Source organism: Xanthobacter sp. DMC12, assembly GCF_056314105.1.
Map to the genome: position 1 here is coordinate 1 of NZ_JBQUYZ010000001.1, position 57,671 is coordinate 57,671.

The 57,671-nt window shown below is 66.9% G+C and carries 48 protein-coding genes (1 of these 48 running past the window's edge); 19 read left to right on the top strand and 29 right to left on the bottom strand.

Annotated elements, in window-relative coordinates:
- Positions 1–289 (bottom strand): GFA family protein (locus ACT535_RS00005; protein ID WP_476362900.1); only part of this gene is annotated, 289 nt, incomplete at its 3' end.
- 180 nt (positions 290–469) lie between these two features.
- On the opposite strand from ACT535_RS00005, the gene ACT535_RS00010 reads away from it, so the two are divergent.
- Positions 470–718 (top strand): hypothetical protein, encoded by a 249-nt coding sequence (locus ACT535_RS00010; RefSeq protein ID WP_476362901.1) that lies wholly within the window; start codon positions 470–472, stop codon positions 716–718.
- Between the two features lie 293 nt (positions 719–1,011).
- Here ACT535_RS00010 and ACT535_RS00015 read toward each other — a convergent pair whose 3' ends face one another.
- Genes ACT535_RS00015 through ACT535_RS00045 form a run of 7 tightly spaced genes read right to left on the bottom strand, consistent with a single transcriptional unit; the run spans position 1,012 to position 7,911 of the window.
- Entirely contained in the window at positions 1,012–1,830 is an 819-nt protein-coding gene (locus tag ACT535_RS00015; protein ID WP_476362902.1) for an ABC transporter ATP-binding protein, read from the bottom strand.
- Between the two features lie 23 nt (positions 1,831–1,853).
- The gene (locus ACT535_RS00020; RefSeq protein ID WP_476362903.1) at positions 1,854–2,633 is read right to left on the bottom strand and encodes an ABC transporter permease; all 780 of its coding nucleotides are present in this window, start codon (positions 2,631–2,633) and stop codon (positions 1,854–1,856) included.
- Positions 2,634–2,689: 56 nt separating this feature from the next.
- Positions 2,690–3,160 (bottom strand): CoxG family protein, encoded by a 471-nt coding sequence (locus ACT535_RS00025; protein ID WP_476362904.1) that lies wholly within the window; start codon positions 3,158–3,160, stop codon positions 2,690–2,692.
- A gap of 10 nt (positions 3,161–3,170) precedes the next feature.
- Positions 3,171–5,471 carry a xanthine dehydrogenase family protein molybdopterin-binding subunit gene (locus ACT535_RS00030; RefSeq protein WP_476362905.1) on the bottom strand — a complete coding sequence of 767 codons (2,301 nt, stop codon included), beginning with the start codon at positions 5,469–5,471 and terminating at the stop codon, positions 3,171–3,173.
- A gap of 20 nt (positions 5,472–5,491) precedes the next feature.
- A complete protein-coding gene (locus ACT535_RS00035; protein ID WP_476362906.1) occupies positions 5,492–5,989 on the bottom strand; it encodes a (2Fe-2S)-binding protein in 498 nt (165 codons plus the stop codon).
- Positions 5,986–6,861, bottom strand: a complete 876-nt coding sequence (locus tag ACT535_RS00040; RefSeq protein ID WP_476362907.1) for an FAD binding domain-containing protein — start codon at positions 6,859–6,861, stop codon at positions 5,986–5,988. Before ACT535_RS00040 ends, ACT535_RS00035 begins: the two co-directional genes overlap by 4 nt.
- A gap of 39 nt (positions 6,862–6,900) precedes the next feature.
- On the bottom strand, positions 6,901–7,911 hold the full coding sequence (locus tag ACT535_RS00045; protein ID WP_476362908.1) for an ABC transporter substrate-binding protein: 1,011 nt from the start codon (positions 7,909–7,911) through the stop codon (positions 6,901–6,903).
- A gap of 365 nt (positions 7,912–8,276) precedes the next feature.
- Between ACT535_RS00045 and ACT535_RS00050 the strand changes: the two genes are divergently transcribed.
- The 4 genes from ACT535_RS00050 to ACT535_RS00065 are packed head-to-tail and all read left to right on the top strand — an operon-like array spanning position 8,277 to position 10,872.
- Positions 8,277–9,362, top strand: a complete 1,086-nt coding sequence (locus tag ACT535_RS00050; protein WP_476362909.1) for an NAD/NADP octopine/nopaline dehydrogenase family protein — start codon at positions 8,277–8,279, stop codon at positions 9,360–9,362.
- Positions 9,359–10,255, top strand: a complete 897-nt coding sequence (locus ACT535_RS00055) for a dipicolinate synthase subunit DpsA (RefSeq protein WP_476362910.1) — start codon at positions 9,359–9,361, stop codon at positions 10,253–10,255. Before ACT535_RS00050 ends, ACT535_RS00055 begins: the two co-directional genes overlap by 4 nt.
- 21 nt (positions 10,256–10,276) lie before the next feature.
- Positions 10,277–10,477 carry a 2-hydroxymuconate tautomerase gene (locus tag ACT535_RS00060; RefSeq protein WP_476362911.1) on the top strand — a complete coding sequence of 67 codons (201 nt, stop codon included), beginning with the start codon at positions 10,277–10,279 and terminating at the stop codon, positions 10,475–10,477.
- Positions 10,474–10,872 (top strand): VOC family protein, encoded by a 399-nt coding sequence (locus ACT535_RS00065; RefSeq protein ID WP_476362912.1) that lies wholly within the window; start codon positions 10,474–10,476, stop codon positions 10,870–10,872. Before ACT535_RS00060 ends, ACT535_RS00065 begins: the two co-directional genes overlap by 4 nt.
- A gap of 12 nt (positions 10,873–10,884) precedes the next feature.
- On the opposite strand, the gene ACT535_RS00070 is transcribed toward ACT535_RS00065, so the two are convergent.
- Positions 10,885–11,628 (bottom strand): GntR family transcriptional regulator, encoded by a 744-nt coding sequence (locus tag ACT535_RS00070; RefSeq protein WP_476362913.1) that lies wholly within the window; start codon positions 11,626–11,628, stop codon positions 10,885–10,887.
- A gap of 397 nt (positions 11,629–12,025) precedes the next feature.
- Here ACT535_RS00070 and ACT535_RS00075 point away from each other — a divergent pair, with 397 nt between their 5' ends.
- The 10 genes from ACT535_RS00075 (at position 12,026) to ACT535_RS00120 (ending at position 21,005) form a co-directional block, all read left to right on the top strand.
- Positions 12,026–13,186 (top strand): mandelate racemase/muconate lactonizing enzyme family protein, encoded by a 1,161-nt coding sequence (locus ACT535_RS00075; protein WP_476362914.1) that lies wholly within the window; start codon positions 12,026–12,028, stop codon positions 13,184–13,186.
- 25 nt (positions 13,187–13,211) lie between these two features.
- Positions 13,212–14,348: a M24 family metallopeptidase gene (locus ACT535_RS00080; protein WP_476362915.1), complete on the top strand. Its 1,137-nt coding sequence runs from the start codon at positions 13,212–13,214 to the stop codon at positions 14,346–14,348.
- Between the two features lie 3 nt (positions 14,349–14,351).
- The gene (locus ACT535_RS00085; protein WP_476362916.1) at positions 14,352–15,167 is read left to right on the top strand and encodes an ABC transporter ATP-binding protein; all 816 of its coding nucleotides are present in this window, start codon (positions 14,352–14,354) and stop codon (positions 15,165–15,167) included.
- A 3-nt stretch (positions 15,168–15,170) separates the two neighbouring features.
- Entirely contained in the window at positions 15,171–15,959 is a 789-nt protein-coding gene (locus tag ACT535_RS00090) for an ABC transporter permease (protein WP_476362917.1), read from the top strand.
- 60 nt (positions 15,960–16,019) lie between these two features.
- Positions 16,020–17,012 (top strand): ABC transporter substrate-binding protein, encoded by a 993-nt coding sequence (locus ACT535_RS00095; RefSeq protein WP_476362918.1) that lies wholly within the window; start codon positions 16,020–16,022, stop codon positions 17,010–17,012.
- 23 nt (positions 17,013–17,035) lie between these two features.
- Positions 17,036–18,112, top strand: a complete 1,077-nt coding sequence (locus tag ACT535_RS00100) for a hypothetical protein (protein ID WP_476362919.1) — start codon at positions 17,036–17,038, stop codon at positions 18,110–18,112.
- Between the two features lie 3 nt (positions 18,113–18,115).
- A complete protein-coding gene (locus ACT535_RS00105) occupies positions 18,116–18,889 on the top strand; it encodes an SDR family NAD(P)-dependent oxidoreductase (protein ID WP_476362920.1) in 774 nt (257 codons plus the stop codon).
- A 25-nt stretch (positions 18,890–18,914) separates the two neighbouring features.
- Positions 18,915–20,093 carry an alpha-hydroxy acid oxidase gene (locus tag ACT535_RS00110; protein WP_476362921.1) on the top strand — a complete coding sequence of 393 codons (1,179 nt, stop codon included), beginning with the start codon at positions 18,915–18,917 and terminating at the stop codon, positions 20,091–20,093.
- A gap of 20 nt (positions 20,094–20,113) precedes the next feature.
- Entirely contained in the window at positions 20,114–20,584 is a 471-nt protein-coding gene (locus tag ACT535_RS00115; protein WP_476362922.1) for a RidA family protein, read from the top strand.
- A 232-nt stretch (positions 20,585–20,816) separates the two neighbouring features.
- Positions 20,817–21,005, top strand: a complete 189-nt coding sequence (locus ACT535_RS00120; protein WP_476362923.1) for a hypothetical protein — start codon at positions 20,817–20,819, stop codon at positions 21,003–21,005.
- A gap of 101 nt (positions 21,006–21,106) precedes the next feature.
- Here ACT535_RS00120 and ACT535_RS00125 read toward each other — a convergent pair whose 3' ends face one another.
- The 9 genes from ACT535_RS00125 to ACT535_RS00165 form a co-directional block, all read right to left on the bottom strand.
- Positions 21,107–27,025 carry a DUF3320 domain-containing protein gene (locus ACT535_RS00125; RefSeq protein WP_476362924.1) on the bottom strand — a complete coding sequence of 1,973 codons (5,919 nt, stop codon included), beginning with the start codon at positions 27,023–27,025 and terminating at the stop codon, positions 21,107–21,109.
- Positions 27,026–27,152: 127 nt separating this feature from the next.
- Entirely contained in the window at positions 27,153–27,428 is a 276-nt protein-coding gene (locus ACT535_RS00130; protein ID WP_476362925.1) for a hypothetical protein, read from the bottom strand.
- A gap of 821 nt (positions 27,429–28,249) precedes the next feature.
- Positions 28,250–30,319 carry a putative bifunctional diguanylate cyclase/phosphodiesterase gene (locus tag ACT535_RS00135; protein WP_476362926.1) on the bottom strand — a complete coding sequence of 690 codons (2,070 nt, stop codon included), beginning with the start codon at positions 30,317–30,319 and terminating at the stop codon, positions 28,250–28,252.
- A gap of 99 nt (positions 30,320–30,418) precedes the next feature.
- The gene (locus ACT535_RS00140; RefSeq protein WP_476362927.1) at positions 30,419–31,972 is read right to left on the bottom strand and encodes a glycosyltransferase family 39 protein; all 1,554 of its coding nucleotides are present in this window, start codon (positions 31,970–31,972) and stop codon (positions 30,419–30,421) included.
- 2 nt (positions 31,973–31,974) lie between these two features.
- Positions 31,975–33,051: a glycosyltransferase gene (locus ACT535_RS00145; RefSeq protein WP_476362928.1), complete on the bottom strand. Its 1,077-nt coding sequence runs from the start codon at positions 33,049–33,051 to the stop codon at positions 31,975–31,977.
- Between the two features lie 426 nt (positions 33,052–33,477).
- The gene (locus ACT535_RS00150) at positions 33,478–35,085 is read right to left on the bottom strand and encodes an acyl-CoA synthetase (RefSeq protein WP_476362929.1); all 1,608 of its coding nucleotides are present in this window, start codon (positions 35,083–35,085) and stop codon (positions 33,478–33,480) included.
- A 116-nt stretch (positions 35,086–35,201) separates the two neighbouring features.
- On the bottom strand, positions 35,202–36,191 hold the full coding sequence (locus ACT535_RS00155) for a class 1 fructose-bisphosphatase (protein WP_476362930.1): 990 nt from the start codon (positions 36,189–36,191) through the stop codon (positions 35,202–35,204).
- 68 nt (positions 36,192–36,259) lie between these two features.
- Positions 36,260–36,697, bottom strand: a complete 438-nt coding sequence (gene folB, locus ACT535_RS00160; RefSeq protein WP_168456618.1) for a dihydroneopterin aldolase — start codon at positions 36,695–36,697, stop codon at positions 36,260–36,262.
- 82 nt (positions 36,698–36,779) lie between these two features.
- A complete protein-coding gene (locus ACT535_RS00165; protein ID WP_476362931.1) occupies positions 36,780–37,745 on the bottom strand; it encodes an ATP-grasp domain-containing protein in 966 nt (321 codons plus the stop codon).
- Between the two features lie 36 nt (positions 37,746–37,781).
- Between ACT535_RS00165 and ACT535_RS00170 the strand changes: the two genes are divergently transcribed.
- Together ACT535_RS00170 and ACT535_RS00175 are read left to right on the top strand one after the other, a co-directional pair.
- Entirely contained in the window at positions 37,782–38,486 is a 705-nt protein-coding gene (locus tag ACT535_RS00170) for a HisA/HisF-related TIM barrel protein (protein ID WP_476362932.1), read from the top strand.
- Between the two features lie 214 nt (positions 38,487–38,700).
- Complete coding sequence (locus tag ACT535_RS00175; RefSeq protein WP_476362933.1) at positions 38,701–42,150, top strand: autotransporter domain-containing protein; 3,450 nt, start codon at positions 38,701–38,703, stop codon at positions 42,148–42,150.
- Positions 42,151–42,237: 87 nt separating this feature from the next.
- Here ACT535_RS00175 and ACT535_RS00180 read toward each other — a convergent pair whose 3' ends face one another.
- From ACT535_RS00180 to ACT535_RS00215, 8 genes are all read right to left on the bottom strand, one after another.
- Positions 42,238–43,071 carry a triphosphoribosyl-dephospho-CoA synthase gene (locus ACT535_RS00180; protein WP_476362934.1) on the bottom strand — a complete coding sequence of 278 codons (834 nt, stop codon included), beginning with the start codon at positions 43,069–43,071 and terminating at the stop codon, positions 42,238–42,240.
- 19 nt (positions 43,072–43,090) lie between these two features.
- On the bottom strand, positions 43,091–44,227 hold the full coding sequence (locus ACT535_RS00185) for an ATP-grasp domain-containing protein (RefSeq protein WP_476362935.1): 1,137 nt from the start codon (positions 44,225–44,227) through the stop codon (positions 43,091–43,093).
- A gap of 109 nt (positions 44,228–44,336) precedes the next feature.
- Positions 44,337–45,317 carry a beta-ribofuranosylaminobenzene 5'-phosphate synthase family protein gene (locus ACT535_RS00190; RefSeq protein WP_476362936.1) on the bottom strand — a complete coding sequence of 327 codons (981 nt, stop codon included), beginning with the start codon at positions 45,315–45,317 and terminating at the stop codon, positions 44,337–44,339.
- An 8-nt stretch (positions 45,318–45,325) separates the two neighbouring features.
- Positions 45,326–45,760: an HIT family protein gene (locus tag ACT535_RS00195; protein WP_476362937.1), complete on the bottom strand. Its 435-nt coding sequence runs from the start codon at positions 45,758–45,760 to the stop codon at positions 45,326–45,328.
- A gap of 83 nt (positions 45,761–45,843) precedes the next feature.
- Positions 45,844–46,695 (bottom strand): phosphate ABC transporter ATP-binding protein PstB, encoded by an 852-nt coding sequence (pstB, locus tag ACT535_RS00200; protein ID WP_476362938.1) that lies wholly within the window; start codon positions 46,693–46,695, stop codon positions 45,844–45,846.
- A gap of 180 nt (positions 46,696–46,875) precedes the next feature.
- Positions 46,876–47,715: a transglutaminase domain-containing protein gene (locus ACT535_RS00205; protein WP_476362939.1), complete on the bottom strand. Its 840-nt coding sequence runs from the start codon at positions 47,713–47,715 to the stop codon at positions 46,876–46,878.
- Positions 47,716–47,835: 120 nt separating this feature from the next.
- The gene (locus tag ACT535_RS00210; RefSeq protein WP_168456626.1) at positions 47,836–48,786 is read right to left on the bottom strand and encodes an alpha-E domain-containing protein; all 951 of its coding nucleotides are present in this window, start codon (positions 48,784–48,786) and stop codon (positions 47,836–47,838) included.
- 257 nt (positions 48,787–49,043) lie between these two features.
- Positions 49,044–50,459, bottom strand: a complete 1,416-nt coding sequence (locus tag ACT535_RS00215) for a circularly permuted type 2 ATP-grasp protein (RefSeq protein WP_168456627.1) — start codon at positions 50,457–50,459, stop codon at positions 49,044–49,046.
- Between the two features lie 170 nt (positions 50,460–50,629).
- Between ACT535_RS00215 and ACT535_RS00220 the strand changes: the two genes are divergently transcribed.
- Complete coding sequence (locus tag ACT535_RS00220) at positions 50,630–51,382, top strand: molybdopterin-binding protein (protein WP_168456628.1); 753 nt, start codon at positions 50,630–50,632, stop codon at positions 51,380–51,382.
- A gap of 6 nt (positions 51,383–51,388) precedes the next feature.
- Here ACT535_RS00220 and ACT535_RS00225 read toward each other — a convergent pair whose 3' ends face one another.
- The 3 genes from ACT535_RS00225 to ACT535_RS00235 all read right to left on the bottom strand — a co-directional run bounded on the left by ACT535_RS00225 (position 51,389) and on the right by ACT535_RS00235 (position 57,092).
- Positions 51,389–52,426 carry an NAD-dependent epimerase gene (locus tag ACT535_RS00225; RefSeq protein ID WP_476362940.1) on the bottom strand — a complete coding sequence of 346 codons (1,038 nt, stop codon included), beginning with the start codon at positions 52,424–52,426 and terminating at the stop codon, positions 51,389–51,391.
- A 639-nt stretch (positions 52,427–53,065) separates the two neighbouring features.
- Positions 53,066–54,532 carry an undecaprenyl-phosphate glucose phosphotransferase gene (locus ACT535_RS00230; protein WP_476362941.1) on the bottom strand — a complete coding sequence of 489 codons (1,467 nt, stop codon included), beginning with the start codon at positions 54,530–54,532 and terminating at the stop codon, positions 53,066–53,068.
- Between the two features lie 583 nt (positions 54,533–55,115).
- Positions 55,116–57,092, bottom strand: coding sequence for a hypothetical protein (locus ACT535_RS00235; protein WP_476362942.1), 1,977 nt, complete (start codon positions 57,090–57,092; stop codon positions 55,116–55,118).
- Positions 57,093–57,303: 211 nt separating this feature from the next.
- On the opposite strand from ACT535_RS00235, the gene ACT535_RS00240 reads away from it, so the two are divergent.
- On the top strand, positions 57,304–57,671 hold the start of the coding sequence (locus tag ACT535_RS00240) for a DMT family transporter (RefSeq protein ID WP_476362943.1). The gene runs 703 nt beyond the window's last position; only the first 368 of its 1,071 coding nucleotides appear in the window; the start codon lies at positions 57,304–57,306; its stop codon lies beyond the right edge, outside the window.

Consider the following 57,671-nt stretch of genomic DNA (forward strand, 5'->3'; position numbering starts at 1 on the left):
AGATGGTTCCGGGGTCCGAATCGAATGTGAAAGTCAATGGGCTGCCACAGGTGCCGCAATGCGTGCGTACCGCTTGCTCAGACGATCGATATGGGACCAAGTTCCCGGTCTCGACATAGAACGACGTTTGATCCACGGCGACGTAGGTTAGAAAAGCTGCGCCGCTTTGGCGGCGGCACATTCCGCAGTGGCAGTTAACTGAGATCGTAGGCTTCCCTTTCAGGTGGTATCGGAAGGAGCCGCACAAACAACCTCCTTGCATGGGATAGTCCCCGGTGATCTGCCTCATTGCGCCTGGGAAGGGGCACTTCTACCACATCGCCCGCGCTAGGCGGCAACCGAGGAAGAGCGCGGGGCTGCTCACGCCAGTCGCTACAGCCACTGAGCGAGCTTAGCCCCTATATCTCGTGTCCTGTTCTCTTTTCGTTCTCATGGAATCCATAGGCGCAGATCAGCGCCGGAGATGACCATGACGAGCGAGCTACAGCCCGCCGAGCGAACCCCTTTTGACGTCAGCGATGCCGAGATCGAGGAGACCCCGCGCCCTGTGACGGGAACGTTCGACTTCTCCAACAAGTACATTTATGAGTGCATTCGCGACATGTCCCGCGTGCGCGGGGTGGGCGCCGGCATCGTTGACGTGGGCACGGTGGCGGCTACGTCCCTGGCTCTCGACGGCTGCATCGATAAGATCAAGGCCGCGAGAGAGTCCCTATAAGTTCTGCCTCAATCGCGGCTTCAACTCCCGGATGGCCTAGACCCCGGTGCAGCGCTATCTGCCGATGCTGATAGAGTGCATCCAGAACGGCGATATCGACTCCTCTTTCGTCACTACTCGCTGTGCCGGGCTCGAGGACGATCCGGATCTACGCTCAGTTCCGCGATAAGAAGGTCGGCTACAAAGATTGGCCTTATCCATAAAAGGATATTTCCATAGATAAGGCCAATCCGCATTCCCCTCGATAGTTTTATTATTAGAAGTTGTCATGGGGGCATTTAGAGAAAAAAATATCATTTCGAGACGAGAACGCCACGCGCCTCGAATACGTCGCGGATCGCGCGAACGTAGTGCGAAAATCTCTCATTCGCGTGGATGTTGTTCCACTGTCGTGGCCGATCGATATCGATCGGCAGGTCAAGGTCGACTCGTCCTGGGCGTGGAGACATCACCAATACTCGGTCGGCGAGGAAGACTGCTTCGTCAATCCCATGGGTGATGAAGATCACGGTGTTGCCCACGCGGAGCCACATGGATTGGAGATCCATGATCATCTGCTCGCGGGTCAGGGCATCAAGAGCGCCAAATGGTTCGTCCATCAGAAGCAGCTCCGGCTCCTGGATGAGCGCGCGGCAGATGGCAACGCGTTGGCGCATGCCGCCGGAGAGCTCGGCAGGAAACTTGTTCGCGAAGCCGTCGAGCCCAACCTGAGTGAGGAGGTCTTGCGCCGAGCGCCTGTAGGCACCGACGTCCCGCCGCTTGATTTCGACCGGCAAGAGGATGTTGTCGAGCACGGTGCGCCAGTAAAGCAGCAGGTCGGATTGAAACACCACACCGACTTTGGGATGCGGAGTCCGGATCGCGTCGCCATCGATCCGGATTTCCCCTGTCGTCGTCGGCAACAGGCCGGCGATCATGGAAAGAAGCGTGCTCTTGCCGCACCCGCTAGGTCCCACCACCGCGACGAAAGAGCCTGGCTCCAGCGAGAGGTCGAGCCGCTCGAGGGCGGTAACCTCGGCACCTTGACGGGTGACGTAGGTTTTGGAGACGCCGGAGATCTCCACAGCTGCGCCCGTCCGCTGTTCGTGCTGTTTCACCAGTGCGCTCTGCATGCCATTCGCGTCCCTGCGCATCGTCAGACCGCGGGATCCCGCTGGTAGGTCACGCGCTTTTCGATGAGGTTGATGAGAAAATAGAGCGCCACGCCCAGCAGCGAGATCGCCACAACTGCGGCGAAGTTCAGCGTGGTGTCGAGCTGTGCGTTGGCCTGGAGCTGCAGGTAGCCGAGGCCGCGCTCCGCCGCCACATACTCGCCGATGACGGCGCCGATGACCGCGAGCGAGACGGCGACCTTCAGGCCGCCGAAGATGTTCGGCAGCGCTGCCGGGAGGCGTATCTTGAAGAAGGTCTGCCATTCGCTCGCACCCATCGACCGGGCGAGATTAACGAGGTTCTTGTCGAGCGCGTTGAGGCCGACCACCGTAGAAACGACGATGGGAAACAGCGCGATCAGGAAAGCAAGCGTGATCTTCGGCGTCCAGCCGTACCCGAGATACAGGACGAGGATGGGCGCGAGGGCCACTTTCGGCACGGTTTGGAGGCCGACGAGCACGGGGTAGACGGCGCGCTCGAAGATCGGCGAGTAGAAGATGGCCAACGCCAGCGGCACACCAACCAGGACGCCGAAGGTGAACCCGGCCACGACCTCGACCAGAGTGAAAAAGAAATGCCCGCCAAGGAGGGAAGCATCGAGCGCCATGCGCTGTCCGATCGCCAGCGGCGTCGGCAGCACGAATTTGGAAATGCCCAGCAGGGGCACTGCCACCTGCCACGTCAGCAGGAGGGCCGACACGAAGATAATGGGGGCAAAGCGCCCGAGGAGCCGTGTCAGCTGCGCTTTGCGTCGGGGGGTCATGTGCTGCCTTGAGTTTTCGGGTCCCATGGCGGGTCGGGCCGCTGCGCTGCCGCGGCTCATATCGAAATTGTCGCCGATGCGGCGCCCTCTTCCTGTGCCTCGGCAGAGAACGTTCCGAAGAACTCGCCGACCAGCTTGCGGGCGGTGGATTCCATGAGCCGCGCGCCAAGCTGGGCGAGCTTGCCGCCCACGTCGGCCCGCGCGTCATAGATGAGCGCGGTGCCGTGTGGGTGGTCCTCCAGACGGATCATCGCTTGACCGCGGGCGAATCCGGCGACCCCGCCCTGCCCCTCGCCGATAAGCGTGTATCCGGCGAGCGGAGCCACATCAGCGAAGTGGACCCGCCCGGTGAACGTCGCCTTGATCGGGCCGATCCTGAGCGTCGATTTCGCCAATAGCGATCCGTCCTCCTGCGCCGCAAGGAACGTGCACCCCGGGATGCACCGTTGCAGGACGGCAGGATCGTTCATCCGTTCCCATACGAGGGCACGGGGGGCCGGGATGATCTCGGTTCCGGAAATCTCCATCCGCCCCTCCTCAGGCGCCTGCGCTTGCCGGCGCATCGCCAGCGGATACGGCCTTTATGAGCTGCCACACTGCGTGGGGTGTCAGGGGAAGCGCCGTCGGCGTGACGCCGAGGCTCGACAAGGCGTCAGCAACGGCATTGCCGATGACTCCCGCAACGGGCGCGATGGCGTCTTCGCCTGCGCCCCTCAGGCCTAGAGGGTTTCGCGAAGTCCTGGTCTCGTCGAGGGTCACCACCCGGATGTGGGGAAAGTCGGTGGCAGTGGGCAGGAGATAGTCGGCGAAGGAGCCGGTGAGCAGCTGGGCCTGTTCGTCGTAGAGGTATTCCTCAAGGAACACGCCTCCGAGACCCTGCACGATCGCCCCCACCTTCTGACCGTGCACCAGCATGGGATTGATCATGCGACCGACATCCTCGACGGCCACATAGTCGACCACCTCCACTGCGCCGGTTCGCGGGTCCACGGCCACATGGGCGGCATGGGTGCCGGCGCCGAATGGCTTCACCTTTGTGCCGAACGTCCCCTCCGCCTCAACTGGCGGACCGGCCAAACCGGCGAGGTCGGCGAGCGCTAGGGGGGCATGGCCGGGGGCGGAAGGAGACAAGACGCCCGCGGCATAAGTGATTTCCTCCACCGGCCGGCCGAAGGCTTCGGCGGCTTTGATGCGCGCGGCTTCGATGAAGTTCGCCGCCGCATCCATCACCGCATTGCCGCCCATCACCATGGACCGGGAGTGGAAGGAGCCGAAGCCCTCGCCGAGCAGGGTGGTCGAGCCGTGGAAGACACGGATCGTTTCCATAGGCACACCGAGGGCATCGGCGCAGATTTGCGAGAACGCGGTCTCGATGCCCTGGCCGAGCGCCGACGAGCCCACGAACAGGGCGATGCTGCCGTCCTGCTGAAGCCGAATCCGCGAATTCTCCCTCGGTCCCGCACCGCTGCTGTCGACGAAGCTGCCGAGGCCGAGGCCATGAAACTGGCCATCGATCATCCGCCCGCGCAGGTTCTGCTTCTCGTCCCAGCCGATCTCCTTGAGGCACCGCTCCAGAACCAAGCCATAGGCCCCGTTCTCCAGCACGGCCTCCCCCTCATAAGGTACGAGCTGGCCGAGGGCATAAGGAAAGGCTTCTGAGGCGATGAAATTGCGCCGGCGCATCTCTGCCGGGTCGATGCCCAGGTCGCGGGCGGCTATGTCGATCAGCCGCTCCCGCGCGAAGCTGGATTCGAAGCGGCCCGGGCCGCGATAGCTGCCGGCCGGTGTCTTGTTGGTCACGATGCCTTCGACTTCCAGCGAAACGGCTGGAATGTCGTAGGGGCCGGGCAGGAACTGGGCGGAGCGTGAGGCGAGTATGCCGCCCGTGGTGCCCACATAAGCCCCCTGGTCGCAGGTCACCCGTCCTCGGAGGGCGAGGATCTTGCCATCTCGCTCGCAGGCGATCTCGATATCGAAGCTTAGCTCGCGCGAGTGGTTCGCCGCCATCATGTGCTCGTGGCGGTCCTCCTGCCAGCGCACCGGTCGGCCAAGGTGGCGAGCCGCGAACGGGATGAGGAAATCCTCGGGGTAGAACTCGCCTCGGACGCCGAAAGCGCCGCCCACGTCCAGCTCGATAAGATCGATCCGGTGTTCGTCGAGCCCCAACATTCCCGCCAGGACCCGGCGATTGAAGAAGGGCACCTTGGCCGCGCCGTGAACTTCAAGGTGCCCGCGCTCCGGATCCCAGCGGGCGACGAGGCCGCGGGTCTCCATCGGCGAGGCCGAGTGGCGCTGGGTGCGGAAAGTCTCGCGCCGGCGATAGGCGGCCTTTGAGAACGCCGCCTCGGCGTCGCCTCGCTCGGCCACGTAGCGGATGGCGGCATTGGTGCCCTGTTCTTCAAAGAGACACACCGTCCCGCCGCGACCGGCATCGACGCCGGCAACAGGCGGCAGCGGTTCAATCTCAACCATCACCAGGTCAGCCGCGTCCTCCGCGATAGCGCGGGTCTCGGCGAGGACCACGGCGATCGGCTCCCCGACATGACGTACCTTATGGCGCGCGATCACCGGCTGGCGGAAAGGCAATGCCTGCGCGATGGCCGGATTGCGGAAGGGGATGCAAGGAACAGGGCCGTCGATGTCATCGGATGTGAGAACTGCCACGACGCCCGGTAGCGCGAGCGCGCCAGCGGCATCAATGGCGCCGAGGCGGCCGTGCGCGAACTGGCTGCGGACCACAACGGCATGGAGAGCATCTGGGGCCGCGAAGTCGTCCACATAGCAGCCGCGTCCGGCCAGGAGGCGGGCGTCTTCGACGCGTGGCACCGGCTCGCCCATGTAGAAGCGGTTCGGCCGGCTCATGTCGGAGTTCCCCCGCGGCTGGCCTTGAGCCGGTCGCGGGCGCGTGCCACCGCCTCGATGATGGGTAGATATCCCGTGCAACGGCAGATGTGGCCGGACACGGCCTCGCGCACGCGCTCGTCGCTGGCGTCCGGCTCCTCGGTGAGGAGGGCATGCGCGGTCATCAGGATGCCAGGCGTGCAGAAGCCGCACTGCAGGGCATGGGCGGTTCGGAATTCCTGCTGGAGCACAGACAGGCGGTCTGGCTCGCCGAGGCTCTCGACGGTGGCAACCTCCGCGCCATCGGCCTGCACGGCAAGCATCAGACAGGCGCGCAGGGCAAGGCCGTCCACCAGCACCGTGCAGGCGCCGCACACCCCGTGCTCGCAGCCCACATGGGTGCCGGTTAATCCCAGATCCTGACGCAGGCAGTCGGCCAACGTGCGCCGCGGCTCGACACGGACTTCGGCTTCCGTCCCATTGGCACGCAGCCGGATGAGGAGGCCCTCCGTCATGAGGCCACCTGCCGGCCAATGGCATCGGCCAAGGCGCGTTCCGCCAGTGTGGCAGCGAGCGCGCGCCGATAGTCCGACGATCCTTGCGGATCCGAGGGCGGGTCCATCTCGGCCGCACTGGCGACTGTGGCTCCGAAGGCCGCAAACAGATCATCCTGGGTGTGGGCATTCCTCAGCAGGTCTTCGGCATCGGCGAGCCGGACCGCACGCGGCCCCAGGCCGAACGCCACCACGGCGGGCTCGGCGATTGCGCCGTTGGCGCATGTGAACCGCAAGGCGATGCCCGCCATCGCGAAATCGCCGTGGCGACGGGCGAATTCCCGAAAGCCCCAGCGTGCGCCCTTTGGCCAAAGCGGCAGCCGTACGCCGAGGATGATCTCATCTTCCGCAAGGTCAGTGGTCAGCATGCCGAGGAGAAAGTCATTTACCGCTATCGTGCGCCTGCCGATCGGACCGGCGATCTCGACCTTGGCATCGTGCAGCAGGGCTGCCGCGGGAAATTCGGCGGCCGGGTCCGCGTGAGCGAGACTCCCCCCGACCGTGCCACGGTTGCGGATCTGATAGTGCGCCACGTGCCGAACGGCCTCTAAGAGCAGGGGGTAGCGGGAAGCGATCATGGGATGGTGCTCGATGTCACGCCAGCGGACGCGGGCCCCGAGTCGCAGTCCGCCATCATCGAGTGTGATCGTGTCCAACCCCGGGAGGCCGGCAACGTCCACGAGCGCGACCGGGGCGAGCAGCCGGAAGGCCAGCATGGGCATCAGGCTTTGCCCGCCGGCAATGAGCTTCGCCTCGCCAGCGTATGCGGCGAGGAGGCCAATGGCCTCCTCGATGGTCGATGGCCGGTGGTAGTTGAACGGGGTTGGCTTCATCGCCGCATCCTCGCCGTGGAACGCAGGGCCGGCCCGCGCTCAGTTGGCCAGCAGCGTGTTGGTGAAGAAGGCGTCAGCGGGCTTCGGCGAGTCGATGGTTTCGACGCTCGCCATCAGCTCAAGCGCTCCGGTGATGACGCTGGCATCGGTCCAGCCGAGGGGCTTCCCGCTCGCCGCTGCAGGAATGGACTGGGAAGTGGCCTCGATTTGCTTCTGGATGACGGCGGCCGAGGGGCTGTTGGGCCAAGCGGCGCGCAACGCCGCTGTTGCTCCGGCAGGATCGGTGCGGGTCAGCTCCACCGCCTTGGAGGTCGCTGCGATGAACTTTCGGATCATGTCGCCCTTCTTGGCGATGCCGTCATTGCTCGCCACGACGGCTAGGCCTGGCACGATCAGCCCGTATTTGGCCTGGTCGAGGACAATGATCTCCTCGGGAGCCTTCTCCTGGATGATCGGCACGTCGTTGGTGAGATAGGCGCCGATGACGTCGATCTGGTTGCTCATGAACTGGCCGACACGGGCCTGCACGTTCATCTGGATGCGGTTGACCTTGCTGCAATCCACATTGTTGATCTTGCAGAAGATGCCGAGATAGGTGGTCGGTGTCTCGCCCACCGGGGCGGCGACCGTCTTGCCCTCCAGATCCTTGGGCACCCGTACGGGCTTTGCGGGATGTGACAGCAGCACGCTCGGCGCCGCCGGCTGGTATAGCGCCACGATCTTGACGGGCATCCCCTTCTGGATGGCGGACATGGCAAAAATGCCGGGCATCACCACGAGGTCGTCCTGCCCCTGGAGCAGCGTGCCGAGCGCGGCTTGCGAGCTCGCTCCTTCGCCGAAGCGCGGCGCGAGGTCGGCCTGCGCATAGACGCCCTTTTCCTGACCCATGAAGAAGAAGCCGTATTCCCCCTTCAGCTTGTAGCTGAACCTTACGTTCACGTCCTCGGCCGCCGCGGCCGCCGTGGCAGCGAGCGCGAGAGCTGCGGCAATGCCGATGCGGGCCATGCGCCCGATCCGGGCCGAAGGGCATGTCCAGGCTTCGATTGTCATGGATGGTCTCCGCGGCGCCGGCCGGATCTTCGGGGCGCAGTGTTCCCGTTGAAGGCGATAAGGGCGGAAGGACTTTTGTCCATTATTGATCTCAATATGTGATCACAAAATAGAGTGTGTCAAGCGCGTCCGCCGCTCCGGCGGGCAATGGGGAGAGGTGATTAAATCAGTGGCAATTGACCGCAATGGGGTGCCGATATCGAGAGCTTCGCGCCGCTTTCCGCTGCAGTCTGGCAGCGCAGCCCGTTTTGCTTGACAGAGCTATTTGTGATCATTGAATGTGATCAAGTTTTGTAGGTGAGGCCACGGTCGCGCTATCCGTGGGCGTAGTCGCGGTTGGGGCGCGGAGGTGAGGGAGCAGGGGCATGGATGTGACTGTGGTGGGCTGCGGGGCCGGGGCGTGCGCCGCGGCGGTCGAGTTGCTCGCGGCCGGACATCGGGTGCGCGTGTGGTCCCGCTCGCAGGCGACCATCGCTCCGCATCTAGAACGCGGCGGCATAGTCTATAATGGGGTTCTCGGCGAAGGGCTGGCCATGCCGCAACGCATGACCACGAACCTAGCGGAGGCGCTCGCGGGCGCGGACGCGGCGGTTGTGGTGCTCCCCACCTTCCTGCACGCAGGTGTCGCCGGCGCCATGATCGCTGCCGACATGCGCGTTGACATGCCGGTCATCCTCAATCCTGGTCACACCGGCGGCGCGCTGGAATTCGAGCAAGTGTTCGTTCAGGCGGGGCGCCGGCCGCCGCCGCTGGTCGAGTTCTCCACGCTCACCTACGTGGCGCGCAAATATAGCCCGGAGTGTGTCACCGTCAGCGGGCGCGCGGGGGCGGTGCGGGCGGCGCCGCTGGGGGCGGCCCGGGGTGTGCTCGATCTGGCCCTCGGGCTGTTTCCCGGCGCGACGCCGGCTCCTGACGTCCTCGCCTCCGGGCTCTGCAACGTCAACATGGTGCTGCACGCACCCGGTGCCGTGCTGGCGGCGGCCTGGGTGGAGGCAACCGGCGGCGACTTCACCTTCTATGTGGAGGGCATGACCGAGGGTGTGGCCCGTACCGTCCGCGCTCTCGACAGCGAACGGCTCGCGGTCGCCCGTGCGTTCGGCCACGACCTGCCCAACCTTATGGGCGAGATGCAGAAGATCGGCACCATCGATGCCTTGGATGATCCCGACGATTATCGCGGTGCCATCTCCGCCGGCTCGGCGAACCAGCGCATTCGCGCGCCGGGTTCGTTTGACCATCGCTATTACAAGGAGGACTTCGGCCACGGCCTGCTGCCCTTCCTGGAGTTTGCACAGATCGCCGGGGTGGACGTTCCGGTGGCGGGCGCGCTGATGCGTCTCGCCGAGACAGCGGTCGATGTGGACTATCGCGCGGGGGGACGCACGGCGCAGGCCATGGGCATCGCCGGCCTCTCCTTGGGTGGGCTTCTGGAAAAGGTGAGGGCGGCATGAGCTGGCAGGGGCTGACGATCGCCGTAGTAGCGGGGGATCCGCGCGAGCAGGAGATCGCGCGTTGCGCTGCGGAGACCGGGGCTGAAGTGCGCGCCTTCGGCTTTCCCTGGCCCGAGGGCGGCATCGAGGGCGTGCGGCTGGCACAGGATGCGGCCGACGCGCTCAGCGGGGCGGATATCGCCCTTTTCCCTATTCCTGGCATCACCAAGGAAGGCGCGCTCTTCGCCCCGAGCTGCCCGCAGAAGATCATCCCCACGCGGGAGATGCTGGCGGGAATGAAGCCGGGCGCACACATCATCCTCGGCTGGGCCGACGCGAACCTGAAGGCCCATTGTGAGGTACTCGGTATCACGCTCCACGAATATGAGTGGGATGTGGATCTGATGCTGTTGCGGGGCCCTGCCATCGTGGAAGGGGTCCTCAGGGTGATCATCGAGAACACCCGCATCACCATCCACAAATCAAATATTTGCCTCGTGGGGCAGGGGACCATCGGCTCCCTTCTCACTCGCACGCTGATCGCTCTCGGTGCCCATGTGCACGTGGCGGCGCGCAATCCCGTGCAGCGAGCGGCGGCCCATGCCGCAGGAGCAGAATCCGACTCTCTGGAGGCGCTGTCCGAGCTGCTGCCGCGCATGGATATTGTGATCGGCAGCGTGCCCCTTCAGATCCTCGGCGAGAATCTGCTTCGCCTGTTGCCGGCACATGCTCTGCTGGTGGATGTGGCGGCCCCGCCCGGCACCATCGATCGCGACGCGGCCGCAGCGCTGGGGCTGAAGGCGATCTGGGCCCGTGGCATGGGCTCGCGGGCACCGGTCACGGTAGGCCGCAGCCAGTGGAGTGGCATCCGCCGCCGGATCGCAGAAATCCGCAACGGCGGGGCCGGGACCTGAAGAAGAGCTGAGGAGAACACGATGCCATTCGTAGTTGTCGAGATGTGGGAAGGCCGCTCCGTGGAGCAGAAGCGCAACCTCGTTAAGGCCATCACCAAGGCAATGGTGGAGGAGGCTGCCTGCAAGCCCGACCACCTTCACGTGGTCATCCACGAGACCCCGAAGGACAGCTGGGGGCGTGGCGGCATCCTGGGCATTGACATGGAAGAGCAGAAGAAATGAGCGAGGCCATGCAGCAAGCCGCGCCCGCGGCGCGGGTTACAGGTTTTGGCCATCAGCTCATCATGGTCGCCGATATCGACAAGTCCGTGGATTTCTACACGCGCCTGCTCGGCTTCACCATCCGGCCGGCCAAGCCGCTCGCCGATGGTCGTCCGTTCGTCGCGTTCCACCACGGCATAGCGCTGATCGCCGGACGGGAGACGGAGCACCGGCAAATCGACCACATCGCTTTCGAGGTGGACGATGTGCGCGCCATGAGAGAGCGCCTCCGGTCCGCCGAGGTGCCGTTTTTCACGGATCTGCACAATGGGCCCTACGGCCTCACCATCTATGTGGCAGATCCCGATGGCACCAAGGTTGAGCTTTACCAAGTCGGTGCAACGGCCGACGCGTGAACTGCCCAGAGATCAGGTGTCGAACAGCAGCTCAAGGCCGCGGGTGAAGGGCAGCTCGATGCTCTGCCCGCCGCCCACGTTGAGCAGTGCTTGGCCGGTGCGGCGGATGTCGTGTAGCACTGCGCGCTTGGCCGCGCCGGGGTTTTCTGCCTTCAGCGCTTCGATGATCTTGACGTGGCTGGATGCGTCCCATGGCATCGAAGGCACGAGGAAAGACATGTACATGGTCGGGCCGAACTGAAGCCACAGGGATTCAATCAGCGGCATCAGAACGTCCGAGCCAGACGCCTCGTACAGGGTGAAGTGGAACTTCTGATTCTGCGACAGGCAGTTCATGATGTCACGCTTCTCGATGGCCTGGAGCAGGCTTTTGTTGATAGCCGTCAACTCCGTGATCAAGTCCTTCGTGCATGCCTTGGCTGCGCGTTCTGTGGCATTGCCCTCCAATTGCTCGCGCACATCGAATAGGTCGGCAATCTTCTCCGGCGTCAGCCGTGGCACTCGAACCGAACCGCCCTTCGTCTCTTCCAGCGCATTAGCGGCGACGAGACGGCTCAGCACCTCGCGAACCGGCATGGGACTGGTGCCGAGGGCGGCCGCAAGCTTTCTGAGGCTCATGACCTGCCCCGGCAGGAACGCGCCGACCATGAGGCCGCGATACATGTATCTGGCGACGAGGTCGTAGACATGGGCGCGCCCGCGCGTGGCCTTTTCCTCCGGCGCGGCGGGCGTCTTGTCGGTCTTCGCGTTTGCCATCTGGTCCTCGCCGCCGCCGGCCGCGGGGCGCTGTCGGAAGCGGCCGGAGCGGAAGGCGGTCGATCGATATGTGATCTCAATATGTGATCAGTAATTTACTCGTCCGCGATCGGCAACCCGAGACTGAACGAGCTTGACAGTACATGAGCTAAAGCGCCTCGCAAATTCCTTGGCCGGGGGCGCCGCGGCGACGGATCCATTCGCGCTCAAGGTCAGCCGGGGGCCAAGAGCGCCCGACTGACAAGCGTTCGTGGGCCGCGCCGCTATTGAACAGCTTGCCGGAATTTATGGCGCGCGCCCAACGAATGGGCACACAAAAAACTGCACCGATCTTCATCTGGTGTCGTTGACAGCTTCAAAATGTGATCACACTATGTGCTCACAATGGAGACAAGACGTGCCGAAAATCGCCAGCATCGAGACCCTTGTCGTCCAGCTTCCCACCCGCCGGACGCATCAATGGACGGGGCTGACGGAGCCCATCGGTCGCTACCTGCTCGTGAAGATGACAGACGACGACGGCCGGACCGGCTGGGGCGAGGCGCCGGCGCTCAAGGATTGGGGCGGGGAGTTCGGCCGCTATTTCGGCGAGAGCGTCGCCATCGCGGACCTGCTGGTCCAGCGCTATCTCGAGCCCGCCCTTGTAGGCGCAGAGCTTGCCAATCCGGCCGAGCTGCATGCCCGCATGGATGCCGTGCTGAAAGGCTATCCCTACGCCAAGGCGGCGGTGGAGTTCGCCTATTACGACGTGAGCGGCCGCTGGCTGGGCGTCCCGGTCCATACGCTGCTGGGCGGCAAGTCGCGGTCGCGCGTGCCGGTCACCCATTCCATCGGCCTCATCTCGCTGGAGGACGCGGCAGCCGAGGCGGAGAAGGTCGCCGCCGAGGGGATCCGCACCATCAAGGTGAAGATCGGCGTGGACCCGGACCGCGACGTCGCGGTGGTGGGTGCGGTGCGGGCCGCCGCGGGCGACAAGGTAGACATCTGCGTGGACGCCAACGAAGGCTACCGCACGCCGGGCGATGCCATCCGCACCATCCGCAAGATGGAAAAATATGAGCTGAAGTACGTGGAGCAGCCGGTGATGGGCATCGAGCGCATCGCCGAGGTCGCGCGGGCCATCGACGCGCCGGTGATGGCGGACGAATCCGCCTGGAACGCTCACGATGCCATCCAGATCATCGAGCGCCGCGCCGCGCAGATCGTCTCGATCTACACCACCAAGCCCGGAGGCCTCTACAAGGCGATGGAGGTGGCCGCCGTGTGCCGGGCCGCCGGCATCGTCTGCAACGTGAATGGCTCGGTGGAGACGGGCGTGGGCAACCTTGCCAACATTCACCTCGCCGCGTCCGCGCCGGCCGTCACCCTCTCGAACGTCGTGCCGGTCTCCACCCCCGCCGCGTTCCAGCGGGGCCAGATCGGCGGCATCTACTACACCGACGACCTGATAACCCAGCCGCTCACCCTCGTGGACGGCGCCATCGAGGTGCCCACCGGCCCGGGCATGGGCATCGACATCGATGCCGAAAAAATCGCCCGCTACACCGTCGCCGCCTGAACAGAAGCATCCAAGGATAAGACACATGCGTGAGGAAATCCTCAGCCGGCAGGCTGCCGCCATGCGCGAACAGGGCATCGACGCGATCGTCGCCTGCTCGCCGGAGAACTTCGCCTACGCGGCCGGATTCGTCGTGCCGTCCCAGCCCCTGCTGCGCCATCGCCATGCCATGGCGGTGGTGAGCGCGGATGCGACGCTCAACCTGTTCGTGGTGGACATGGAGGAGAGCACGGTGGTGCGCGAGGCACCCGACGTGCCGCTCACCATCTGGAAGGAGTTCTCCGACGACGCCATGAGCGTGCTCGCCACCATGCTCCAAGGCCTCGGCCTCTCAAGCGGGCGCATCGGCCTCGAGATGGATTACCTGCCGGCGGGAGATTTCGCCCGCCTGTCGGCGGCCCTGCCGGGCGTCACCTTCGTGCCCGCCGAGCATCTCCTCTCGCGCCTCCGGCAAATCAAGACGCCGGGCGAAGTGGCGCTGCTGCGCCGGCTCGCGCGCATCGCCGACCAGGCGATCGGCGACACACTCTCGGCTCTCAAGCCCGGCGATACCGAGCTGGATATCGCCGCCCATCTCACACGCAACATCTACGAATTGGGCGCGGAGCACTTCAAGCTGCTCATCACCGCCACCGGTGAGCGCAGCCAGTTGCCGAACGTCGGCCCTACGGATCGCAAGCTTGTGCGCGGGGACGTCTGCCGCGTGGAGATCTTTTCCGTCATCGGCGGCTATCAGGCCGGTGTCTGCCGCACCGCTTATGTTGAGGAGCCGCCGCCGATGGCGGAAGAAGTCTGGCAGGTGATGGTAGATTGCAAGTATCGCCTGCTCGATCTTGCGAAACCCGGTGCCGACTGCCTCGAAATCTACAACGATTTTGTCGGTCGGCTGAAGGCGCACGACCTGCCGCCGATCTCTTTCGTCGGCCACGGTATCGGCCTCCATCTCCACGAGGACCCCTATCTCGGCGCGACGCCTCTCCTCGGCCAGCCGGGCAAGTCGGCGGTTCTTGAAGAGGACATGGTGCTGGGCTTCGAGCCCCTGTGCTACCGCACGGGCTACGGCTTTGGTGTCCAGAACAAGGACCTGATGCTGATCACCGCCACCGGTTCAGAGCTTCTGTCGGACTACACCAACACCGACCGGTTGATCAGGATCGGTTGAGCCATGTCCAAAGCCCCCGGAATCTCGATCGAGGATCTGTCCGTCGTGTTCAAGACCAAGACGGGCGTTACCACGGCGCTCGACAAGGTTTCGTTCGACATCGCGCCGGGCTCGTTCCTCAGTGTGGTCGGGCCCTCGGGCTGCGGCAAGACCACCCTGCTCAAGATCCTTTCCGGCGTGCTTCAGCCTTCGGGCGGCCGCGTGCTGTTCGACGGGGAGCCACTGGCGCGGACCAAAGTGCAGGGGCAGGTGGGCTACGTGTTCCAGCGCGCTCTGCTCCTGCCCTGGCGGAGCGCGCTCGACAACGTGATGCTGACCTTGGAAGTCGCCCGCCGCGGCATGAACCGGGGCGAGCGGGAGGCCGAGGCGCGACATTGGCTCCAGGTTGCCGGCCTCGCGGGCTTCGAGCATCGCTTCCCGCACGAGCTGTCCGGCGGCATGCAACAGCGCGTCTCCATCTGCCGCGCGCTCGCTTTCCGCCCGAAGATCTTGCTCATGGACGAGCCGTTTGCCGCGCTCGACGAGATCACGCGGGAGACCCTTCAGGAGGAGCTGCTGCGCATCTGGGCCCAGACGGAGACGACGGTCGTCTTCATCACCCACTCGATCCCCGAGGCAGTGCTCTTGTCCGAACAGATCGTGGTCATGTCAGCGCGTCCCGGACGTGTACTTGAACGAATCGCCGTTCCCTTTCCCCGGCCGCGCACGGAGGTGACCCGCGAAATGCCGGACTTCGCCGCGCTTGCCTCCCGTATCCGCGGCCTGTTGCGCCACCGCGAACCGGCGGCTGCGCCAGCCCCTGCGCTGGCGGAGGTGTGAACCATGTCGGGCGCCTCGCTATATCGCGTCTCGGTCACCTTCGGTCAGGTGCTCGTCTTCGTCGCGTTCTTCGGCTTGTGGGAAGTGCTGGTGGACCTCCTTGGCATCAAGCCGGTGATCTTGCCCCCTCCTTCCCGCATCGCCGAGGTGGCGTGGGAGAGCCGGGCCATTCTCATTAAGAACACCTGGCCCACCTTCGTTGCCATTTCCCTCGGCTTCCTGACGGCGGTGGTCAGCGGCTTCCTCATCGCAGTGGGCATCGCTTATTCGCGGGTGATCCGTGACCTGACCTATCCGTTTCTCGTGGCGGCGCAGATCCTGCCCAAGATCGCCTTCGCGCCGCTCTTCCTTATCTGGTTCGGCTTCGGCCTCACGCCCAAGGTGGTGATCGCGGCGCTGATCGCCTTCTTCCCGGTGGTGATCAACACATCCAAGGGGCTCACCTCGGTCGATTCAGAGCTGCTGCAATACATGGACTCGCTGGGCGCCAGCACCTGGGAGAAATTCACCAAGATCAGCCTGCCCTGGGCCATGCCCTATTTCTTCGCGGCGCTGAAGATCTCCATCACCCTCGCCATCGTCGGCGCCGTGGTGGGCGAGTTCGTAGCTGCCGGCGAAGGGCTAGGATACGTCATCAACGCCTCCAACATCACGCTCGATACCGAGCTTATGTTCGCAGCAATCATCTGCCTCAGCGTCCTCGGCATCCTCATGTTTCTTGCCGTGGTGCTGGCCGAGCGCCTCCTCATTCCGTCCGCCACGGAAGGCGGCGGGGTGCAGGCCACCATGTGAGCGGCAGGGACACAGACCTCGTGTTGAAACAAAACCTTCCAGCAACAAAGGGGAATGGACATGTGGACGGATCGCAGGTCTCTTCTGAAGCTCACGGCGGCCGCCGGCATCGCGCTGTCGGGGCTTCTGGCGCCCGTGGCGGCGCAGGCGGCCGACAAGGTAAAGCTGCGGCTCGACTGGGTATTCGGCGCCGAGCACGCGCCGATCTTCCTCGCCCTGGAGCGCGGCTACTTTCGTGACGAGGGCATCGATGTCGATCTCCTGCCCGGCGAGGGCTCGTCCGTCACCGTGAAGCTGGTGGGCAATCGGGACGCGGAGTTCGGCTATGCCACCGCCGACCAGATCCTGATCGGTGCCCAGCGCGGGCTGGATCTTGTGGCAACCGCTGTCGTGCTCCAGCAGAACCCCACGGCCTTCATCTTCAAGACGTCCCAGAACATCAAGGATGTGAAGACCGACCTCTACGGCAAGACCATCGGCGTCCAGCTCAAGAGCAATACCGGGCGCCAGTGGGAGGCCATGAAGAAGGACCTCAAGCTCGATCCCGCCAAGCTGCGGGAGGTGCCGGCCGACGGCGCGCTCGTCGCAATGATCGCCTCCAACCGCATCGATGTGGGTGTCGGCTTCTATTTCAACGACGCGCTGAAGCTGAGGGCGACGGGCGAGGATGTGAGCTGGATCCTCTTCGAGGACCTCGGCATGAAGATGTACTCCACCTCCCTGCTCACCAATCCGGCCCTGGTGAAGGAAAAGCCGGAGCTCGTGAAGCGCTTCACCCGCGCGTTCCTGAAGGGCTGGCAGGCGGCCATCGACAATCCCAAGGCGGCTTATGAGGCCTTCATCAAGGCCAATCCCAGCACTGACAAGGTGTATGCGGAGCTGAAGCTGCCCGAGGTTCTCAAACTCACCCAGTCGCCGGACGTGAAGCAGAACGGTCTCGGCCATTCGACCACTGCGGCCTGGGAGAGCCTTCAGGCGCAGCTGATCGCCATGGAGATGATGAAGGACAAGACCGACATCTCGAAAGTGTTCACCAACGACTTCCTGAAGTGATCCCCGAGCACAAAGGGCAGACCGTGGCCAACAGCGACATTCTCATCATCGGAACCGGCTATTTCGCCGAGATCATGATCGGTGACCTGGCGGCCACCGCGCGCGCGCCCGTCAGGGTCACCATCGGCGGGCGCAATCGCGAGCGCATGACGTGGCTCGCGCAGGCGGGCAACGCCCGCTCCGCCATTTTCGGCACGCCGGCCACCTTCGATACCCTCTCGGTCGACCAGTCCTCGGCGGAGACGGTGGGCGAAGCCATCACCGCCGCCGCGCCCCGCGTGGTAGTCCAGTCGGCCTCGCTCCAGTCCCCCTGGAAGGTGGACCGGTTGGACAGCGCGTGGTCGAAACTGGTGGCGGAGGCCGGCTTCGGCATGACCATAGCGTTCCATGCCTTGCTGCCGTCCAGATCGGCGCGCGCGGTAAAGGCCAGCGGCGCCGACATTGCCTTCGTCAATACCTGCTATCCGGACGGGGTGAACCAGGTTCTGGCGGCGTCCGGCCTGCCAATCACCTGCGGCGTAGGCAATATCGGCATCTTCTCGTCCATCATCGAGGCTCTGGTCCCTCCGGAGCAGCGTGCCAGCGTTCGCGTGCTTGGCCACCACCAGCATCTCGTCCAGTGGCGCAAGCCCGGCACCGAGCGTACCGGCGCCCCCGTGCGCGCCTGGATCGGCCGCGAGGAGGTCGAGGACGTGGACGGCTGGACTCGCCACGTCCAGCTTCCCTACCGCGATCTGAATGCCATCTCCGGCGCCGCTGCCGTTCCCGTGCTGCTGGCGCTTGCCGGCCATGGCGAAATCCGCGCCCATGTGCCGGGACCTGCGGGCCTGCCGGGCGGGTATCCGGTCAGGGTCGATCGCGGCCGGGTGGCGCTCGACCTGCCGGACGGGTTGACCGAGCAAGAGGCCGTGGCCTGGAACAAGGGCTTCGAGGCAGCGGACGGTGTCAGCGTGAGCGGTGACGGACGGGTGGTCTATTCCGAGGCCGCGCAGCGTGCGCTTTCGGCCTATAGCCCGGACCTCGCGGCCGGCTTCCAGGTGAGCGAAGTAGAAGCGGCGGCCGCGGCGCTGGGCGAACTGCGCGCCCGGCTCGGCGGTTGAGGCATGGCCCTGCCTCCGCTGCCGGAAACACCGTCCTTCCGTCTGGAGGGACGCCGCGCCCTCGTCACCGGAGCAGGGCGCGGCATCGGTCTTGGGGCCGCTGCGGCCCTGGCGCATGCGGGCGCCCATGTGACGCTGTGCGCGCGGACGGTGGAGGCGGTGGAGGGCGGGGCCGAAGCCATCCGGTCGGCCGGCGGCGCGGCATCCGCGCTGCCCCTCGACATCACGGACCTGCCGGCAATGCAGGACGCGCTAGCGCGGATCGAGCCGTTTGACATTCTGGTGAGCAATGCCGGCACCAATCGCCCTCGCCCATTGATCGACACGACGCCCGAGGATTTCGACGCCGTTTTCGATCTGAACGTGAAGGCCGCCTATTTCCTCGCCCGGAGCGTCGCCGGCGCGCTCATCGCCGCTGGACGACCGGGATCGATCATCCACATCTCGTCGCAGCTCGGGCATGTGGGCGCGGCCAACCGGTCGCTCTATATCGCCTCGAAATTCGCGATCGAGGGCCTCACCAAGGCGCTCGCTGTGGAGCTTGGGCCGCATGCTATTCGCGTCAATGCCATCGCGCCCACCTTCATCGATACGCCGCTGACCCGCTCCTACGGACTGGACGACGACGGGCTGGCTGCAGTGCGTGCGCGCATCAAGCTTGGTCGCATCGGCCGGGTGGAGGATGTGATGGGGGCCGTCCTGTTCCTCGCCGGCGATGCCGCCGCGCTCGTGACCGGGGCATCACTCCTCGTCGATGGCGGTTGGACCGCTGATTGATCCTCACCGAGCGCGAGTTGCCCCGATGTTTCCGACCGGACACAGACGCCTGTCCTCCCTCCTCACCATCGACGACATGCGCGCTGCCGCGCGTCGAACGCTGCCGCGCATGCTGTTCGATTTCGTCGACGGCGGATCCGGGGACGAGGCGACGCTCAGGCGGAACAGCGGCGGCTTCGCCAACTACGCGCTCATGGCGCAGGCCCTCACCGGCGGGGAAAGCCGGGACCAGAGCCGCACGCTGTTCGGCCGGCGCATCTCGACGCCTGTGCTGGTCCCGCCGACGGGCTCCTCCGGCCTGCTCTGGCCGCGCGGGGAGGCAGACGTCGCCCGCGCCGCCGCGGCCGAAGGCACCATCATGGAAGTGAGCGCCGGCGCGACGCTCTCCATCGAGGAGGTCGCCGCGGCCGGGGAGGGGCCCCGCTGGCTCCAGCTCTTCATCTATCGCGGCCGCGGCATCACGCGGGACTTCGCGGCGCGGGCGAGGGCCGCAGGCTATGAGGCCCTCGTCCTGACCGTCGACTGTCCCGTGCTTGGGCGGCGCGAGCGGGACATTCGCAACGGCTTCACCATCGACCCGCACCTGTCGCTCAGCACGCTGGCCGATGCGGTCCTTCACGCGGGTTGGTGGATGCGCATGGCGCGCACGCCGCGCGTCACCTTCCGCAATTTCGAGCCCTATGGGGGCGGCGGGGTGGCGGACATGGCGCGCTACATCTCGACGCTCATCGACCCCGCCGTGTCCTGGAAGGACGTGGAGTGGCTGCGCGGCATCTGGGATGGGCCGCTGATCATCAAGGGCATCCTGCGGGCGGAGGATGCGCGCCATGCTGTGTCTCTCGGCTGTGATGGGGTGCAGGTCTCGAACCATGGCGGCCGCCAGTTCGACGCGACGCTGGGGGCGATCGAGGCCCTCAGAGAGGTTGTCGATGCGGCCGGGGGCGACGTTCCCGTGCTTCTCGACGGCGGGGTCCGCCGAGGTTCGGATGTTTTGAAGGCCATCGCACTCGGTGCCAGTGCGGTCCTTATTGGCCGGAGCCATCTATGGGGCCTCGCCATCGCAGGAGAAGCGGGCGTCCGTCACGCCCTTGCACTGCTGAAGGCGGAGATCGAGCTGGCCATGGCCATCGGCGGGTGGAGGTCCCTCGACGACATCAACCGTGACAGCATCCGCATCGTGGCGCCGTTGCCCGCCGCAGCTTGAAGACAGGAGATCCGAAACCCATGAGCAGGATCGCAGACCGCCTCGCGCAACTTGGCATCGTGCTTCCCGATGCCGCCGTCCCCTCGGCCAATTACGTGCCCACTCGGCGCGTTGGGACCTGCCTCTACGTGGCCGGCCAAGTGCCCACCCGCGACGGACACGATCAGTTCACCGGCAAGGTCGGCGACACAGTGTCCCTCGCCGAGGGTCAGGCGGCGGCACGCCTTTGCGCCATCAACCTTCTCGCACAGCTGTCGAAGGCGCTCGGGGGCGATCTCGACCAGGTGGTTGGCGTCGTGCGCCTCGGAGGCTTCGTGAACGCGGTGCCTGAGTTCGGTGATCACCCCAAGGTCATCAACGGTGCCTCGGACCTCATGGTCGAGGTATTCGGCGACGCCGGCCGTCATGTCCGCATCGCAGTCGGCACGTCCTCGTTGCCACGCAATGTGCCGGTCGAGGTGGAAGGGCTGTTCGAGATCCAAGAGAGGTAGCTCCTGGCAGCGGTAGTTGCAGCGCTTTCGCCTCTGTCGAGCGAGCCGCAGCCCGCCGAGCAAGCCCCTTTTGACGTCAGCGATGCGGAGATCGAGGAGGCCTCGGCGGCCTGCGGTGGCGACCCGCGGGCGACGATCCGAGCGCTTCTCGTGGGGCGCATGAGGTGTCCCGCCTTCCGGCGGATGGCTCGTCAGGCTTCCGCCGGCGCCGCCACGCGCTGGGAGTTGGAGCATGAGGCGCAAGGGCGAGTTCAGCCGGATGCAGCTGGAGCCGGACTATCTCTTTAAGGTCGCGATCCATCCGGACCTCGCACGAGAAATCCACCAGCTGCGCTTCTATCCCTTCATCGCGCCGCGCACGAAGACCATGTTGCTACGCGGGGAGAACCGCGTCGTCGTGTGCTTCGGCAAGGAGGATTAGGCGCGAGCCTACATGCGCCATTCGCTAGGAGAGCTGGTGCGCGCCGAAGGATCTTCGGCGGCCAAGCCTTAACTCACTGGGGATTTCGGGTGGCGTGGCGATTACTGCTGCCACGCGCGTGCGATCGCCAGGTGCAGGCGCATGCGGGCCGCCGAGCCCAGCCGGTCGATGCCGATGTGCCGGGCCAACGTGAGCGGAGCGTCTTTTTCCTGCTTCAGATCCGGGAAGGTCGACGCGAGGAAGACCAGCTCCGCCAGTGGGATTTCGTCGATGGCCCGCCGCTCGGCGCCGGCCGAATAGCGGAAGGCGAGGCTCTCGCACACGGTTCCCCGCTGCCAGATGAAGTCTGCGCCCGCTTCGTTGGTGCGCTCTGCGCCGGAGAGGTGGCGTGTCACCTGGGCCCTGATGCGCGTCCCGGTGCGCAGCCATCCGTGGGCACGAGCAATGCGCTGGGCCAGGATGTCCTCGCGCAGCGGCGCCTCGGCCGCCAGCACGGCCTCGATCATCGCCGCGAGCCGGGGGGCGTAGCTCTCCTCTTGAAACAGGTCCGGGTCGGCCGAAAAGCCGCTCAGGTCTGCCACGCGGTAAACGGGTTGACCGGCCGGCGTTTGGGCACCTCCTGCTGCATCAGCCTTGGCGTACAGGGGTTGGGAGGGCATTGCGGATATCACGTCGGTCACTTCCTCCGCTCCGTCCTCTACCCCGTGAGCGGGATCGCCTGGCGAAGCCGTTATCTTTAGCAACGGCGCCCCCTCGGGCTGCGCGGTTTCCGCCGCAGGATCGACGGCCCCGCCCAGATCCCAATGCATGGGGTCGGCGGGCGCCGCCTCCCGCGCCCGGCTTTCCTCCAGCAGGGCGTTGAGCGCGGCGTCGAGGCGCGCAATCGCCTCCGGGCGGTCGCGCCACCAATCGGTGGACCAGACACGCAGGATCTCCCAGCCGAGGCCGCGCAGCACCTCCTCCCGCACCTTGTCCCGGTCGCGAGCGGTGGCGGAGCGGTGGTACGTGGCGCCGTCGCATTCGATGCCGGCGAGGAATTTCCCAGCCCGTTCGGGGTGCTTGATGCCAAGGTCGATGCGGAAGCCGGAGACACCTACCTGCATCACCACCTGCCAGCCCCGTGCCGTCAGGGCTTCGGCGACGGCCTCCTCGAACGGGGATTCGGCCCCGCCCTCCGAGCCCCGGTCCTGGGCCGCCAGCGCCACGGCGCCGCGCGCGGCGAAGTCGAGAAACGCCTTGAGGTGTGCCGCGCCGAGCGATTGCGTGCGGTTCAGGTCAATGTCCTCGGCGCGTGTGCCGGAGAATACCACCAGTTCCTGCCGCGCGCGGGTGATCGCTACGTTGAGCCGGCGCTCGCCCCCGTCGCGGTTCAGCGCGCCGAAGTCCATACGCCGCACACCCGCAGCGTCGCGAGTGAAGGTGATGGAGAACAGGATCACGTCGCGCTCGTCGCCCTGCACGTTCTCCAGGTTCTTCACGATGGTCGGCTCGTAGCGCTCATCGGAGAAGAACCACTCGATCTCCGGAGCGTCCTGCCGGGCCCGGTCGAGCAGGTCCTGGATCAGGCTCTGCTGTGGCAGGTTGAAGGTGATGATGCCGAGCGTGGGCCGCGCCTTTTCCGGCAGGGCCAGAGCGTTCTTCATGCGGCCCACAGCCTCGGCCACCAGCGCCCGCGCCTCCACCACATTGGTCCGGCTCGCGCCCCGGTCATACACGCCATCGGCCACATGGCGCAGCGCGACCGCGCGATCCTCCACCTCGGGCGAGGGGAAGGTGATGAGGCGGTTGCCGTAATAATGCTGGTTCGAGAAGGCGATGAGGGATTCGTGGCGGCTGCGGTAATGCCAATTCAGCTGGCGCACCGGCAGGCCGGACGCGCGGGCCTCGTCCAGGATGCTTTCGAGATCCCGCTGATGCTCCTCCACTTCTTCATCGTCATCGCTGCGGCCGAAGAAATTCGTCGGGGGCAGTTGCTTGGGATCGCCGACGATGACGGTCTGGCGGCCGCGCGCGATGGCGCCCACGGCGTCCCACGTGGTGATCTGGGAGGCTTCGTCGAAGATCACCACGTCGAACAGCGCATGGCCGGCGGGCAGATACTGGGCGATGGACAAAGGCGACATGAGCATGCAGGGCGCGAGGTTGCCGAAATGGGCCGGCATCGCGCCGATCATGTCGCGGATCGACTTGCTGGGCCGCTGCAATTCCATCTGGTGCCGCAGGAGGCCAAGCTCGGAATTGCGCGGCACGCTCTGAACCGCGGGCAGGCCGTGCGCCAGACGCTTTCTCACCCGCGCCGCCGCATGGCTGCGCACCAGATCGTCCAGCGCCCGGAATTCGGCGATGGCGCCCTCGTGCCGGAAGCGCAGGAAGCCCCGGAGCACCGGGTCGGCGTCGAGCGCCAGAGGCAGCCACCAGGCCGCATAGGCCCGGCGAAAGGCGCGGCCGGAGTCACTGGGCGCGATCGCGCCGCCTTCGAGCGCCGTGACGAGGACGCCAAGGCCCTGCGCCTCGGCCTTGCGCCGAACGCCTTGCCAGAAGACCCAATCGGCGAGGGCCGCGCGGGCCGCCACGAGGGCTTCCAGTTCGGCATCGAGCGCCTGGGGCGAGCGATCCGCCAGCAGATGGCTGAGGCTGCAGCCGGCGGCCTCGGCGCACCGGGTCGCTGCCGTCAGGAAGCCGGCTCGGGCGGTGGCGAAGGCCTGTCCCGCCGCGCGGAGTTCATAGGGGTCGCCGCCCTGCGTCACGACCGGTCCCATGGCGGACGCGGCTGCGTCCTCCTCCTCCGCCTGAAGCCCGAGGGCGAAGAAGGCGGCCTTGAGCGTGCTGGCGCGCCTGATGCGCGCCTCTATGGCTGGAACATCGGTGTCGATGCCGGCAAAGCCGAGGGGCGTCCCGGCCAGCGCGCTCGCCGCGATCCCGGCGAGGCGCGCCTGCATCTGGCGCAACGCCGGCAAGACCTCCTGCGGCTCGACTTTGGCGCTCGGGGCGGCATAGGTGGCGAGGAGGCGCCTCACCTTGGCCTGCCGGACCATCCGCAAGGGTAGGAGCGACGCACATGCCTCGCGCCAGGCCCGCTCCAGTTCGTCCACCGGAATGGCCGGCACGTCGGCGAGCGCGAAGCGGCCGCCCAGCTTCGCCTCGGCCTGCCGGGCCGCTGCGATGGCTTCAGCCAGCGTCGCCGCCGCCTGGCCGAACCTTTCGAGGTCGGGATCGAAAAGGACGGAATGGTCCTCCCCGGCACAGGTCTCCACGGTGGCGCAGAAATGAGCGAACCGTTCGATCTCCGCGAATGAGATCTCCGGCCGCGCGGCAAGGCCGAGGGCGGCCAGAACGCCGTCGAAGGCGCGGGCGAGGCGCTCGATCTCGCCGCGCAGATGGCTCGCGGCCGAAAGAAGCCCCTGCTGCCACAGGTTCGACCATTGGTCCGCCGCCACGAAACGCAGGGCCGGCTTGGGACCGACCGCCGCGAACGTGCGACCCAATTCGTCGGCCAGCGTCTCCAGTGCCTCGCGGGTCTCGGCATCGTGGGCATCGGGATGGGGAAAGGCGACGGCCGGGGCCTCGACTGCCTCGTCCGTCAGGACACGGCCGAAGGCTTCGTACACGGACAGGCCGTTGGGGTGGCGGCGGTGGAGCGCCTCCACATAGGCGTTCAGCTCGTCGCGCTTGATCCTCAGCCGGCCGTTGGCCGAGACCCATGCGCTGTCGTCGGCGGCCGTGCCGTGCTCCCAGGCGGCCTTGAGCTGGCCGAGAAAGCTTTTGCGGTCCGCCTTGCTGGAATGCAGCTCCAGGCAATGCGGCCCCAGCCCGTGCTCGCGCAGGCGGCGATGGACCACGCTCAGGGCCGCCGCCTTCTCGGCCACGAACAGCACCGATTTCCCGACCGCGAGGCAGTGGGCGATCATGTTGGTGATGGTCTGGCTCTTCCCGGTGCCGGGCGGCCCGACGATGACCATGTCGTGTCCTTCGGCAGCCATCAGGCTCGCCACAATCTGGGAGGAGTCGGCGGGAAGCAGGCTGACGACATCGGCAGGGACGTAGGTGCTGTCCAGATCCCGCTCCTGCGGCGCCGGCCTGTCCGGGGCGGGAAAGGGTGCATCGGGCGTATCGATGAGGTGGCGCACCACGCGGTTCTGGCGCAGCAGAGCGGTGCGCTCCACCAGATCCTTCCACATGAGGTATTTGGCGAAGGAGAAGGTGGAGAGCGCGGTCTCGTCCAGCACTTCCATGCCGGGCACGTCGCGCACCGCCCGCCGCACTTCGGCGAGGAGGCGGGGCACGTCCACGCCGCTTCCATCGGTGGGCAACGGCCCGTCGAACTGCGGCAGACGCAGCTCGAATTTGTCTTCCAGGAACTTGAGCAGGGTGGCGTTGAAGCGCGCCTCATCCTCGTGGAAGCGCAGGGTGAAACGCGCGGAAGCCGCTGCCCGCTCCAGTTTAACCGGCAGGAGCAGCAGCGGCGCGCGATAATCGCGGCTGCCACCGGTGTCCCGCCAGCGCAGGAAGCCGACCGCCAGGAACAGCGTGTTGGTGCCGCCCTCCGCCACGTCGTTCTTGACCTGCCGGTAGAGATCGACGAGCCGCGTCTCCAGATCGCGCGCCGCGAGGGGCGAAGGAAGCTCATCCCGAGCGAGCGCATCGGCTGCGAAGCCGCGATGGATGTCATGGCCGCGCATCTCGCGGAACAGCCCCCGGTCTCGCTCGCCGAGCGGGTTCTGCTCCGGTAGCGAGACGAGCCTGATACCGGCGCCCTCCGACAGACGATCCTCCAGGAAGGCCACATCGGTGCACAGGAAGGGCACCGTCTTCTTCGTATCGCGTAAGTTGAGCAGCCGGTTGCGGAGCGAGAGGTCCAGCAGCTTCTTCTGCCAGCGGTCGATCCGGCCTTCCGGCGTGGTCGGCTTCGGTTCGATCGGGGCAGGCTCCGGCGCGTCCGGTCCAGCAGGGGGAAGCGTCGGTGTTTGCGCGGGGGGCGTGGTTCCGAGTGTGACGCCGGCCGGGACGACGGCGTGCGCGGCAAGGGGCTTGATGCCGCCTTCACGCAGCCGCCGCACGTCGATCGCCGCCCGGAACTCCGGTTCCCCGCTCTCTTCGAGCCGCGCCGCGAGGGCCGCATGGGCCGCGTCCGCTCCCATGACCGGGCGACGGGTGAGGCCCGTTGTCTCGAACAGCAGCAACTCGCGGGCGGCGATGGCCTTGCGCAGCTCCATCGGATCCGACACGACCGCCTCGGGCAGGGTGCGCTTGCGCAGCCAGACGCCCGCGCCTGCATGTCCCTCGAACAGCAACAGGAGAGGATTGAGCCCGGCCGCCTCGAACAAAGCGGCGAGGAACAGGGCGCTGTCGAGGCAGGTGGCGAGGCCGGACGACATGATGTCGGAGGGCCGTCGCACCTTCTGGCCGCGGTGCTCGAAGCTCGCGGGCGGCTCGGCATAGTGTATGTCGAGCCGGGCCATGGCTAGGTAGAGCGCGATCGCGATCATCTTTGGACGGGAGGTATCGCCGCTCTGGTAGCCGTCGAGCCCCGGTTGGAGCCCGGCCCGCGCCAGCATCTCGGAGGCTCCCCGCAAGGGCTTGGCGACCGCCGGATCGTTCGGCATGGCGAAGGCGGGCAGCAACTGCGCCATATCGCCAATACCGCCCCATTCGTTCCGCGCCAGCAGGCGAACGGGCTGGCGCGCCTCGGCCAGAATCCGCTCGCCGTGCCGCAGAACGAAGACGAGTTCGCCCCGCTCGGCTTCATCCAGCTTCGCTAGGTAATCGGGGTCGAGATCGACGCGCCGGTCGGCCACCGTCAGCTGGTCGCCGGGCAACAGGCGATCGATGGCCCAGGTCTTGGGCCTGAGGAAGGGCGGGACGGAACAAAGCTCCAGCCGGCACCCTTCGAGCACCTCGTCCGTGGGGTTGCCCAGTTCGAGGCGCCGCAATACGGGCACTGCATTCTGGTAGGACGCATAGGTGAAGGAGAGCGCGACATCCGCCGATACGACCACGCCTGTCGCGCCATGCTCTGGCACGGTTTTCTCGTCTCTTGCGTCCACGTCTGGCCCCCAATCTCCCGTTGGAGACTAGGCGATTAAAATCCCACGTTGCAATGGCGAGGGTGATTGGGCCAAGGACAGTGGCGCCGGCGCTCCCTATCGCCTAGATCGCGTTATTGCACGGCCCGCTGGGGGAAATGCCGGTGATCTCCCAGTCCTCCGGCGCCAGTTGCGCGGCAAGCCGCCGAGGGCGGGCGTTCACCATGATCCGACACGTAGTCGATGAGGCCACCGCGGGGACGGCGGAGAGGCCATAGGGGCCGACATAAGCCGGCGTGCCGATGGTGACCGTTGGGCCGTTGATGATGAACATCTTGCCCTCCGCCGTATCGATCGCGTCGCTGGGGATAAGGCCGGTCCACGACATGAACTGCGCCATGGTGGACCCGACGTATTGCTGGGCCTGCCTCTCGCTGCTCTCCCGCCGCTGGGCGTTGTACTCGGCACCCGTCTGGCACCCGCCGAGGGTCAAGGCAACCGAGGCGACGATGCATCGTGACCAGCTTCGTGACTTGGATCGTCCCTCTTGTGGGTCGGCAGCACAGGCGTTTGTTGGCCTTATTGTTGGCTCCATATTTTTTCGAACTAGAGATCCATTCATGAAATCCTGTGGATAGTGAAAATATGCGATTCCGCCCCTGTTCCACGCTCCAATAGCGTCCGACGCGATCCTCCGATCACGAAAAATCAATGACTTAACTAGCCTTGCCCGTCCGGTATGGTGCGGGGAGGTGCGGTTGCATCCGGCGGTTCTGGGGGTAGCTTTGGGGCATCTGTTTCATGCTCCCAGCGGCGATACTCGGAGCGCCGCGCTCGCAGGCTGATCGGGGTGGATCGGTCGAGCTTCCAGTAACCGAGTGAGGCGAATGATCGTGCTGCCGACGCCTGCAGTTGCGATCCATGCCCCCCGCGTACGGGATTAGGCAAATGATGGGCCGGAGCCCATGCCGCATTGCATGATCCAGTGCGAATGCAAGCGGGGCAGGTTTTTTCGCCGCCGGTGGGGACCGTAAGGCCGAACAGTCCAAGCGTGAGGTCCGCCTTGTTCAGCGCATGGCGCAGGATGTCGGCTTGCACAGCGTTGGACGGGCTTTCGGGCGCGCCAGCGGCCGATGGCGGCGGACAAGGTTGCGATCGCTGCTGCAATGGCGTCTGGGCGATCTCCGCTGCTCCCTAATCCTGCCCGGATCGTCTCGCGCGTCAGTCGCGTCGCGCCCCCCGGACAAAAGCTGCGAAGGCTTCTGCGGGCAGGGGGCGGGAAAAGAGGAAGCCCTGGCCGAGACGGCAGCCGGCAGCTGCGAGGAGGGCCCGCTGGTCCTCGGTCTCGATGCCCTCGGCGACCACTTCGATGCCGAGCTTCTGCGCCATCACGATGATCGCCTCGCACAGCGCGAGATCGTCCGCTCCGGGCGCGACGCCCTGTACGAAGGCGCGGTCGATCTTGAGGAAATCCACGTCGAACTTTCTCAGATAGGCGAGGGAGGAATAGCCCGTGCCGAAGTCGTCGAGGGAGAGGGCGATCCCCATCCGCTGCAGGCGCTCGAACTGATCGCGCACCGTGTCGCCCAGCTCCACCAGCAGTCCCTCGGTGATCTCCACCACGAGCCGCTGACCGCAGAGGCCGTGCTCCGCCAGCCGGGCGGGCCAGGCTGCGAGCACGTCGCCAGACTGACGGAACTCCACCGGCGAGCGGTTGATGCCGACGCGCACGGGGGGCATTCCGGCCGCATCCCAGGTGGCGAGCTGGCGCAGGACCTCCTCGAAGACCCATTGGCCGATGGCGAGGATCTCCCCCGTCTGCTCGGCCACGGGGATGAAGTCGGCGGGGCCGACCAGTCCCAGTTCGGGATGCTGCCAGCGCAGCAGCGCCTCTGCCTTCACCACCTCGCCCGTCGCAAGGTCGAGGATGGGCTGGTAAAACAGGCGGAACTGCCCGCCAGCGATGGCGCCGCGCAATTCGTTGGCGATGCGGCTGCGCCGTGTGGCTTCTTCCTGCAGGACCCGGTGGAAGAAGCAGATGCGGTTGCGGCCCCGCGCCTTGGCCTCGTACATGGCCTGGTCGGCGTGGCGCACCAGCGTGTCGGCATTCTCGCCATCCTGCGGGAAGACGGCGATGCCGATGCTCACCGAAGAATAGGCGAGATCGGGACCCAGCCGGTAGGGCGCACCCAGTGCCTGCCTGAGGGCCTCCGCCAGCTCGTCCAGCCGCTGCGTCTCCTCCTGCGCGCCCACAACGATCATGAACTCGTCGCCGTTGAGACGGCCCACCGTGTCGGTGGGGTGCAGGCCGGCAGAAAGGCGGCGCGCGGCCTCCTTCAGCAGCAAGTCGCCCTTGTCGTGGCCGAAGGCGTCGTTGATCTCCTTGAAGCGGTCGAAGTCGACGAACAGCAGCGCCATGCGCCGGCCGCTCTCGCGTGCCCGGGCGATTTCCTCGTCAAGCCGCTGGTAGACCAGGCGCCGGTTCGGCAGCGCTGTGATGTCGTCGAAATTGGCGTGGAACCAGACCGCTTCCTGCGCCTTCTTCTGCGCGGTGATGTCCTCCACGATGGACCAGATGTAGGCCGTGCCGTCGCTGGCGTGAAGCAGCACGCCGGTGAGGCGGAGCGGAACGAGGCTGCCGTCCTTGCGGATATATTCCTTCTCGTACGGACCGTAGTGGCCGCGCGCGAGCAGGGCCTGAAGCTGGGTCTGTTCCTCGGTGGCGTATGTTTCCGGGGTGAGCTTCCAGTAATCGAGGTGGCATAATTCCTCGGCGCTGTACCCGCAGATGGCCGCGAAGGCGGGATTGAATTCGAGGAATTTGCCATCCATTCCATTGAGGACGATGCCGAGCGGCGAAAGTTCGAACAGGCCGCGCAGCTTTTCTTCGCTGTCGCGCAGGGAGAGTTCGGTCCGCTTGGCCTCGGTGATATCGATGGACACCCCGACGAGTGATCGAGTCCCGCCAAGCGGATCGTGGATCGGCCGGCGTATCGTGCGCAGGGTACGATCCTGATCGGTGGCGAGGTTGCGCACCACCTCATCGCAGGAGAGGGCGGAGCCCTCCATCGCGCGGCGATCGTTTTCGATGAGGCGCGTCACCTGCCCGGGCGGGAAGAGGCCCGCTCCGGTACGGCCGATCATTTCGACGCGCGGGACGCCCAGCTGCTCTTCGCAGCGCTGGTTGATGAGAATGAACCGGCTGTCCTGGTCCTTGACGAACACCGGCATGGGGACGGCGTCGAGCGCCTCAGCTATCCCCTTGTCGAGCCAGTCGAAAGTTCCGGCCATGTCGCCTCTCGCCCCTCTGCGACGGTCAAGGCCAAGCTATCACGGCGCGGGTTTGTGAACAGGAGGGGGCGGGGTGGACAAAGGTAGCCCCCTGGGGAGCTATCGCGCCGGCGGATCGCCGAGATAGCCGTGCCCGAGCGCCAGCACCACCCGTGCGACCGCTGTCCCGGCGTGGCGGATAGTCACCGTCTCGAGGGGTTCGACGCTCTGGAAGCGTCGGCTCATGTCCTTCATCTGCGCCGGTGATCCGGCATCGAGCACGAGCACCGCGTCGGCTCCTTTCTGGCCGTGCTGGATGTCGCTCATGAGGAAGCCGCGGCAATCGTCGCCCATGCACGCCACCGGCCAGGTCGGGCCAAGGGCATAGCCCACCTTCCCGCCCATGTGCCACACGGGCACCGACACGAAGGCATAGCGGCCGGGGGTCAGCCCGTGGCGCCGGACGGCGGTGTCGAGGTCGCTCCAGGTGGCGAGTTCGCGCAGGGGATCGCCGCCCGTGTCGGAGGCCGCCGTGCCGAGGGAGGGCACCATGGAGACTGTCGCGATCACGGCGACGCCCGCCGCCGTGAAGCCGACGGACCAGACCGTCCAGCCGCGGATCCAGGCGTCGGCGGCCCATCGCCGCGCCGTGGCCCGGCCGAGCAGGGGGAAGAGCATCAGGTAGCCCGGCGCTGCCCAGTGGAAGAAGGGCCTTGCCCCCGACCACGCCGCGATGGCCGGGAACACCAGCACCGGGCCGGCTGCGAGGCAGATGAGCAGCAGCGCACGGGGATTGACAGGCCTCATCCTCAGCGCCCGCACGGCCGCCGCGACGAGACCCACCCAGATCCAGGGGGTGAGGAACAGGGCGATGCCGGCCACCACCATCACCGCCATCAGCGGGTGGAAGCCCGCCGCCGCCGCCCGCTCGCTCTGGAAGGCAAGCGAGGCGAAGCCGTTCCGCACGTTCCAGATGATGACCGGCGAGAACACGACAAGGGCGATCACGCCGCCCGCATAGGGCCACGGGGTGGCCAGCCATCTCCGGTGTCGCGGGCTGAGGAGCAGGAACAGGAAGGTGCCGGCGAACAGGAAGACGCCGTGATATTTCGACAGCAGCGCCAGCCCGCCTAAGGCACCGGCCAGGAGCCACATGGCCGGGTGGGCCCGCTCGTCGAACAGAACGTGGGCGATCACCAGCGTTCCGGCCAGCAGGAAGGTGATGAGTGGCCCGTCCGGCAGCACCCAGGTGGCGCTGGTGAGGCCGAGCACGGGTGCGCAGGCCATCATCAACGCCGCCCATATCCCGGCCCAGCGGCCGAACAGGCCGGCGGTGAGCAGGTACATCAGCGCTGTCGAGACGAGGGAGAGCAGCAGGAACGGCGCGCGCACCGCGAGTGGCGCCTCGGATCCGAAGAGGGTGGCCGATCCATGGGCCAGCCACCAGGCCATAGGCGGATGGTCGAAATAGCTCAGCGCCGGGAGACGGCTGGTGACGACGGTGTAGGATTCATCGTTGCCGAGCCCGGTGGTCGCCGCGAACACCAGGCGCAGCGCGAGCACCAGGATCAGCACCGCGCCAAGGGCGAGAGCCGGGGAAACCCGCGCCTGAAGCGCCCGCAGGCCGGCCCGCCGCTCCCCCGCGACAGGCCCTGCGAGACCTGGCGAGGACACGCTCACTTCGACGGTCCCCAGACGAACAGGGAGGTCATGGCGAAGTTCCAGACCGCGCCGATGATGGAGCCCGCCACACCCGCCAGCCACCAGCGCCATCCGCCCTCGAACACCCAGCTGGCGACGCCCACATTGGCCACCGCGCCGGCACCGCAGATGAGGTAGAACTTGAGCAGGGCCGGGAGCATGGCGAGGCCGCGCACGCGACGGTCGCGGTAGGTGAACACGTTGTTCATGGCGAAGTTCGACGTCATGGCGCCGATGGTCGCGATGGACTGGGCCACGGCGAAGCCGAGGCCGAGGATGAGCGCGCCCTTCAGCATCAGCAGATGCAGCACGAGCCCCGCCCCGCCCACCGCCGAGAACCAGACGAACCGGGGCGAGATGGTGCCGCCGCTCATCTTGAAGATCAGAAGGGTGACGAAGTCGAGCACCGTCCGGCTGTCGAGCTTGCTGTCGCCCGCGTCGCGGGCGGCGAAGGCCATGGGCACTTCCACCACCCGCATCGGTTCCTTGCCTGCTGTCATGATGTCGAGGAGAATCTTGAAGCCGTTGGGGGAAAGGGCGGGCGCGAGGCGTTCAACGAGCGCGCGGCGGATGAGGAAGCAGCCGCTCATGGGGTCCGACGTCTTGATCCCGAGGACGCGCCGCGCCGCGCTGGTGGCCGCGCGGCTCATGGCGCCGCGACGGCGGTTCAGTCCGTCGGAGCTGCCACCTTCAACATACCGGCTGGCCACCACCAGGTCCGCGTCAGGCGAGCGCTCGAACATGGTGCGCAGGACGTTCACGTCGTGCTGGAGATCGCCGTCGATGACCGCGACAAGGGGCGCCTGGGCAGCCAGCATTCCCTCGATGCAGGCGCCGGCAAGGCCGCGCCGGCCGACCCGGCGGATGCAGCGGATGCGCGGGTCACGGCTGCCGATCTCCCGCACCGTGTCTGCCGTGCCGTCCGGAGAATCGTCGTCGACGAAAATGACCTCGTAGGGAACGGCCTTGAGCGCACCGTCGATGGCAGCGAGCATCCGCTCCACATTGCCGCGCTCATTGAAGGTCGGGACGATGACGGACAGGTGCGGCACCGGGGGCAGGGCTCCGGCGGCCGCATCGGATTCGGGCTCGGCGCTTCTCTGCCGGACGACGCCGGGGCCGCGGGGAGACGGGGAACCGAAGGGAGCAGGCACGGAATCCGGCATTCTTTGTGCGTTATCCAGCGGCCTTGCGAAACGACGGGTCGAAGGTACGGTCGGGCTGGGGACAGCCTGCGCAGTTCCTACCGGAACGTGGGGGAGAGTGCCGCGAGCCTCCCCCATGTCGAATGTCACACCTATCCGGCCGACGGCCAGCGTACGGATTTCAGGCAGCCCCTCCCGTAAGCGATGGGGGGACGCACCGCAAGCCTCCCCTCGTAGGGCAATGACACTAGGAAGCCAAGCTTACAGCCGGCTTACGGCTTTGAGGTACGATCCGCCGCAGTCGGTCCGGCACCATGGGGGCCAACGATCCGCCTACCCCCGGCTGCGCAGCTCCCGGCGCAGGATCTTGCCGGTGGCGGTCATGGGGAGCGTGTCGGTGAAGGCGACGTGGCGGGGATATTCGTGGGCGGAGAGACGCGTCTTCACGAAATCCTGGATGTCCTTCGCCAGCGCCTCGGAAGGGGCGACGCCCGGCTTCGGCACGATCCATGCCTTCACCGCCTCGGTGCGCAGGGGATCGGGCACGCCCACCACCGCCACCAGCGCCACCGCCGTATGCTTGAGAATACAGTCCTCGATCTCACCGGGGCCGATGCGGTAGCCGGCTGAGGTAATCACGTCGTCGGCGCGGCCCACGTACCAGAGATAACCGTCCTCGTCCTGCCGGCCCATGTCGCCGGTCAGGAGGAAGTCGCCGGCATATTTGTGCGCGGTGGCCTCCGGATTCTTCCAGTATTCCAGCATCATCACCGGGTCCCCACGGCGGATGGCGATGTGGCCTTCCGTGTCGCGGGGAAGCTCGACGCCCGCGTCGTCCACGATGCGCACGTCATGGCCGGGGATGGCCTTGCCCATGGAGCCGGGACGGATGGGGAAAAAGCTGGAATTGGAGCCGACCACCAGATTGCACTCGGTCTGGCCGTAGATTTCCCGCGCCTCAACCCCAAGTCGCTCCTGCACGAAGGCCCCCAGCTCCGCCCCCAGCGTTTCGCCGCCGGTGAGGAGGGAACGCAGTTTCAGGCCGCTATGCCGCACGTCCGCCTGCCGCAGCAGCTTCAGCGCGGTGGGCGGCAGGAAGACGTTGCGCACATGGTGGTCCGCCATCAGCGCCATGGCGGCATCGGGATCGAACTTCTTCGCCCGGTGGGCGAGCACCGGCACGCCGAAATAGAGCGAGGGGAAGAGCACGTCGAACAGGCCGCCGATCCAGGCCCAGTCGGCCGGGGTCCAGTGCAGGTCGCCGGGCTGCGGCATGTATTGGTGGACGAACTCGATGCAGGGCAGGTGCCCCAGCAGCACCCGGTGGCCGTGCAGCGCGCCCTTCGGGTTTCCGGTGGTGCCGGAGGTGAAGATGATGATGCCGGGATCGTCCGGCCCCGTATCCACCGGCGTGAAGCGGTCCGAGCCCTGCGCCAGCACCGCGTCGAAGGAGGCGGCGCCGCCCGCGTCCGGGCCGATAACGAAGACGTGGGCGAGGTCGGGCAGGTGGTCCTTCACCCGCATGAGCTTGGCGAGGCCGGAAAGGTCCGTCACCAGCACCTTCGCGCCCGAGGCGGCGAGGCGGAATTCCAGCGCCTCGTCGCCGAACAGGGTGAACAGCGGCACCGAGATCATCCCCGCCTTGAAGGCGGCGATATGGGCGATGGCCGTCTCCGGCGCCTGCGGCAGGAACACCGCCACCCGGTCGCCGCGCTGGAGGCCCTTGGCGACCAGTACGTTGGCGAAGCGGTTGGTGAGGGCTGTCAGCTCGTCGAAGCTGTAGGAACGGACGGCGCCCGTCTCCTCCACGAAGATCAGCGCCGGCTTGCCCGATCCGTCCGCATGGGCGTCGGCGCAGGCGACGCCCATGTTGAAGCGGGCCGGCACCTGCCAGGAAAAGGCGCGCACAAGCCCCGCATAGTCATCGGCCGGAACGAGCATCGTCACCTCCCTCGGCGCCGCTCTGCCGGCGGCTGCGCCTGAAGGAAACGATCGAACGTTTTTTTCCGGGGAAGGTCAAGCTGTCCCGCACGCCGACGGCAGGCGGGACGCGCGCGTCAGTAATAGGAGGCGATGGCCTCGACCTCGGCCTTGGAGCCGAACACCAGCGGTATGCGCTGGTGGATGTGGTGGGGCTGGATGTCGAGAATGCGCGTCGTGCCGTCGGTGGCGGCGCCCTTGGCCTGCTCAACCAGGAAGGCGAGCGGGAAGGCCTCGTAGATCAGGCGCAGGCGGCCGTTGTCGTAGCCCTTGCGCTTGTCGCGCGGGTACACGTAGACGCCGCCGCGGGTGAAGATGCGGAAGGCGTCGGCCACCATGGAGCCGACCCAGCGCATGTTGAAGTCCTTGCCGCGCGGGCCTTCCTTGCCGGCGAGGCAGTCCGAGAGATAGCGCTGCATGGGCGCGTCCCAGTGCCGGACGTTGGACTGGTTGATGCCGTATTCCTTGGTCTCGGCGGGGATCTCCACGTCGGTGCGCGCCAGCAGGAACTCGCCGGTGCGGCGGTCGTGGACGAACACCTGCGTGCCCGCGCCGAAGGTGGCGACGAGGATGGTCGCCGGGCCATAGGCGAGGAAGCCCGCCGCGACCTGCGCCGAGCCCGGCCGCATCACCGCGTCCTCGGGCTTGGCGACCGCCGAAGCGTCATAGGGCATGATGGAATAGATGGTGCCCACGGACACGTTTGTGTCGATGTTGGACGAGCCGTCCAGCGGGTCCACCGCCACCACGAGGCGGCCTTCGGGATTGAGCGGGATCAGCTCCTCGCTTTCCTCGGAAGCGAGGAAGGCGGTGGGCGTGGGCAGGAGCTTCTCGCGGATCAGCTCCTCGGCCACCACGTCCAGTTCCTTCTGGGCGTCGCCGCCGGCGTTGGGATCGACGCCGCGAATGTTGGCGAGTCCCTCTTCCAGCGGCCCGCGGGCCACGAGGTCGGCGATGCCGAGCCCGGCTTCGGCGATGGCGCTCACGGTGGCGGCCACAGCCTGCCGCGACGCATCGCTCCCTGCCCAGTCCGCGAGATAGGTCTTGAGGCTCACCGCAACGCTCACCTTGTGCTCTCCTTCGATCCGGCGGCTGAGCCGACGGCAGTCCGATCGGGTCTGGCTCCGTATCCGCCTCAGCGGGTGCGGACGATTTCTATACCGACGTCACCAAACACACCGGTGACAGGCGCGCCGGGCTTGTGGACCACCACCCGCACCTGCTCGACCATGTCGAAATGGTCCAGCAGCCGTGTGGAGATGCGCTCCGCCAATGTCTCGATGAGATGGACGGGATCGTCAGCCACCACCGCGGCGACCTGCTCGTAGATGCCCTGGTAGGACACCGTGAGGGCCGCATCGTCCGCCCAGGCGGCAGGGCGGGTGTCGAGCCAGCAGTCCACGTCGATGATGAAGCGCTGTCCCAGCTCCCGCTCCGCATCGAACACGCCGTGACGCGCATAGAAGGGCAGGGCCCGCAGGAACAGGCGGTCGGTGTTGTGAGGGCGGGTGCGGGGCGCGGGGCTGGCGTCGGCCTGCGTGTCCGCCAAGGCGGTGGGATCGTCGGAGGTCATCTCATCCTCGCGCGGAGGCGACGCCACAGGCGCGCCTCCAGCCTCAAACTCGTTGCCTTCCTATTGGTTTCGCCGGCGGCTTTCAACGGATCTTCACCTCGATCGGGGTCGGGCGCGGCAGGCGCGGCATCGAGGGCGGCACGCCCTCGCGGATCAATTCGGGGACGAAGGCGAGGGGATTGACGCCAAGCGCGGCGTGGAGGCCGGCGTAGGATGCGGTGACGCGGGGGTTCACCTCCGCCACGATCGGGCCTTGCGGGGTCAGGATCACGTCGATGCAGACGATGCCGGAGAGGCCGGGAATCGCCTCCGACACCCGCCGCGCCGTCTCGGCCAGGCGGCCGTCCTCATCGGCGATGGCACCCACCTGCACGCCCTCGAAGGCGAAGACGCCCACGAGGTGGCTGATGCTGAGGCGGTTCGCCGCGAGCAGCGTCACCCCGTCCGGGCGCACCAGCACGCTGAGGCTGGCGAGGGTTCCGTTCAGGAAGGGCTGAACCACCAGGCCGCCGGAGCGGGGCAGGGCGGCCTTGTTCGGCCAGGCGCGGGCGGCGGACCAGCCCGTGCCGTCTTCCGGCCGCGTCACCAGATCGCCGTCGAGGCCGGCGGGCAGGGCATCGATCGGGAAGGTGGGCACATGGGGAATGCTGTGCTCGGCGAGCCGGCGGGCCAGCGCCAGCCGGTTCGAGGTGAGCACGATGGCCTCGCTGGAACTGGCGAGGGTGCGGGCGCCGCCCTCGCGCATCAGCCGGGCGAGGCGCGCCAGCAGGCCGCCCGCTTCCGGGGCGATGGGCCACACCACGTCGGCGTCATGTGCGAGGCTGGACCAGATGATCCAGGGGTCTTGCCCCTTCCGAACCGGAACAGCCTCCTCGTTGGGCGGCGACAGGCGATCGTCGTAGGCCAGCACCACGTTGACGCCGACGAGTTCCTGGAGATCGGTCACGATGGCGTCGCGGATCAGGCGACCCTCCGCAAGGGCCGCCTCCGGCAGGGGCTTGTCGCGCATGCCGCCGGATGTCACGTACTCGCAGATGAAGACGCGCATGGGACTCCTCGCGTACAAGCTCGGCCCGATCTCGTCATGCAGCTTATCCCCGTCATCGACCTGAAGGGAGGGGTCGTCGTGCGTGCCCACAGGGGCGAGCGCGAGACCTATCGCCCCATCGAGACTCCGCTGTCGTCCTCCGCCCGACCGCACGACGTGGTTGCCGGGCTGCTCGCGCTTGCGCCATTCCGCACCCTTTATGTGGCTGATATCGATGCCATAACCGGGACGGGCAGCAATGACGCGGCGGTAGGCGACCTCGCCCGCGCCTTCCCCGGCCTTGAGCTGTGGGTGGACGCGGGCGAGCGCGATCCGGTCCATATCGCTACCCGCGCCCAAAATGGCCTCGGCACCTCCGTCGTCGGCACCGAAAGCCTGGGGGACGCCGATGTGGAGGCCGCCCTTGGCGCCGAAGGCGTGATTCTCTCTCTGGACCACGACGCCACCGGCCCGCGCGGGCCGGAGCGGGCGCACCGCGACGCCCGCCTGTGGCCCGAGCGCGTCATTGTCATGACTCTCGCCCGCGTCGGCAGCGGAGAGGGGCCGGACATGGCGGCCCTGGAGCGCACCGCCCGCCGTGCGGCAGGGCAGGGCGCTTCGCCCGCGCTTTATGCTGCCGGCGGCGTGCGGGGGCCGGCGGATCTGGAGGCGCTCGCCCGGGCCGGGATCGCCGGCGCGCTGGTGGCCAGCGCCCTGCACGATGGGCGGATCGACCGGGAGACCGCCCGGCGCTGGGCCTGAGGGACGGGCCGCGTTCCGGCCTCCGGCGGCACACCATACTTGGCCTTGAGCGCGGTTCACTGTTACCGATACGCCACAACGCCAGACCAAGGTGCCGTAAGGGTACTGTGCGTATGTCTCTGCGTCATGGAGCTGGAGTATAGTCCTCCTATGTAGGGTTCAGCCTCCTGATCCTCCCGTCTGAAATTGCCCTATCACGATGATCCGTCTGCCATTGCTCCATTCGTCCGTTAGTCACATCGTACTGGCGCTCGTCTGCTTCGGCGTGGCAACGCCCGCCCTTGCCGGATCGTTCACGGTTCCGCCGGCTTCCGGACAGCAGACCGTCTCCGGAAGCGACACTGGCACCATTGATGCCGGCGTCACCCTGGACACCGGCTCGTCCACCTTCATCGTTTGGGATGGCAGCGCTACCACGACGCCCGGCGTCGTCATCACCAATTCCGGCAATATCGTCTCCACAAACCGGGTGATCGACACCACGGGCGCCGTCACCGGCACCTTCACTCTGAACAACACGACGACCGGTTCGATCTACTCAACAGATGACGTCTTCCGCGTTAACGGGCCGCTCGCTGATGGGGCGGTGGTTGTCCACAACGCTAACTTCATCTTCTCGGTGACCGGTCAGGCGCTTGACTTCGACAAGGTGAACGCGCCCACCGCGTCGATCACCATCGACAACAGAGGCACCATTCAAGCGTACGCCTCGGACGCCATCCGCCTCGGCGGCGGCACCATCGACATCACCAATTCGGGGTTGATCCAGACCTATTTGCCCGGGACGCGCACTATCGCGTTCGACACCGCAACAAGCTTCGACACGCTGCAAAGCTTTACCATAACCAACGAGGCGGGTGGCATCATCGCCAGCAGGGACGACGCCATCAAAATCTCGTCCGCCACCTTGAGTTCCGCTGCTCCGGTGATTTCCATCACCAACGCCGGTGTCATCTCGGCTGCTTACGGGCAGGCCATCGATGTCGGTAACATCTATTCAACTCATGCAACCATCACCCTCACCAACCAGAAGACCGGCCTTATCATCGGCTTTGACAATGACGCCATCCATGGCACCAACGGCCTCACTATCGATAATTACGGGACGATCTTGTCCAGTTACGCGGTCGGCACCGCCGAGACGCAAAACAATTCCGCGATCAAGGTGAGCGGCAACGACCAGGGACAGGCCATCACCCTTACGGTGAACAATTATGCCGACGGCCGCATCCTCGGCGCCTATCATGGCATCAAGGCCACCGGTTCCGACGACAATCTGATCGTCACCAACAACGGCATCATCGTGGGCGGCAACGGCTCGGGCGTGAATTCCAACGGCACCGGCATACTTGTCAATTACGGCGAGATCTCCGGTGGCATTGATCCCCGCGCGAGCTTTGGCGACGGTGACGGCGTGGACTTCGACCACGCCGGCACGGTCATCAACTACGGCACCATCAAGGGCCTCGCTTCCAGGGGCATCAAGCCGGGCGAGACCAAGCCCAGCACCTCCGAGGGCATCGCCATCGGCGGCGGCACGATCACCAATGGCGATGCGGCCCACACGTCGGCGCTGATCTCCGGCGGCAACAACGGCATCCTCATCGACGACAGCAACAGCGGCGATGCCTACGCCGCCGCGACCGTCACCAACTACGGCACCATCCAGGGCCTCGACGGCTACGGCATCCGCTATGTGAACTCCGGCGTCGACCCCACCAAGTCGCTGACCGTCACCAATTACGGCACCATCTCCGGCACCACCTACGCGGTGCAGATGGGCGGCGGCAACGATCTGTTCGTCTATGGCGCCGGCAGCAAGGTGGTCGGCATCGTGGACGCGGAAGGTGGCGTCGATACGCTTCAGCTCGGTGGTAACGGCGAGAATGTCGATTTCGACCTGAGCCTCCTCGGCAACAGCGCCACCTATCGCAACTTCGAGGTGCTGAGCGCCGGCACCGGCTCGCTCACCACCCTCACCGGCACGTCCGATTTCTCGGGCGCGGTGATCTTCAACCAGGCTTCGGTCTATCTGGAGGGCGCCTCCCTCGCAGGGGCCTCGCTGAGCGTGTCGGGCTCGAACGCTCTGCCGGCCGAGCTCCTCGGCTGGGGCACGGTGGGTGGCCTCGCCGTCTCCGGCAACACGACGATCAATCTCAGCTCGGCAACGTCGCGCTTCGGCGTACTCGACGTGAAGGGCTCCGCCGCAATCGGCGGCACCTATCGGGTGGACGTGGATGCGGCGGGCAATACCGACCTCATCCGCGCCACCGGCGCCACCATCATCGGCGTGGGGTCCGAGGTGGAGATGGTGGGCCAGCTCGCCTGGGGCCGGGACTACACCATTCTGTCGTCGGCTGGCGGTGTCAGCGGCACCTTCTCCCTCGATGTGCTCACCCCCATCGACTATCTCTTCGTCGATCCCGCGCTGAGCTACGACGCCAACAACGTGTATCTCTCGCTGGCGCGCAACGGCGTCTCCTTCGCCTCCTACGCCGTGACGCCCAACCAACGCTCGGTGGCCGGTGCCCTGGAGCGCATCGGCGCGGGGCCGAAGGCGGACACTTCGAAGCTCTATTCGGCCTTCGTGACCCAGACCGCCGACGACAAGCCGACGCTGGCCCTCTCCCAGCTCTCCGGCGACCTCTACGCCACGCTGCCCGGCCAGCTCGTCACCGAGAACATGATGGTCAACGACCTCATCCTCGGCCGTCTGCGGCAGGCGGGCTACAGCAGCGCCAAGGGGGCAGAAGCCGCGCTCGGCGCTGGCGGGCCCGCGCGCGCCTACGCCGATCCGGCGACGCCCGGCGCGCAGGCCTTCAAGGCCATCAAGTCGCCCGAGCCGGCCCCCGTGTGGACCACCTGGGCGCAGGGCTACGGCCAGTGGCTGTCCACCTCGGCCAACGGCAATGCCGCCGCGGCCGATACCAACCTCGGCGGCCTGCTCATCGGCGCGGACCTCTCGGCCAGCAACTGGGTGATGGGCCTCGCCGCCGGCTATTCCTCCGCCTCCACCAGCACGGACGCGGCGTCGGCCAACACCGAGACCTGGCGCATCGCGGCCTATGGCGGCGCCACCTTCGACGCCGTGAAGCTGCGGGCGGGCGCGAGCTACGGCTGGAGCAGCATCGACCAGAGCCGCTTCGTAGCCCTCACTGGTGAGAGCCCGAAGGCGAGCTACAACGGCACCGCCGGCAACCTCTTCGCCGAGGCCGGCTACACCTTCGCGTTCAGCGGCGTGGCGCTGGAGCCCTTTGCCGGCATCGGCTGGACCAGCGTGGATCTCGGCAGCTTCATCGAGAACAACGCGCCCATCGCCGGCCTCTCCTCCACCGGCTCGTCGTTCGACACCGCCTATTCCACCCTGGGCCTGCGCGTCGCCACCAGCTTCGCCACCTCGGGCATCGTCGTGACACCCCACGCCTCGGCCGGCTGGCGCCACGCCTTCGGCGACGTGACGCCCCAGACGGTGCTGAGCTTCATCAATACCGGCACCGCCTTCGGCATCGATGGCCTCGCCATTGCCGAGGACAGCATCGTGGGCTCGGCGGGCATCGACTTCGCCTTTGCGACCGGCGCGACCTTCTCGCTGGGCTACGAGGGCATGGCCGGTGACGGCACCAGCTACAACGCCGGCAAGGCGACGCTGGCGGTGAAGTTCTGAGACGACCGGGCGCGCGAGCAAGGCTGAGCGCCGGGCCTCGCGCGCCCTTTTACTTCTGGTGTGAACGCTCGCTCCGGCGCCCGAGCCTCAAGCCTTCGCACGGTCCTCGATCAGGGCGGCAAAGAGGCTCGCGACGGTGAGGTCTGCGCTGGTGCCCGGGTTGAGCCCCCGCGCCTTCAGGCTGGTGTCGAAGGCGAGCAGCGCATCGTGGCGCGCTGACGGGGACAGGCCGCCGAGTCGGCCGCGCAGCACCTCCGCCTCCCGCCGCACCGCCTCCGCCTGCTCCGCCCCGAACTTGCGGGCAATATGGCTGTCCGGAAGCGTGGCGAGGAACGCGAGGTAGGCGTCCTCGATCCGCCCGCGCTCCAGCGGCCCGCCGGCGAGCACCGGAACGCCGAGGGCGAAGAGATCCGCGTAATCGGTCACATATTGCCGGGCGATGGCGTCGCGGTCGGCGGCAAGCGCCATGGCCTCCCGAAGCGTGACACTGGCCGGTGCCCGCACATCCGCCTCGTCTGCCGCGCCGAGGCCGCCGGGCGACGCGGCGGCGATGGCGCGGAAGGCGTTCCCGGCGTCGGCCAGATCCAACCCGTCAAGCACCTGCGCAAGCCGCTCGCGGAGCGGGCCGGCGCTTTCGGCCGCCACCGCGAGGGGCGCGCAAAGCAGGATGATGCCGAGATTGGTGTTGCAGCCGGCAACCGCAAGAGAGGCCTCCACCGCCGCCAGCACCCGTGCCCCGACCCTTCGGCCAGTCACGGCGATGGCCGGCGCAGCGGCAGCGGCTGCTGCCTCGAACTGCGTGGTTTCCATGCCGTGCCCCGCGGCGAAGACATGGACGTTGCCCGGCTTCAGGGCTGATAATTCGGCGAGGCAGGCGGCGTGGAATGCCTCCGCCACCTCCTTCGCAACCAGCGCTCTCATGCGGCGATGGGGGCGGTGCTCACGGCGCAGGTTCCATGACTGCACCGAGGCCGAAGTCGCGCAGCAGCGCCTGCGTGCGCTCGCGCATGCGCGCCTCGGCGACCTCGGGCGTGGGGCCGGTGGCCCGGACGGTGCAGAGCGGGGCGCCCTTCAGCACCGAAGCGCCGGCCGGCGGGCGGTCGGCTACGAAGTCCGGCCACGCATCCTGCGGCACCACCATGTCCTGGGCGGCATAGATGACGCCGGCGGCGTGCGCCTGGGTCGGCGCGGGCAGCACCTCCGGCAGCTTCCCGCCGCAGGCCGCCAGATGCAGGCCGAGCAGCGGCGGCAGAGGATCGGTGTCGAAGATGTCGAGGGTTGCGCCGGGGCGGGGGTTCACCTCCACCAGGAACCAGCCGTCGTCGTTCACAACGAAGTCGAGCGACACCAGCCCCACCAGCCCGCAGGCGAGGGTGACGCTGAGCGCACCCTTCAGCATCTCCGCGGCGAACCGCTCCGGCAGGGCGACGGGCCCCGTGGCGCCGCCATAGCGGAAGGGATGTTCCTCGTCCTGCGAGCGCCATTGCCGCGAGGCGCCGACGATGCGGGCGGCGCTGCCATTGGACAGCAGGAGCAGGGAGAGGGACTGCCCGCTGACTTCCCGCTGGAGATAGTGGCCCGGCGCGGGCGCGGAGAGATCTCCCGGCGCCCTGCGGCTGATATGGGCGCCGCCGGCTCCGCCGATCTTCTTCTCAAGCACCGGCGCGTCGCCGAAGGTCTCGGCGGTAGGCGCTTCGAGGGTCACGGTCGGGAAGGGGATATCGAGATGGGCCGCGAGCGCGGCAAGCGCGATGGGGTCCTTCAGCACACGCACGATGGCCGGCGCGTTGCCGAGGATAGGGTTGCGCTCGGCGATGCGGGTCATGAGGGCGGTATCGTCCTCCAGCCCTCCGCCCAGCACCACCGGCAGGCCGGTGGGTGCGAGGGAGTGCAGCGCCTGGATCAGGTCATCGCCATCGAAGGCGCAGCCGTTCTTCTTGTGGACCCGGACGCAACGCGCCGTGTGGGCGCAGGTATCGAGATCGGCGAACAGGTCGAACGAGAGCGCGGCGAAGCCGGCGCGGGCGGCGCTGGCCGCCAGCGGCCGGGCGGAAATGGCGATGAGAGCAATATCCATCTGGATCCCAGCCTGTTGGTTCAAAGCCCACTTGCGGGGCCTTTTGTGCGGCGCGGCCCCTTACGGTTACGCGCCTTCCTCCCGTTCTTTCCGGCCGCGTTGGCGGTATTCAGAGAGCGATCACTTCCGCGCCCTGATTGTTTCCTCGCACGCAATCGAATGACAGGTTTGTGAACGATGCGAAGCGGCCGCGCAAGGTGGCGGCCAGTCGCGCCGCCGTCTCCTCGCCATCGACGATGGCGAAGCCGGTGGGACCCCACGAGCTTTGGCCGACACCGAGGATTCCCTCCGCCTCGATGGCGGCGATGGCCTCGGCCACCTGCGGGCTCAGGAAGCGGCCGCCCCCCTGCGCCGCGGCATAGTGATCGCCCAGCACGCGCTGCCAGTGGCCGATGACGCGGCCGAACCCATCCGCATCCCCCGCCGCGAGCGCGGGCAGCGCCTCCAGCAGCATGCGATGGCACAGTTGCGCCGCCTGCTCTGCCGGGAAGGGCGGGAGGGTGGCCATGGCCGCCGTCTCCTGCGGCCCGCTCAAGCCTTCGCGGGCGGTGTCGAAAACCAGCAGGATGCGCCAGCTCTCCGGCAACTTGAAGCGCGCGAGAAGGGGAGGTGGCGCATTGGCCTCGGGACCTTCGAGCGCCTTGCCGCCGTCGAGGATGACGCCACCGGCCGCGAACGCCTCCATGCCGATGGCCGAGCGCCGGCCGCGGCCGAGCACGGTCGCAACCTCGCGCGGGGAGAGCGCGTGCCCCGAGAGCCTTGCCACGGCCACGCCCACCGCCAGCGCCAGCTGGGTGCCGGAGCCGAGGCCGCCATGGGCCGGCAGGGCGGCGTCCACCTCGATGGCGAAGCGCTCCTCAATGCCGAGCTTGTCGCGCACCAGATCCCGCGCACGGGCGGCGCGGTCGCTGTCCGGTCCTTCGGCGGCGTCGGACGTGGCGCGTCGGACGCTCACTTCGGTGGCGGGCCGCTCCAGCGCGATGCCGAGAGAGCCGAAGCGGCGGCCGAGCGATCCGCCCAGATCGAGAAAGCCGAGGTGCAGGCGCGCCGGCGCGCGCACCTTCACCCCGGCCGCATGGATGAGATCCACGCGGCGGCTCAGCCGGCGAGGGCGGCGCGCAGCCGCTCCGCATGGGCGGCGAGCACGTCGGGCTTCTCTATCTCGCTCGCCGGCGGCTTCATGGGCACGCCCGAATGGCGCGGGATGACGTGGACATGGAGGTGGAACACCACCTGCCCGCCGGCCTCCTCATTGAACTGCTGCACGGTGATTCCGTCGGCCTCGAAGGCCTTCATGCCGGCGATGGCCACCTTCTTGGCGATGGTCGCCACATAGGCGAGATCCTCGGGCGCGATGTCGAGGATGTTGCGGGCCGGCGCCTTTGGGATGACCAGCGTATGGCCGGGGCAGCGCGGCATGATGTCGAGGAAGGCGAGGGCCTTGTCGTCCTCATAGACCTTGTGCGCCGGCAGTTCGCCGCGAAGGATGCGGGCGAAGATGTTCTGCGGATCGTAGGCCGGCGTGGCGGTCATGCGTGTCTCTCCCTGTTGGGGAGGAGATTGCAGGGTGCGGGCGGGGGGTCAAGTCCGCACGCTTGCGCACCCCATGCCGAGGCTCAGCCGAAGCGGCCGGTGACGTAATCCTGCGTGCGCCGGTCCCGCGGGTGGGTGAAGAGGTCCTGCGTGGGCGCGAACTCCACCATCTCGCCGAGATACATGAAGCCGGTGAAGTCGGAGATGCGGGCCGCCTGCTGGAGATTGTGGGTGACGATGGCGAAGGTGTAGTGCGCCTTCAGCTCCTCGATGGTTTCCTCGATGCGCGCCGTGGTGATGGGATCGAGGGCCGAGCACGGTTCGTCGAGCAGGATCACTTCCGGCTTGAGGGCGATGGTGCGGGCGATGCACAGGCGCTGCTGTTGGCCACCGGACAGGCTGAGGCCGCTCTGGGTCAGGATGTCCTTCACCTCGTCCCACAGGGCGGCCTTGCGCAGGGCCTCCTCCACCCGGATGTCGAGGTCGGCCGGGGTCAGCTCCTCGTTGATGCGCAGGCCGATGGCCACGTTATCGTAGATCGACATGGGGAAGGGCGTCGGCTTCTGAAACACCATGCCGATGCGCGCCCGGACGCTCGCCGGGTCCATGGCGTCGCCGAGGATGCTCACGCCGTCGAGCAGCACGTCGCCCTCCACCCGCTGGTCCGGGTAAAGCTCGTACATGCGGTTGAAGATGCGCAGCAGGGTCGATTTTCCGCAGCCGGACGGGCCGATGAAGGCGGTGACGCAGTTGGCGCGCAGATCGACCGATATGTCCCGGAGGGCGATCGCCGCGCCATAATAGAAGCTCAGGCGGTGGACGGAGAGCTTGACCGGCGGCAGGGTTGCCTGGCGGCTGGCGAAGATCGTCGGCGCGGGGAGGCCGGCGTGTGTGGAGCCGTCCGGGGGCAGCGACGACGGGGTGTGGATGGACATGGCGGCCGATCCTCGACAGGAGCCTTTCCTCCTGCCTAGACCGGCTCCGCCGCCCCGTCCTTGCGCTAGCTCATGCGGAGCGCGTAACGCGCGGAAAATCGAGCAGCGGAAACACTTTTCCGCAGCTCGGCGCGGGCGGCATCCTGTGCCGGCTCATCGTCGGCGCGGGATAGCGCGGGCTCAGTTCTGGCCCTGGCTCTGGGCCTGCGCCAGCTTCTGCGGCGCGCGGCCGTCGAGGGCGCTGATGCGCTCCTCCACGTCGAGGCCGGTGCTGCGCAGCGCCTGCACGCCCACCGCATCGAGGCCCACGGCGAGGCGCACGTAATGCTCCGTGCCGCAGATGTTGCGGCCGGCATCAAACGAGACCCAGCCGATTTTCGGCACATAGGCCTCCGCCCAGTGGCGCGCCTCGCCCTCGCCTTCCGCGTCGCCTTCGGGCGCGACGTAGCCGGAGATGTGGCGTGCCGGCAGGCCGAGGTGGCGGGCGGCGGCGGTGAAGACATGGGCGATGCTGCCGGCGCAGGCGGTGCCCGCCTTCAGCGCCTCGGTCGCGCTCAGGGGATCCCCGAGGGTCGGCCCCTCCTGTTCCTCCACCGTCTCGTGGACCTTGACCATGAGGGCGTGGAGCTGGGCCAGCGGGTCGTCCTCGGGCGCATCGATCGCGGCAGCGAGGGCGGCGAGGGCGTCATCCACCTCGGTGAGGTCGGTCTGGCGCAGGAACAGGGACGGCGGGAAGCGCTCCACCGTGCCGCGCACGATCCCGGTAGTGTCCTGCGTCTCGATCTCGCCCTCGGCGCAGACGGTGAGATGGTCCGCCGGCCCGTCCACCGAGAAGGTGTGGCACAGGTTGCCGAAGGCATCCTCCTGCGGGTGAAGGCGGCAGTCGGAACTGAGGTCGAGCGCCCAGCGCAGGATGAACTGGCCCTCATGGGCGCGCGGGGTCATGCGCACGGTCACGGCCATGTTGCGGGTGCCGGGCTCGAAGCGCTGGGTGATCTCGTGGCGGATGCGGATGCGCATAGCGGACGTCCCTGGTGACGGCGCGGCGATGACGGCGCGACACTGGCGCCGCAACGGACATTCCCCCGGCGCGGGCCACCCGCGCCGACGAGGACGTTGAGCGGGCCGCAGCCCGCAGGATCAGGTCAGATACTGCTCGGTGATCTCGGCGCCGAGCTTGTTGTTGTCCGAGATGAACTCGGAAATGAACTCGTGCAGCCCGGTCTGGAAGATATCGTCGATGGACTTGTTGGTGAGCCGGGCGAGCATGGAGCGCGCCTGCCGCTGGGACGGACCCTGCCGGCCATAGACCGAGGCGATGTCGTCCAGATTGCGGGCGAGGCTGTCGTAGCAGGCGGCGAGCGAGCGCGGCATCTGCCGGTTCAGGATGAGCAGGTCCGCCACCAGCCACGGCTTCACGCTGTCGCGATAGACCCAGTGGAAGGCGGTGAGCGCGGAGACGGAGCGCAGGATGGAGGCCCACTGGAAATAGTCGAGCGGGCCGCCGATATGCTCCTTCTCCGGCAGCAGCACGTGATACTTCACGTCGAGGATGCGGGCGGTGTTGTCGGCGCGCTCGAGCTGGGCGCCGGAGCGGGCGAACCAGTAGCCGTCGTTGCGCAGCATGGTGCGGAAGGTCGCCCCGTCGAAGCGCAGCGACGTTTCCTTCACGAAGGCGAGGAAGCGCGAAAGCTCGTCGCGGGTGAGCGCGCGGTTGGGAAAGTTGCGCAGCTCGATCCAGGCCGAGTTGATGACGTCCCACATCTCTGAGGTCAGCGCGGTTCGCACCGAACGGGCGTTGGTGCGCGCCACCTCGAAGCAGTTGCGGATGGAGGAGGGGTTCTCTGCCTCGAAGGCGAGGAACGACACCACGTTCTCCTCCTTCGCTTCCTCCAGCGGACCGTAGCGCGCGACGAACTCGTCGGCGCAGCCGGCGGTGAGCACGGCCGAACTCCACTCATTGGTGGAGCCGCCGTAGGTCACGGGCGTGTAGGCGAGGCGCTGGGAGACGTCGAGGATGCGGGCCAGGCAGTCGGCGCGTTCGACGTAGCGGGTCAGCCAGTAGAGGTTGTCGGCGGTGCGGGAAAGCATGGGGAGCCCGTTGCGGAAGGAGAGGGTGCGCGGCGCGGTTCAGCCGCGCTCAGGCGTCCTGCACCCGGATGGCGTGGTGCCTCCGGGGGCGGTTCAGGCGGCGGAACCGGGCGGGGCCCCGGCTCCGGCAGTGGCGCGGGCCGGGATGCCCGTGCGCGGGGAGAAACCTGCACGAACGATAGCGCCCGCGCGTCGAAAAGCGAGAGCGTGAGCGCTCGTGCTCATGCGTTCAGAACCCAGAGCATGAGCGCCCCCGCTCATGCGTCCAATACCCAAGTGTCCTTGGTGCCGCCGCCCTGGCTGGAGTTCACCACGAGGGAGCCCTCCTTCATGGCGACGCGGGTGAGGCCGCCGGGGACGATGCGCACCTTGTCGGAGCCGGACAGGATGAACGGGCGCAGGTCCACGTGGCGCGGCGCGATGCCCTTTTCCACCAGCGTCGGGCAGGTGGAGAGCGCCAGCGTGGGTTGTGCGATGAAGTTCGCCGGGTCCGCCTTGAGCTTGTCGCGGAACTTCTCGATCTGCGCCTTGTCGGAGGCAGGGCCGACCAGCATGCCGTAGCCGCCGGAGCCGTGAACTTCCTTCACCACCAGTTCGGGCAGGTGCTCGAGCACGTACTTCAGATGATCCGCCTCGCGGCAGCGCCAGGTCGGCACGTTGGGGAGCAGAGGCTCCTCGCCGAGGTAGAACTTGATGATATCCGGCATGTAGGAATAGACGGCCTTGTCGTCGGCGACGCCCGTTCCCACAGCGTTGGTCAGGGTGACGTTTCCGGCCTGATAGGCGCTCATCAGCCCCGGCACGCCGAGCACGCTGTCGCGGCGGAAGGCGAGGGGGTCCAGGAAGTCGTCGTCGAGGCGGCGGTAGATCACGTCCACCCGCTTCGGACCCTCGGTGGTGCGCATGTAGACCACCGCATCCTTCACGAACAGGTCGCGCCCCTCCACCAGGTCCACGCCCAGCTTGTCCGCGAGGAAGGAGTGCTCGTAATAGGCCGAATTGTGGATGCCGGGGGTCAGGATCACCACGTTCGGCTCATGCCCGCCGTGGGGCGAGAGCGAGCGCAGGGTGGCGAGCAGGTCGTCGGCGTAATTCTCCACCGGCGAGACGCGGTGCATGGAAAACAGCTCGGGGAACAGGCGCAGCATGATCTCCCGGTTCTCCAGCATGTAGGAGACGCCGGAGGGGGTGCGCGCATTGTCCTCGAGCACGTAGAAGGTATCGGGATCGGTGCGCACGATATCGATGCCGGCGATGTGGACATAGAGGTCGTGCGGCACGCGCTGCCCGTTCATCTCCGGGCGGAAGGCGGGGTTCTGGTAGACGAGGTTTTCCGGCACCACGCCGGCTTTCAGCACCTCGCGCTTCCCGTAGACATCCTTGATGTACATGTTCAGCGCCTTGACGCGCTGTTCCAGGCCGCGGGACAGCCGGCCCCATTCGTCCTTGGTGATGATGCGGGGCACGATGTCGAAGGGGATCAGGCGTTCCTGCGCGTTCTGCTCGCCATAGACCGCGAAGGTGATGCCGATTCGCCGGAAGATGAACTCGGCTTCCTTGCGCCGGTGGTCCAGCACGTCTTGCGGCACTTCGGCGAGCCAGCGCTGGAGGGTCTCGTAGGCCGGCCTTACCGCGCCGTCGGTACTGGACATTTCATCGAACGCATGCGGCATTGGGATCGACACTCCACGCCCCGGGGAAGCTCCCCATGAACTTAACAAACATCGTGCCAAAGAAGTGCTAAACGGGAAAGCGGAGCGAAGGCGCCGCTCACGCTTTAAATGTGCCTTGATTTTAGGCATGTAGACACTGGATGACGCCGCCAAGGGCAGGGATCTGAGACATGGGTGAGGCAGGCGACGCGCGATCGGTCACGGCTGCGCTGATCGTGATTGGCGACGAGGTTCTCTCCGGCCGGACCAAGGACAAGAACATCGGCCACATCGCCGAACGGCTCACCGACGTGGGCATCGACCTGCGCGAGGTGCGGGTGGTGGCGGACGTCGAGGAGGATATCGTGGCGGCGGTCAACGCCCTGCGCGCCCGCTTCGACTATGTCTTCACCACCGGCGGCATTGGCCCGACCCATGACGACATCACGGCCGATGCCATCGCCAGGGCCTTCGGGGTCTCCATCGACGTGGACCCGCGCGCCCGCGCGATGCTGCTGGAATACATCGCCGAGAAGGACCTGAACGAGGCGCGCCTGCGCATGGCACGGATTCCCGCCGGGGCGAGCCTCGTCGTGAACGAGGTGTCCAAGGCGCCGGGCTTCCGCATCGAGAACGTCATCGTGATGGCCGGCGTGCCGCGCATCATGCAGTCGATGCTGGAGGCGGTGTTGCCCGACCTGCGCAAGGGCCGGCCCATGCTCTCGCGCACCATCCTCGCTGAGGCGAAGGAGGGCGACATCGCCGCCCCGCTGCGCAAGATCGCCGAGACCTATCCCGACGCCATCATCGGCTCCTACCCGTTCCGCGACGAGGTGGACGGGCGCTACAAGACCAATCTCGTGGTGCGCGCGCGCGAAGCTGAAACGCTGGCCGCCGCAGGCGACGCTGTGGCGCGGATGGTCGAGGACAATTCGCGCCGCTGAGGCGCCTCAGCCCTTCGCGATCTGGCCGAGCCAGACGTCGCGATACCAGGTGGCGAAGCGGGCGACGCCCTCCTTCAGGGGGGTGCGCGGGGCGAAGTCCACCGCCTGCGAGAGGCTGGTGACGTCGGCGAAGGTGGCCGGAACGTCCCCCGGCTGCATGGGCTGGAAATCCAGCTCCGCCTTGCGTCCCAGCGCCGCCTCGATGTCGCCGATGAGGGTCATCAGGGGCTCGGGGCTGTGGTTGCCCACATTGTAGATGCGATAGGGCGCGTTCGAGGTGGCGGGGTCCGGGTCCGCCCCGGTCCACGCGGGGTCCGGCGTCGCCGGCTTCGGCAGCAGGGCGACCACGGCGTCCACCACATCGTCGATGAAGGTGAAATCCCGCTTCATGTCGCCGTTGTTGAACACCTTGATCGGCCGGCCGTGCCAGATGGCGTCCGTGAAGAGAAACACGGCCATGTCCGGCCGTCCCCACGGGCCGTAGACCGTGAAAAAGCGCAGTCCGCTCACCGGCAGCCGGTAGAGATGGGAATAGGCGTGGGCCATCAACTCGTTCGCCTTCTTGGTGGCGGCGTAGAGGCTGATGGGGTGGTCCACCGTCTGATCGACCCGGAAGGGCAGGTCGGTGTTGGCGCCGTAGACCGAACTGGAGGAGGCATAGACGAGGTGCGCGGCGCCGTTATGGCGGCAGCCTTCCAGCACGTTGCCGAAGCCGACCAGGTTCGAGTCGATGTAGGTCTCGGGATGCTCGATGGAGTAGCGCACCCCGGCCTGCGCGGCGAGGTGGACCACATGGCTCGGCTGGTGGCGGGCGAAGAGATCGGCGGTGGCGGCGCGATCGGCGAGCGTCAGGCGCTCGAAGCTGAAGCCGGGATGACCGAGGAGCCGGGCGAGGCGGGCCTCCTTGAGGCGCACGTCATAATAGGCGTTGAGATCGTCGATGCCGACGACCGTCTGCCCCATTGCCAGCAGTCGCTCGGCGACCGCGGCGCCGATGAAGCCGGCCGCGCCGGTGACGAAGATGGGGTCATTGGTGAAGGTCAAAGGCGGTCCCCGGGACAGATCGCGCCGGACAACGGAAGCTTCGCCGGATACGCGCACCTTCTTAGATCAGCGCTTCCGCGGCATCAACGCGGCCCCGCAGGCAGGAGGCCGGCCGGCGGGTCGGCGGCCGGGAGGCGAGGGCTACTGCGCGCACGCGCAGCGGAACCGTGCGAGGGCCGAAAGCGGCCGGCGCCGGTCAGTCAGGTCGCGCGCGCCATGACGAAGAAATAGGCCACCGAGCAGCACAGCATGCCCCAAAGGGCCAGGACGGATTCTGCGATCACCTTGCCTGCCCCCCAGCAGTCGTCGACGCGAATTTCGTCTTTTATTTACCCAAAGGGCCGGCGGATCGGCGACGAAAATCAGAGCGTCGCGGCTCGGATCAAGCAGTAGGGTTAATCGCAGCCTTGGGATGAAACACGCTCATCTTGTGGGGCGGAACGTTCGACTTCGGGGCGACGATCCGGTCTGGCGCGTCACAGTTGCGCGTCGCGCAGGGGCAGCGGTTCAGCGGGGCGAGACAGGGGCGCGAGCGCGCTGCTCAATCTCTCCAGTCCTTCGAGCTGCCCGTCTCGGCGGGCAGGGAACTCCTGCGGCCGCGGGGCCTCTCGGAGGCCGGCCGCAGGCCGAGGAGGAAGATCAGTAGGCTTCCTTGCGGAGGACCTCGATGAAGGTCTTCATGATGATCTTGATGTCGATCCACACCGACCAATTGTTGATGTACCAGAGGTCCATCTCGATGCGGCGTTCCATCTGCTCAAGCTCCGCCGTCTCGCCGCGGAAGCCCATCACCTGCGCCCAGCCGGTGATGCCCGGCTTGACGTGATGGCGGAACGCGTAGCCGGAGATCAGCTTCGAATATTCATCGTCATGGGCAATGGCATGGGGCCGCGGCCCGACGATGGACATCTGGCCGAACAGGACGTTCAGCACCTGCGGCAGCTCATCGAGGCTCGATGCGCGCAGGAAGCGGCCGACGCGGGTCACCCGCTTGTCGTTGCGCTGGGCCTGCACCACCTTCGTCCCGTCCTCCATCACCGTCATGGAGCGGAACTTGTAGATGGTGAACTCGCGGCCGCCGAAGCCATTGCGGCGCTGGCGGAAGATCACCGGACCGCGGCTGTCGAGCTTAATGGCCGTGGCAATGATGGCGAACAGCGGCAGGAGCAGGAGCACGGCGCAGCTTGCGACGGCGATGTCCAGAAGCCGCTTCTGTGCCAGCTCGAAGCGCGACAGCGGGGCGCGCTGCACCTCGATGGCGATGGACGAGCCGAAATCCACACGGGGCGCATCGAGAAGTTCGCTGACCACCTCATCCGGCAGCAGCTTCACCGGCAGCGGCACAGAGCGAAGTCTGGCGCGCACGGCGTCGAGCCGCTCGATGTCGCTCCATTGCATGGCGAGGACGATTTCCTCGACCCGATGCTGCCGCGCGAACTGGACCGCGGCCTTCAGCGCATCCTTGTCTGAGGTGGAGAGCATTTCCCCGCTGGCCGAGCCGTCGGGGCCGGCGAGGCTGAAGCGCCGCACCTCGTTAAGGCCGAGGCGTACCAGCATATGGGCCGGCACCACCTTGGAGAGCTCGCCCGCATCGCCCACCAGGATCGTCGCGCGTCCCTTCACGGCGCCGCGCGCGATGGCGTGCCGCAGCCACGCGCCCATCGCCCAGCGCGCGGACGGCAGGGCGATGAAGCCGAGAACGGCGAAGGAGCCGGTGGAAATGCGCGAGGTGCTCCCCGCGACCTTGAGGCAGAAGATCACCGTCGCGACGACCAGGATCGCGAAGGTCCAATTGGCCATCGTGGCGCGGACCTCCTCGACGACACGTACCATGCGCCAGGGCTTGTAGAGGCCGCGCGAGATGTTGGTGAGCACGAAGGCCACCGCGGCGAGGATGCCGATGCCGAGAGGTTGCGTGACCTCGAAGCCGGCGCCCGCCTGCGCCGAAAACAAGAAGTCCACGAGGACGCTCAGTCCCAGAATGAGCGCGATGTCGGATATGACGAAGAGCGGCGGCATCGACGCGTAGTCGAGCGTGGGGAGCACCCCGGACCGATGCACTTCGCTCGCCCGTTCAACCCGCATGTTGTCCGTGGAAAGCGACATTCGTCCCTCAGTCGGCAGAAAGATACCGCAAGGAAAATTGGAATTGTGCGCTCAACATAGCACTCTCGGACAGAATCGACAAGCGAGTAAAAGCCGAGCCGTCAGGCGTATACTTGGGTGTCATATGCCTGAAACATTCCAATTCTGAAAGATGATATGTAGCTAATTTCGCAGAATGATTAATGCAGGTTGCGATCTATCATTTGATAGAGAGTTGATTGGTCGATGAACGAAGGAGGATTAGAGCAGTTTGCCTCACGCAGCATCGTTTGTGTTTGATAATTGATCGAAGTCAATCGGCGCGCTCAAGTTTTGGGCAATGCTGCGGTGCAGAATAAATCGAAAGTGCTTGCCCGCCCCCAGGCCGCCTCCGGATTTGGCAGTGCTCCAGCCTCCGTGCCACGATTTGAGGCCGGTGCAACGGAGCACGACCAAGCTCGCTTTTCCCATCGAAAATCAAGGCATTGTGAGAATTTATGGGAGGCTATCCCTTTAGCCCCGGCGACAGACTCCTGCAAACTTGCGGAACTGCGGCAATGCGCCGCTGGGGCGGGGCGGAAACTGCCTTTGCTGCACTGCACCCTCAAGGGACTCCCCGATCCGGGTCCGGGTGCCCGTCGATCCGCATCTGGAACACGAAATAGGTTGGCGAGCAGAAGCCGTTCTCCTGTGCCACGCGGGCCGCGCCGGGCAGATCGGGCGGCAGCGCCTGACACATGAAATCCTCCCGGCAGAATCGTCCGTCGCCACAGGCGGGACGATTGCCGCGGGCGACGCTGGCGCTGAGGCATTTTGCGAAATTGTCGGTTGCGACGCACAGGTCGAAGGCCTTACCGCCGACGAAGGCGCAGATTTCCCGCATCGGCCCGTGGTGGCCACTGTCCGTCAAGGCACGCTCCTCCGCCGTGCATTGGCGGTAGGCCGAGCCGCCGGGCACCCCGAGCTTGGCCGGCCGGCAGGTATAGGAGGACGGGGAGGCGGAAGCGGCCGGGCTGTTGATCTGCCGCACGATCCGGAAGCGGTCCAGATAGGGAGCGGCGCCCGGCACCAGCGCGCCCGACAGGCAGGCCATGCCGGATACGAGGCCGCTGGACCGCTTCGGCATGCAGTGCCCGGTGCCGACGGGCAGGCACGGATTGTGCGCGATGACTTCGCAGGCGAGGCCGTCGCCGCAGCGCCAGCCGGCGCGAAACGCCGCTTCGTCCTGCGGGGCCAGGCAAGCCATGGTCGCTGCCGCGGTCCCAGCGACGGCCGGCGCAGGCTGCGACCAGTCGGCAGGCGGTGCGATGGACAGGGGACGGAAGGGATCCGGCGTGCGGCCCGCCGCCAGTGCGGCCAGATAGGCCCGGCGCCGCGCGTCGTCGGCATGAAGATGGGGGGAAAGGGGAATCTTGACCACGTTCAACGGCGACGTGCCCGGCTCGTCATAACCGATGAGATGGAAGCCGGCGGTCGCGGCGCCCTGGTGGCAGCCGGTGCAGGTGTTGTCGTCGAGGCGCGCGATCAGTCCGGCGGGCGATGCGATATAGCCGAGCGATTCGTAGGGCAGGCCGGCGAAATCCGCCGTCGTGAAAAGCGCGGCGAAGGGATGGTTGGCCGTGCGCGCACTACCGAAGGTGGAGAAGGAGAGCGCCTTCTCGGCCAGGAAGGCATCCGGCAGCTGGTAGACGCCGCGATCGATCTCGGCGAGGTGGCTGCGCACGTAGTCCACGAGGCCGGCCTTGAGCGCCGCATCCGCAGACAGGCGCGCGAGGTCCGGCGTGTTCTCAAGCGGCTTCGGGACCAGTTGATCGCCGTCGATGCGAAAGACGCGCATCAGATAGATGGCCTGGCCGCCGAGCTCGGTTTCCATGCCGGACGGCAGGCGCACCACCTGCGCATTGATTTCGATCTGCCGGAGCGAAAGCCCCCGGAGCGGGCCGGCCGCCAGCCAGCTGGCCACGTCGCCGGGGCGCGGAAGGGGGGCGGCGGGTGTCCAGATGCGGGCGAGAGCGGGGCAGTCGCCGCTGGGCCCGGCGGGCACGTCGAACACCATGTTGATGTTGACGGGCAGGCGGGAGGCATAGGTCGTGGCGCCGCGCTGGAAATGGTAGGCGAGGCGGTACACGAGCCGCACCTCGCCGCAGGAGGGGGACGGCGTGAGCGCGGTGAAGTCGCGCCGGTCGGTCCGGTTGACGACGCCGATGAGCCGGAAGCGGGCGAGCGGCGAGCCGAGCCAACGCAGGTCGATCACCCGCCCGACATTGTCGTCCGTGACCTCCAGCAGGGGGCGACGGTTCGCCGCCATCTCGGCCTTCAGCGTGGTTACGTCGGCCGCGATCCGGCGGGCGAGGTCGGCATAGACAGGGCTTGCGGACTTGAGTTCCGCCAGCGTCGCGGCGCGCGTCGCACCGAGCAGCGTGCCGAAGGCAAACCCTTTGGATTCGAGCGCGGTGAGCGTCGGGCGATCGAGGACCATGCGCACCGGCTCCGGCAGGGCGGCGGTCTCTCCGGCTGAGGCGGTCGGTGCGAGAGCCGCGGCGAGAACCAGCACGGCCAGCATACGGACGGCGCGCGCCACGCACGTGCCGAAGCCGCACGACGCAAACGGCGGAGGGCCGTTTCGCGCCGCGCTGCGCTTCATTCGATGCGCCCCCCGCGCGCACTTCGGCTCCCGGGATGCCACCGGCTCCTCCTCCCTGGACGCGGGGCTCGGGCCTCTGCCTTGCGGCATCCGCATGCCCTTTGCGTTGGCAAGGCGCTATATGAGCGTCACTCACCGGACTTTTCCCATGAATGCCCCAGCAGGCATCGCCCTGCAAATCAGCGCCACCTTCTTCTTCGCTGTCATGTCCGCCCTCGTGCGCTTCGTCGCGGACGACGTGCCGAGCGGCCAGGTCGTGTTCGCCCGCAGCGCCTTCGGCTTGGTGCCGCTGGTGGTCTGGCTTCTGTGGCGGGGGCGGATGTCGAGTATGCTCGTCACACGCCAGCCGTTCGGCCATGTCGTCCGCGGCCTGGTGGGCGTGAGCGCCATGTGGCTGAGCTTTGCGGCGCTGGCGTTCATCCCGCTCGCCGAAGCCGTTGCCTTCACCTACGCCACCCCGCTGGTCGCCGTCGTCCTCGCGGCCATCCTGCTTGGCGAGCGCGTGCCGTCCTATCG

What these genes read in the sequence shown, in the direction of transcription:
- ACT535_RS00135 (WP_476362926.1), bottom strand. Translation starts at nt 30,319, where the DNA reads ATGGCCGGAACTTTCGACTGGCTCGACAAGGGGATAGCTGAGGCGCTC.
- ACT535_RS00010 (WP_476362901.1), top strand. Translation starts at nt 470, where the DNA reads ATGACGAGCGAGCTACAGCCCGCCGAGCGAACCCCTTTTGACGTCAGC.
- ACT535_RS00035 (WP_476362906.1), bottom strand. Translation starts at nt 5,989, where the DNA reads ATGACGGAGGGCCTCCTCATCCGGCTGCGTGCCAATGGGACGGAAGCC.
- ACT535_RS00090 (WP_476362917.1), top strand. Translation starts at nt 15,171, where the DNA reads ATGTCGGGCGCCTCGCTATATCGCGTCTCGGTCACCTTCGGTCAGGTG.
- ACT535_RS00080 (WP_476362915.1), top strand. Translation starts at nt 13,212, where the DNA reads ATGCGTGAGGAAATCCTCAGCCGGCAGGCTGCCGCCATGCGCGAACAG.
- ACT535_RS00230 (WP_476362941.1), bottom strand. Translation starts at nt 54,532, where the DNA reads ATGTCGCTTTCCACGGACAACATGCGGGTTGAACGGGCGAGCGAAGTG.
- ACT535_RS00220 (WP_168456628.1), top strand. Translation starts at nt 50,630, where the DNA reads ATGGGTGAGGCAGGCGACGCGCGATCGGTCACGGCTGCGCTGATCGTG.
- ACT535_RS00040 (WP_476362907.1), bottom strand. Translation starts at nt 6,861, where the DNA reads ATGAAGCCAACCCCGTTCAACTACCACCGGCCATCGACCATCGAGGAG.
- ACT535_RS00070 (WP_476362913.1), bottom strand. Translation starts at nt 11,628, where the DNA reads ATGGCAAACGCGAAGACCGACAAGACGCCCGCCGCGCCGGAGGAAAAG.
- ACT535_RS00170 (WP_476362932.1), top strand. Translation starts at nt 37,782, where the DNA reads ATGCAGCTTATCCCCGTCATCGACCTGAAGGGAGGGGTCGTCGTGCGT.
- ACT535_RS00065 (WP_476362912.1), top strand. Translation starts at nt 10,474, where the DNA reads ATGAGCGAGGCCATGCAGCAAGCCGCGCCCGCGGCGCGGGTTACAGGT.
- ACT535_RS00045 (WP_476362908.1), bottom strand. Translation starts at nt 7,911, where the DNA reads ATGACAATCGAAGCCTGGACATGCCCTTCGGCCCGGATCGGGCGCATG.
- ACT535_RS00025 (WP_476362904.1), bottom strand. Translation starts at nt 3,160, where the DNA reads ATGGAGATTTCCGGAACCGAGATCATCCCGGCCCCCCGTGCCCTCGTA.
- ACT535_RS00215 (WP_168456627.1), bottom strand. Translation starts at nt 50,459, where the DNA reads ATGCCGCATGCGTTCGATGAAATGTCCAGTACCGACGGCGCGGTAAGG.
- ACT535_RS00055 (WP_476362910.1), top strand. Translation starts at nt 9,359, where the DNA reads ATGAGCTGGCAGGGGCTGACGATCGCCGTAGTAGCGGGGGATCCGCGC.
- ACT535_RS00030 (WP_476362905.1), bottom strand. Translation starts at nt 5,471, where the DNA reads ATGGGCGAGCCGGTGCCACGCGTCGAAGACGCCCGCCTCCTGGCCGGA.
- ACT535_RS00115 (WP_476362922.1), top strand. Translation starts at nt 20,114, where the DNA reads ATGAGCAGGATCGCAGACCGCCTCGCGCAACTTGGCATCGTGCTTCCC.
- ACT535_RS00085 (WP_476362916.1), top strand. Translation starts at nt 14,352, where the DNA reads ATGTCCAAAGCCCCCGGAATCTCGATCGAGGATCTGTCCGTCGTGTTC.
- ACT535_RS00015 (WP_476362902.1), bottom strand. Translation starts at nt 1,830, where the DNA reads ATGCAGAGCGCACTGGTGAAACAGCACGAACAGCGGACGGGCGCAGCT.
- ACT535_RS00195 (WP_476362937.1), bottom strand. Translation starts at nt 45,760, where the DNA reads ATGACCGCCACGCCGGCCTACGATCCGCAGAACATCTTCGCCCGCATC.
- pstB (WP_476362938.1), bottom strand. Translation starts at nt 46,695, where the DNA reads ATGTCCATCCACACCCCGTCGTCGCTGCCCCCGGACGGCTCCACACAC.
- ACT535_RS00180 (WP_476362934.1), bottom strand. Translation starts at nt 43,071, where the DNA reads ATGAGAGCGCTGGTTGCGAAGGAGGTGGCGGAGGCATTCCACGCCGCC.
- ACT535_RS00105 (WP_476362920.1), top strand. Translation starts at nt 18,116, where the DNA reads ATGGCCCTGCCTCCGCTGCCGGAAACACCGTCCTTCCGTCTGGAGGGA.
- ACT535_RS00205 (WP_476362939.1), bottom strand. Translation starts at nt 47,715, where the DNA reads ATGCGCATCCGCATCCGCCACGAGATCACCCAGCGCTTCGAGCCCGGC.
- ACT535_RS00130 (WP_476362925.1), bottom strand. Translation starts at nt 27,428, where the DNA reads ATGGCGCAGTTCATGTCGTGGACCGGCCTTATCCCCAGCGACGCGATC.
- ACT535_RS00060 (WP_476362911.1), top strand. Translation starts at nt 10,277, where the DNA reads ATGCCATTCGTAGTTGTCGAGATGTGGGAAGGCCGCTCCGTGGAGCAG.
- ACT535_RS00110 (WP_476362921.1), top strand. Translation starts at nt 18,915, where the DNA reads ATGTTTCCGACCGGACACAGACGCCTGTCCTCCCTCCTCACCATCGAC.
- ACT535_RS00095 (WP_476362918.1), top strand. Translation starts at nt 16,020, where the DNA reads ATGTGGACGGATCGCAGGTCTCTTCTGAAGCTCACGGCGGCCGCCGGC.
- ACT535_RS00020 (WP_476362903.1), bottom strand. Translation starts at nt 2,633, where the DNA reads ATGACCCCCCGACGCAAAGCGCAGCTGACACGGCTCCTCGGGCGCTTT.
- ACT535_RS00185 (WP_476362935.1), bottom strand. Translation starts at nt 44,227, where the DNA reads ATGGATATTGCTCTCATCGCCATTTCCGCCCGGCCGCTGGCGGCCAGC.
- ACT535_RS00165 (WP_476362931.1), bottom strand. Translation starts at nt 37,745, where the DNA reads ATGCGCGTCTTCATCTGCGAGTACGTGACATCCGGCGGCATGCGCGAC.
- folB (WP_168456618.1), bottom strand. Translation starts at nt 36,697, where the DNA reads ATGACCTCCGACGATCCCACCGCCTTGGCGGACACGCAGGCCGACGCC.
- ACT535_RS00150 (WP_476362929.1), bottom strand. Translation starts at nt 35,085, where the DNA reads ATGCTCGTTCCGGCCGATGACTATGCGGGGCTTGTGCGCGCCTTTTCC.
- ACT535_RS00120 (WP_476362923.1), top strand. Translation starts at nt 20,817, where the DNA reads ATGAGGCGCAAGGGCGAGTTCAGCCGGATGCAGCTGGAGCCGGACTAT.
- ACT535_RS00210 (WP_168456626.1), bottom strand. Translation starts at nt 48,786, where the DNA reads ATGCTTTCCCGCACCGCCGACAACCTCTACTGGCTGACCCGCTACGTC.
- ACT535_RS00050 (WP_476362909.1), top strand. Translation starts at nt 8,277, where the DNA reads ATGGATGTGACTGTGGTGGGCTGCGGGGCCGGGGCGTGCGCCGCGGCG.